The following is a 56,491-nucleotide window of genomic DNA, read 5'->3' as shown; positions in this document are numbered from 1 at the left end:
CGGCACCTCTGCAAGGACGTGACCGACCGCGATATCGAGCTGTTCGCAGAGGTCTCGACCGACCGAAACCCGGTTCACTTGGACGACGCCTATGCCCGCGACACGATCTTCGCCGGCCGCATCGCCCACGGCATGCTGACCGCCGGCCTGATCTCGGCGGTGATCGGCGAACAACTTCCGGGCCACGGCACGGTCTACCTCGGGCAGTCGCTGAAGTTCATCGGCCCCGTCCGCCCCGGCGACCGGGTGTGCGCCGAGGTCGAGGTCCTGTCGATCGATCACGGCAAGCGCCGGGTGCAGCTTGCCACCCGCGCCCTGGTGGGTGGCAAGCCGGTACTGACGGGCGAGGCCACGGTGCTCGCGCCTTCCGCGAAGTTCGACTGACACTCTTGCGCGGACCGGCGCGCGCGGCTACCCGGTGCGCATGATGAGGATCGTGCGCGATTATCAATTCGTCTCGCCCCAAGACCGCGGCGCCAGCGCGGCCATCGGTAACTTCGACGGCGTGCACCTGGGCCACCGGACCGTGATCGACATCGCCCGGTCCGAGGCGCTGCGCCTGGGCGCGCCGCTGGGCGTCGTCACGTTCGAACCGCACCCCCGCGAATTCTTCGCCCCCGATACCCCGTCCTTCCGCCTGATGAACGCCGAGGCCAAGGCGCACAGGCTGGAAAAGCTGGGCGTGGACAAGCTTTACGAGTTGAGCTTCAACCGCGCGCTCGCCTCGCTCGACCCCGAGGAATTCGCGCTGAAGGTGATCGCACAAGGCTTGGGCCTCCGCCACGTCGTCGTCGGCCAGGACTTCCATTTCGGCAAGGGCCGCGCCGGCACGGCGCAGGACCTTGTCGGCTATGGCGAGGTCATGGGTTTCGGCGTCACACTCGCCAACCTGATCGAAACCGGCGGGATCGAGGTCTCGTCGACCCGCATCCGCGAGGCGCTGAGCGACGGGCGGCCCGAGGACGCGGCCGAGATGCTGGGCCACCTCCACCGCATCGAGGGCGAGGTGATCCGCGGCGACCAGCGCGGCCGGGAACTGGGCTACCCGACGGCGAACATGTCGATGGAGGGGCTGCACCTGCCCCGCTTCGGCGTCTACGCCGTCCGCGTCCGCGTCCTGACCGGCCCGCACGCCGGCGAATACGACGGCGTCGCCAATATCGGCACCCGCCCGATGTTCGGCGAGAACCGCCCCAACCTCGAAACCTTCGTCTTCGACTTCCAGGGCGATCTCTATGGCGAGCACCTGTCCGTCGCGCTCATGTCGTTCCTGCGGCCCGAGGAGAACTTCGAGGACGTCGCCACCCTGATCGCCCAGATGGACCGCGACAGCGAAAAGGCGCGCGCGCTGCTCGCCCTGCGGCGCTGAGCCTTCCGTTTCTCCGCTGCCGCGCCTAACTGACACCCATGTCTTCCGACCCCATCCCCCGCAAGGGCACCCGCTCCCGTTTCTGGGAACGCGTGCCGATGAACAAGATGACCGCCCGCGAATGGGAGGCGCTGTGCGACGGCTGCGGCAAGTGCTGCCTCAACAAGCTTGAGGACGAGGAGACGGGCGAGGTCGCGCTGACCCGCGTCGCCTGCCGCCTGCTCGACGACGAAAGCTGCCGCTGCGCGCAGTACGACATCCGCAAGCAGTTCGTGCCCGAATGCGTGGTGCTGACGCCGGAAACGATGTCGCAACACGCCTACTGGATGCCCGCGACCTGCGCCTATCGGCTGGTCTATGAGGGCAAGCCGCTCTACGACTGGCACCCGTTGATCTCCGGCGATCCGGAGAGCGTCCATGCCGCCGGCGTCTCGGCCCGCGGAAGGACGATTCCCGAATTCGAGGTCCCCGAGGAAGAATGGGAGGACCACATCATCGAGGAGCCCGTCTGAATGTACTTCGCGTCCGACAATTCCAGCCCCGCCCATCCCCGCGTGCTGGAGGCGTTGACAGGTGTCAACAACGGCTACGCCATGCCCTACGGCGCCGATGCGATCATGGACCGCGTGCGCGACCGCATCCGCGACATCTTCGAAGCGCCCGAGGCGGCGGTGTACCTGGTGGCCACCGGCACCAGCGCCAACGCCCTTGCCCTGGCCACCTATTGCCCGCCCTGGGCCGCCGTTTTCTGCCACCGCAACGCCCACATCGAGGAAGACGAGTGCGGCGCGCCCGAATTCTACACAGGCGGCTCGAAGCTGGTGCTGGTCGAGGGCGAGCATGCAAAGATGACGCCCGAGGCGCTTCAGGCCACGATCGAAGCCACCGGCCAGACAGGCGTGCACAACGTGCAGCGCGGGATGGTCAGCATCACCAACACGACCGAGAACGGTACCGTCTATTCCGCGACCGAGGTGGCGACGCTGGCCGAGATCGCGCACGCGCACGGCCTGCCGGTGCACATGGACGGCGCCCGTTTCGCCAACGCTCTGGTCGCCGACGGCGCGACCCCGGCGGAGATGACGTGGAAGTCGGGCGTTGACGTGCTGTCGTTCGGCGGCACCAAGAACGGCCTGCTGGGCGTCGAGGCGGTGGTGATGTTCGACCCGGCCAAGGCGTGGGAATTCGAGCTGCGGCGCAAGCGCGGCGGGCATCTGTTCTCGAAGCACCGCTACCTGTCGGCGCAGATGGACGCGTATCTTCAGGACGACCTATGGCTCGACATGGCGCGGTCGGCCAATGCCGCCGCTGCGAAGCTGTCGCAGGGCATCCTGTCGGTCGAGGGGGCGTCGCTCCTGCACCCGACGGACGCCAACATCGTCTTCGCGGGCTTCCCCCGCGCCGGCCACCGTGCCGCGCAAGAGGCCGGGGCGGCGTACTACCTCTGGCCCTTCGAACAGCCGATGGAGGGGCCGGGAGGCGAGGCCCTGACCGCGCGGCTGGTCTGTTCGTGGTCCACGACCGACGAGGACGTGGAACGCTTCCTCGATCTGATCAGAGGCTGAAGCGGGCGCGGATCGCGTTCGCCACCGCGTCGGGGTGGGTGAGGGGCACCATGTGCCCCGCCCCCTCGACCGTCACCCGCCGCGCGTCCGGCAGGCGTGCCATCAGCGCGCGCACGATCGCGTCGAGGACGGGGCGGCTTTCGCTGCCGTCCACGATCAGCACCGGCGCCTCCAGCGCCTCCAGACGCCCCGCCGCCAGCATGTCGCCGCTGTCCCCGTGGATGCCGGCGGACCCGGCCTCCACGAGATGGATTCGCTCGCTCATCGCGCGGCGGCCCGTCTCGGGCAACTCGCTCCAGCCCGGCGGGCCGCCCCAGAGGTCATGGAAGATGCGGGCCGCCGTCTCGGGCTGCCCTGCGTCAAGCGCGGCGCGGTAGGGGGCGAATTCGCGCTCGGCTTCCGTGCCTTCGGGTGTGCCCGCGGCGGCGGCGAAGAACACAGGCTCGATCAGCGTGAGCGTGCGGCAGAGGTCGGGCCGCTCGAGCGCGAGGCGCAGCATCACCGTGGCGCCGAAGGAGTGGCCGATCAGGTCGGCGGGCCCGTCGCACAGGCTTTCTGCGATGCGCACCGCACGCTCCTGATAATCGCCCTGCCCGTCCCACGGCGCGCTGCGTCCGTGGCCCGGCAGGTCGAATGCCGTCATCGACAGCGCATCGTCCAGCCGCGCGCTCAGCCGGCGCCACGCCCCCGCATGCGCCAGTGCGCAGTGGGCGAGCACCGCCCGGCGGGCGCCCTGCCCCGCGTGGGTAACCGCGATCCCGGCGGGCGCACGGCCGTCGGCGTTCAAAGTTTCCCCGCGAGGTGGAGGTCGAGATAGGGCAGCCGGTCCTGGCCCCAGAACCGCTGGTCGTCGTCGGTCACGTAGAAGGGCGAGCCGAAGACGCCGGCCTCGACCGCCTGTTCCAGGTTGCGGGCATAGGTCTCGGCCCCTTGCAGCATGCCGCTGTCCGCCAGCCCCGGATCGAAGCCCGCGTCGCTCAGGCAGGCGCGCACGACGTCATCCTCGGCGATGTTCTTCTCCTCGGCCCAGCAGGCGCGCAGGATCGTCTGGACAAGCTTGCCCAGATCGCCCCCGCCCGCCGATTGCGCGGCGATGATGGCATAAGAGGAGGGCGCGGCGTTGGTTGGGAAGTGCGCGGGCTTGACGTTGATCGGCAGGCCGTTGTGCTTGGCCACGCGGGCGAGTTCCTGAAGGCGGTACTCCTGCCGCGACGGGTGGCGCTGCGCGGGCGGCGTGCCGCCCGTGCGTTCGAACAGACCGATGATATCGAGCGGCTTGTAGGTCACCGTCACCCCGTGCCGGGCCATGATATCCTCGAGTCCGGTGCCCGAGAGATATGCGAAAGGCGAAATCGTAGAAAAATAATAGTCGACATGCGCCATTTCGCCCTCGTTTAACGACCTCTGAATGTTTGCCGCACGGTAGCCGCGTGATAAGCGGTGTCAACGTAACGAATCCGCGACACGGGCGCTACCGAGGACCTCCTGACATGCCATCCATGATCGAGCCGAAACTGATTTCGGGGAATGCGAACCTGACTCTTGCGAAAGCCATCGCGCGTCGCATGTCCATGCACAGGGGAATGAGCGTCGGGCTCGTGGACGCCCGGGTCGAGCGCTTCAACGACGGCGAGATCTTTGTCGAGGTGTTCGAGAACGTCCGCGGCGAGGACATGTTCGTGATCCAGCCGACCTCGCGCCCCGCGAACGACAACCTGATGGAGCTTCTGGTGATCACCGACGCGCTGCGCCGCTCGTCGGCCGCGCGCATCACCGCCGTCATTCCCTATTTCGGCTATGCGCGGCAGGACCGCCGCACCAAGTCGCGCACGCCCATCACCTCGAAGCTCGTGGCCAACATGCTGACCGAGGCCGGGGTCGAGCGGGTGCTGACGATGGACCTGCACGCGGCCCAGATCCAGGGCTTCTTCGACATCCCGGTCGATAACCTTTATGCCGCGCCGATCTTCGCGCTGGATATCGAGCACCACTTTAAGGGCGACCTCGACAACGTCACCGTCGTTTCGCCCGACGTGGGCGGCGTGGCCCGCGCCCGCGGCCTTGCGCAGCGCATCGGCGCGGCTCTGGCGATCGTGGACAAGCGGCGCGAGAAGGCCGGTGAAGTGGCCGAGATGACGGTGATCGGCGACGTGAAGGACCAGACCTGCATCATCGTGGACGACATCTGCGACACGGCCGGCACTCTGTGCAAGGCCGCCGACGTGCTGCTGGAGAACGGCGCGAAGGAGGTTCACGCCTACACCACCCACGGCGTCCTGTCCGGCCCCGCGGTCGAGCGGGTCACGAACTCGGCGCTTAAAAGCCTGGTGATCACCGACACGATCGAGGCGCCCGAGCCGGTGCGGGCCTGCCCCAATATACGGATCGTACCAACGGCACCGATCTTCGCTCAGGCGATCCTGAACACCTGGAACGGGACCTCGATCTCGTCCCTGCTGGAAGTCGAGACGCTGATCCCGGTCTACGAGGGCACGTACTCGAAGCTCTAAAGGGTCAGTCGACCTCCCAAAGGTCCTCGTCGCGCACCTCGCCGAGGGCAAGCCAGTCGGCGCGCACCCGCGCGATGCGGGTGTCGCCCCAGGTGCTGAAGACGATGCGGAAGCCGCCTTCGGTGACCGCCTCGTGCGCGATGTCGAGCCGCTGGTTCGTTCCCCCGCCAGTGTCCCACATCGAAAGACCCACCTGCACCATCGGCGGCGACAGGAACGCGCCGTCGAACGCGACCTCGCGGCGGACCTGCCGCGCCCCCTCGCCCGTCCACATCGCGCCGCCGTCGGCGAAGTCCGAGAACAGGACGACCGAGCCCTGCGCGATACCCAGGCGGTGACCTGCCAGTGTCTTCATGGGCTCCTCCTCGTGAACGCATCCTGCACGAAAAAGGGCCCCGGAGGAACGCTCCGGGGCCCTTGCGTTCGGTCCGTCGACCGGATCAGAGGTTGGGCTGGCTCGGCGAGAGGCCGATGTGCGAGCCCATCGCAACCATGTCGGCGAGCAGCTTGGCGGCGTCGTCCGCGACCGTGTGATCGCCGGCCTCGCGCGCCTTTTCGTGCTGACGGCGGGCATGTTCGACGAAGCGGTCGATGTCTTCCTGCGTCACCTCGCTGACGTGCAGCGATTCTTCGGCCAGCACCGACACACCGTCCGCGGTGATCTCGGCGAAGCCGCCGGTGACCGCGTATTCGTCAGCCCCCTCGGAGCTGACGATGCGCAGGATGCCCGGCCGCATGGTGGTGAGCGCCGGCGCATGGGTCGGCATCGCCGTCAGATCCCCGTCGGTGCCGGGGATCCGCACTTCGCTCACCTGACGCGAGACCAGCAGCCGCTCGGGGCTGACGAGGTCGAATTGCATCGTGTCGGCCATATCGCCCCCTTACGCCGCTTCCGCGGCCATACGCTCGGCCTTGGCCTTCACCTCTTCGATGCCGCCGACCATGTAGAAGGCGCCCTCGGGCAGGTGATCGTACTCGCCGTTCACCACCGCCTTGAAGGACGAGATCGTGTCCTCGAGCGGCACCTGAACGCCGGGCGAACCGGTGAACACCTCGGCGACGTCGAACGGCTGGCTGAGGAAACGCTGGATCTTCCGGGCGCGGGCCACGGTCAGCTTGTCCTCTTCCGACAGTTCGTCCATGCCGAGAATGGCGATGATGTCCTGCAGCGACTTGTAGCGCTGGAGGATACCCTGCACGTCACGGGCGACCTGGTAGTGCTCTTCGCCGACCACGCCCGGATCGAGGATCCGCGAGGTCGAGTCGAGCGGGTCAACGGCCGGGTAGATGCCCAGCTCCGAGATCGCACGGTTGAGAACCGTCGTGGCGTCGAGGTGCGCGAACGATGTCGCCGGCGCCGGGTCGGTCAGGTCGTCCGCGGGCACGTAGATGGCCTGCACCGAGGTGATCGAGCCCGACTTCGTCGAGGTGATCCGTTCCTGCAGCGCACCCATGTCGGTGGCCAGCGTCGGCTGGTAGCCCACGGCCGAGGGAATGCGGCCCAGAAGCGCAGACACCTCGGAGCCCGCCTGCGTGAAGCGGAAGATGTTGTCCACGAAGAACAGAACGTCCGTGCCGGACTGGTCGCGGAACTGCTCGGCCAGGGTCAGACCGGACAGCGCGACGCGGGCACGGGCACCCGGCGGCTCGTTCATCTGGCCGTAGACCAGCGCCACCTTCGACTTCGTCAGGTCGTCGGCGTTGATGACGCCGGACTCAATGAATTCGTGGTAGAGGTCGTTGCCCTCGCGGGTCCGCTCGCCGACGCCGGCAAAGACCGAGTAGCCCGAGTGCACCTTGGCGATGTTGTTGATCAGTTCCTGGATCAGAACCGTCTTGCCCACGCCGGCGCCGCCGAACAGGCCGATCTTGCCGCCCTTCGAGTACGGGGCGAGCAGGTCGATGACCTTGATGCCGGTGACGAGGATCTCCGACGAGGTCGACTGCTGCGCGAAATCCGGCGCCGGGGCGTGGATCGGGCGGCGCTCGGCCGACTCGACCGGGCCCTTTTCGTCGATGGCCTCGCCGACCACGTTCATGATCCGGCCGAGCGTCGCGTCGCCCACCGGCATGGTGATCGGGCCCCGGGTGTCCGTGACCTCTTGGCCGCGGACCAGACCTTCGGTCGAGTCCATGGCGATGGTGCGGACGGTGTTTTCGCCGAGGTGCTGGGCCACTTCCAGAACCAGGGTCTTGCCGTGGTTGTCGGTGGTCAGCGCGTTGAGGATCTCGGGCAGGTGGTCGTCGAACTGCACGTCGACGACGGCGCCGATGACCTGCGTCACTCTGCCTTTCTGGTTAGCCATATCGGTGTCTCCGGTTCCTTAGAGCGCCTCGGCGCCCGAAATGATCTCGATCAGCTCGTTCGTGATGACGGCCTGGCGGGTGCGGTTGAACTCGATCGTCAGCTTGTCGATCATCTCGCCCGCGTTCCGGGTCGCGTTGTCCATCGCGCTCATCCGGGCGCCCTGTTCGGACGCCCCGTTCTCGAGCAGGGCGGCGAAGATCTGGGTCGCCACGCCACGCGGCAGCAGGTCGGCGAGGATCGCCTCCTCGTCCGGCTCGTATTCGTAGAGCGGCGTGGCGCCTTCGGCGGCATCGCCCTCGTCGAACTTGGCCGGGATGATCTGCTGTTCGGTCGGCTTCTGGCTGATCACGGACTCGAAGCGCCCGTAATAGATCGTCGCCACGTCGAACTCGCCCTCGTCGAAGCGATGCAGCACGTCCCGCGCGATGTCCTGCGCGTTCGAGTAACCGACGCGCTTGACCTCGCTCAGGTCGATGTGGCCGATCAGCTTGTCGCCGTGGTCACGGCGCAGCATCTCGCGGCCCTTCTTGCCGACGGTCAGGACCTTGACGGTCTTCCCCTCGGCGACGAGCTGCTCAATCCGGTAGCGCGCGATCTTGACGATGGACGAGTTGAAGCCACCGCACAGCCCCCGCTCGGCCGTCATGACGACAAGCAGGTGCGTCTGGTCGCTTCCCGTCCCGGCAAGAAGCTTGGGCGCCGTCGGGCTGTCGGCCACCGAGGCCGCGAGCCCCGCCATCACGGCGTTGAACCGTTCGGCATAGGGGCGCGCGTTTTCGGCAGCTTCCTGGGCGCGGCGGAGCTTGGCCGCCGCGACCATCTGCATGGCCTTCGTGATCTTCCGCGTCGACTTGACGCTCGAGATCCTGTTTTTCAGGTCCTTGAGGCTCGGCATTCAACTGCCCCCTTAGGCGAAGTCGGCCGCGTACTCGTCGAGAACGGCCTTGATGCGGTCGGCGGCGTCGCCCTTGATCTTCGGATCCTCGTTGGTGATCCAGTCGAGCAGGTCGCGGTGCTTGCCGCGCAGGTGCTGCAGCAGGCCACGTTCGAACCGGCCGACGTCACCCACCGGCAGCTTGTCCAGGTAGCCGTTGGTGCCCGCGAAGATGACCACGACGATCTCGGCGTTGGTCAGCGGCGAGTACTGCGGCTGCTTCATCAGCTCGGTCAGGCGCGCACCGCGGTTCAGCAGGCGCTGGGTCGAGGCGTCGAGGTCCGAGCCGAACTGCGCGAACGCCGCCATCTCGCGGTACTGCGCCAGTTCCAGCTTCACCGGGCCGGCCACCGACTTCATCGCCGAGGTCTGCGCCGACGAACCCACGCGCGACACCGACAGACCGGTGTTCACGGCCGGACGGATGCCCTGATAGAACAGTTCCGTCTCGAGGAAGATCTGGCCGTCGGTGATCGAGATCACGTTGGTCGGGATGAACGCCGACACGTCGCCGCCCTGGGTCTCGATGATCGGGAGCGCGGTCAGCGAGCCGGCGCCGTTCTCCTCGTTCATCTTCGCCGAGCGCTCGAGCAGGCGGGAGTGGAGGTAGAACACGTCGCCCGGGTAGGCTTCACGCCCCGGCGGACGGCGCAGAAGCAGCGACATCTGGCGGTAGGCCACGGCCTGCTTGGACAGGTCGTCATAGATGATCAGCGCGTGACGGCCGTTGTCGCGGTAGTACTCGGCCATCGCGGTCGCGGCGTAGGGCGCGAGGAACTGCATCGGCGCGGGGTCCGATGCGGTCGCGGCGACGACAGTCGTGTATTCGATCGCGCCGGTTTCTTCGAGCTTCTTAACCAGCTGGGCGACGGTCGAACGCTTCTGGCCGACGGCCACGTAGATGCAGTAGAGCTTCTGGCTCTCGTCGGTGGCGGCGTCGTTGTACGACTTCTGGTTCAGGATCGTGTCCATCGCCACTGCGGACTTGCCGGTCTGACGGTCGCCGATGATCAGCTCGCGCTGGCCGCGGCCGATCGGGATCATGGCGTCGATGGCCTTGAGGCCGGTCGCCATCGGCTCGTGCACCGACTTGCGCGGGATGATGCCCGGCGCCTTGACGTCGGCGACGCGGCGCTCGGCCGCCTCGATCGCGCCTTTGCCGTCGATCGGGTTGCCCAGGCCGTCAACGACGCGGCCCAGCAGGTTGTCGCCCACCGGCACGTCCACGATCGAGTTCGTGCGCTTGACGGTGTCGCCTTCCTTGATGTCCCGGTCCGAGCCGAAGATCACGATGCCGACGTTGTCGGACTCGAGGTTCAGCGCCATCCCCTGGATGCCGTTCGGAAACTCGACCATCTCGCCCGCCTGGACGTTATCGAGGCCGTAGACCCGCGCAATACCGTCGCCGACGGAGAGCACGCGGCCCACCTCGGCAACTTCGGCTTCCTGCCCGAAGTTCTTGATCTGCTCCTTTAGGATCGCAGAGATTTCGGCTGCCTGGATTCCCATTATCCGACCTCTTTCATGCTATGCTGGAGGGTATCGAGCTTCGAGCGGATCGACGTGTCGATCATCCTCGAGCCCACCTTGACGATGAGACCGCCGATCAGGCTCTCGTCGACGGTCGTGTTCAGTTTGATCTCGCGGCCGACGGACGCCTTGAGCGTCTCGGCCAGCTTTGTCCGCTGCCCTTCGGTCAGCGCCTTGGCGGTGGTCACCTCGGCGGTGACCTCGCCCCGCTCCTCGGCGAGACGCTCGCGCAGCGCGACGACGAGCTGCGGCAGCACGAAGAGGCGCCGCTTGGCGGCCATCAGGCGCAGCGTGTTCCCGACGGTGGCGGTCAGCCCCATCTTCTCGGCCAAAGCGGCGACGGCGGCCTGCTGCTGTTCACGGCTGTAGATCGGCGAGTGGATCAGCGCGCGGAAGTCCGTGCTTTCCTTGAGCGCCGCATCCAGCGTCTCGACATCGCTATCCACCGCCTGGAGCGAATTATCTTCCTTGGCCAGTTCGAAGATGGCCATGGCATAGCGTTGCGCAATGCCGCTTGAGATCGAAGCTGGTTCGGACACGTCCACCCTTTCGACATCGTTAATGCACCGGTATCGGGCGATACGGCGCTGTTGGACCCCACGCCCTCGCGAGCATGTCATCGAAAATCGGCGTGGGTGTAGCAGAGGGATGCCGCCCCCGCAACAGTATAGGGCGCGGGCGACGCCGGGGCGTCGCCCCGCAAATTAAGGGGTCGCGCCGAAGCGCCCCGGGACTTTTTTGCAGGTGCAGCAAATGCGCCGCACCCGCGGCCGTCAACGATTCCCGTGACCTAGGCCGGCTTGGCCTCGGGCTGGCCGAGACCGTCGAGCACGGTCAGCGGCCGGCGGACCCGCTCGGGCAGGTTGGGCCGGTTGGGCGCCTGCACCTGTTTCGTCGCCTCGACCATGAGAACGCCGCCCGCGTAATGGTTCGAGATGCGCCGCCCCGCGTTTTCCCACACCTGCGCCGTGCGCAGCCAGAACCGCTTCTCGCTGGGCGGCTGGAACAGCGCGGCGACGTGGCGCTGGGGCATGAAGCCGTGCCGGCGCAGCTGGTTTTCAAGCTGCGACAGGCTATAGGGTCGGCCGAACCCGAACGGCGTGCGATCCCGCCGCGCCCAGAGCCCGGCGCGGTTCGGGACGATGAACAGCGCCCTGCCCCCGGGGCCCAGCACGCGCCATGCCTCTTCCAGCACCGCCGGAGGATTCTCGCTCGTCTCGAGCCCGTGCAGCATCACCAGCTTGTCGGCCTGCCCGGTCTGCACCGGCCACAGCGTCTCTTCGCACAGCACCGACACGTTGGGCATGCCTGCGGGCCAAGGCATCACGCCCTGCTGGCCTGGCATCAGCCCGATCACCCGCCGGGCGTCGGGAAGATAGGGGCGCAGAAGCGGTACCGCGAAGCCGAAGCCCACCACCGTCTGGTTCTTTGCCTCGGGCCAAAGCGCCTGTACCTGGTCGCGTATCGCCTTCTGCGCCGCGCGGCCCAGCCGCGTGCGGTAATAGAACGTTCTCAGGTCCAGGACGTCGAGATGCATTGTCCCCGTCCACTTTCGTGGCATCTGTAGAGGGAACATAGGAAAAAGGAGGACCGCGCGCCATGCCCCTGGAAATCGTTACCGTCCCGTGTCGCACCGACAACTACGCCTTCCTGATCCACGACGACGCCAGCGGTGAAACCGCTCTGGTCGACGCGCCCGAGGCGGCGCCGATCCTGAAGGCGCTGGACGAGCGCGGCTGGCGGCTTCAGCACGTCTGGCTGACCCATCACCACGCCGACCACGTCGAGGGGCTGCCCGAGCTCCAGACCTCGCAGCCCGACATCAAGGTGCTGGGGGCAGAGTCCGACCAGAACCGCCTGCCGCCGCTCGACACCGCCGTGACCGACGGCGAAAGCTTCGAGTTCGCGGGCGATCGGGTCGAGGTGATGGACGTCTCCGGCCACACGCTGGGCCACGTCGCCTTCTACATTCCGGGCGCCAAGGCCGCCTTCACCGCAGACAGCCTGATGTCGCTTGGCTGCGGGCGCGTGTTCGAGGGCACGCCCGAGATGATGTGGGCCAGCCTGCGCAAGCTCGCCGCCCTGCCCGACGACACCACGATTTACTCGGGCCACGAATACACGCAGACCAACGCCCGCTTCGCCCTGACCATCGAGCCGGACAACCCGGCGCTGAAGGACCGCGCCCGCCGGATCGAGGAGGCGCGCGCCAGGGGGGAACCGACCGTGCCGTCGGCGCTTTCCGAGGAACTGGCGACGAACCCGTTCCTGAGGGCGCACTTGGACGAGGTGAAATCTGCCTTATCTATGGAAGGAGCAGACGACGCCGAGGTGTTTGCCGAGATCAGGGCCCGCAAGGATCGCTTCTGATTCCGCCTCGATCCGCGTCAACCCGTAGCCCCATCCGCCCTCTCACGAAATTTGTGAGCGCGGCATCCGAGAAATCGCTTGAAGCGCGGGCGCAAACAACCAAGCTTTAAGACCAAGAGGCCACGGTCTGGACGGGCTTCGGCCCGCTCCCGACGCAAGACAGAGGAGCACGCCACGTGCCTTCATTTTCCAATACGCTCGAGCAAGCCATCCACGCCGCGCTGGCCCTGGCCAACGCGCGCCGTCACGAACTCGCGACGCTGGAACACCTGCTTCTTGCGCTGATCGACGAGCCGGACGCCGCGAAGGTGATGAAGGCCTGCTCGGTCGATCTCGAGGAGCTGCGCCGCACGCTCGTCGATTTCATCGACGACGACCTGTCGACGCTGATGACCGAGATGGACGGATCGGAGGCGGTGCCCACTGCCGCGTTCCAGCGCGTGATCCAGCGTGCGGCCATCCACGTGCAAAGCTCCGGCCGGACCGAGGTGACGGGGGCCAATGTGCTCGTCGCCATCTTCGCCGAGCGGGAGTCGAACGCCGCCTACTTCCTGCAGGAGCAGGACATGACCCGCTACGACGCGGTCAATTTCATCGCCCACGGCGTCGCCAAGAACCCCTCCTTCGGGGAAAGCCGGCCCGTCACGGGTGCCACGGAGATCGAGGAAGAAATGGCGAGCGAGGAAGGCGGCGAGCAGAAGGAATCTGCCCTTGCGAAGTACTGCGTCGATCTGAACGCCAAGGCGAAGAAGGGCGACGTGGACCCGCTGATCGGGCGTGAACACGAGGTCGAGCGCTGCGTGCAGGTGCTCTGCCGCCGGCGCAAGAACAACCCGCTTCTGGTGGGCGATCCCGGCGTCGGCAAGACCGCCATCGCCGAGGGGCTGGCGCGCAAGATTGTCAATGGCGAAGTGCCCGAGGTGCTCTCGGGCGCGACCATCTTCTCGCTCGACATGGGCGCGCTGCTGGCCGGCACCCGCTATCGCGGCGACTTCGAGGAGCGGCTGAAGGCCGTGGTGTCGGAACTCGAAGAACATCCCGACGCGGTGCTTTTCATCGACGAGATCCACACCGTGATCGGCGCCGGGGCGACATCGGGCGGCGCGATGGACGCGTCGAACCTGCTCAAGCCCGCGCTTCAGGGCGGCAAGCTGCGCTGCATGGGCTCCACGACCTACAAGGAGTTCCGTCAGCACTTCGAGAAGGACCGCGCCCTGTCGCGGCGTTTCCAGAAGATCGACGTAAACGAGCCGACGGTCGATGACGCGGTGAAGATTCTCAAGGGCGTGAAGGAGTATTTCGAGCGCCACCACGAGATCAAGTACACCGCCGACGCCATCAAGTCGGCCGTCGAGCTGTCGGCGCGCTACATCAACGACCGCAAGCTGCCCGACAAGGCGATCGACGTCATCGACGAGGCCGGGGCGGCCCAGCACCTGCTGGCCGAAAGCAAGCGGCGCAAGACCATCGGCGCCAAGGAGATCGAGGCCGTCGTCGCCAAGATCGCCCGCATCCCGCCCAAGAACGTCTCGAAGGACGACGCCGAGGTGCTGCGCGACCTGGAGGGTACGCTGAAGCGCGTGGTGTTCGGGCAGGACCAGGCGATCGAGGCTCTGTCCTCGGCGATCAAGCTGGCCCGCGCCGGACTGCGCGAGCCCGAGAAGCCCATCGGCAACTACCTGTTCGCCGGCCCCACCGGCGTCGGCAAGACCGAGGTGGCCAACCAGCTTGCCGCAACGCTGGGGGTCGAGATTCTGCGCTTCGACATGTCGGAATACATGGAGAAGCACGCAGTCAGCCGCCTGATCGGCGCACCTCCGGGCTATGTCGGCTTCGACCAGGGCGGCCTCCTGACCGACGGCGTGGACCAGCACCCGCACTGCGTGCTCTTGCTCGACGAGATCGAGAAGGCGCACCCGGACGTCTTCAACATCCTTCTGCAGGTGATGGACCACGGCAAGCTGACCGACCACAACGGCCGGCAGGTGGACTTCCGCAACGTGGTCCTGATCATGACCTCGAACGCGGGTGCGCAGGAACAGGCCAAGGCCGCCATCGGCTTCGGCCGAGACCGGCGTGAGGGCGAGGATACCGCCGCCATCGAGCGGACGTTCACGCCCGAGTTCCGCAACCGCCTGGACGCGGTCATCAGCTTCCAGCCGCTGCCGAAGTCGGTGATACTGCAAGTGGTCGAGAAGTTCGTGCTCCAGCTCGAGGCGCAGCTGATGGACCGCAACGTGTCCATCGAGCTGACCAAGCCGGCGGCCGAGTGGCTGGCCGACGAGGGCTACGACGACAAGATGGGCGCGCGCCCGTTGGGCCGCGTCATTCAGGAGCACATCAAGAAGCCGCTGGCCGAAGAGCTTCTGTTCGGCAAGCTGTCGAAGGGCGGCGTGGTCAAGGTGGGCGTCAAGGATGGCGGGCTCGACCTGAAGATTGACCCGCCCGAGACTCGGCGCCTGTCCTCGAAGAAGCCGCCGCTTCTGACGGCCGAGTGAAACGGACCGCCCTGATCGTGGCACTCCTGTCCCCCGCGGCGCCCGCCGCGGGGGATCCTGCATTCTCCGTTCCCATCGACTGCACGCTCGGGGAAACCTGCCATATTCAGCAATACACCGACCTCGACCCCGGCCCCGGCGCGACGGATTACACCTGCGGCCCCCTGTCCTATGACGGACACAAGGGCACGGATTTCGCCCTTCCGACTCTGAAAGAGATGCAGGCCGGCGTGGATGTCCTCGCCGCCGCCCCCGGAACAGTCACCGCCGTCCGCGACGGCATGTCCGACGTCGCCGCAACCCCCGAAACCGCCGCCACCATCGCGGGTCGCGAATGCGGCAACGGCGTCGTCGTGTCCCATGGCGACGGGTGGGAAACGCAGTACTGCCACCTGAAACGCGGCTCTGTTGCCGTGGAGCCCGGCCGACAGGTCGACGCAAAATCCGTGCTGGGGCAGGTCGGCCTCAGCGGCGACACGCAGTTCCCGCACGTCCACCTCTCGGTCCGTCACGAGGACGCGGTGGTGGACCCCTTCGCCCCCGACGCCGACGCCACCTGCGGCACGTCCGGGCGCACGCTGTGGGAAGATCCGCCGCTCTACGCCTCCGGCGGCCTCATCGACGCGGGCTTCGCCGCCGGCATCCCCGATTACGCACAGGTAAAGGCGGGCGAGGCCGGGTCCGACACGCTGTCGGCCACCGCGCCCGCCCTCGTCGTTTGGGGCTACGCCTTCGGCAGCCGCACCGGCGACGAGATGATCCTGCGCATCGACGGGCCGGAGGGCGAGGTCATCGCCGAGCGCGTTCCGCTCGACAAGACGCAGGCGCAGCTCTTCCGCGCCGTGGGCCGCCGCACCCCGCCCGAAGGCTGGACGCCCGGCACCTACTCCGGCGAGGTCCGGCTGATGCGCGACGGGCAGGAAATCGATCGCCGGTCCGTCGACCTCACTGTCTCGGCGCAGTAACCGGAACGAGGAGCGAGCGGGAGGGAGCGCCGAGCGTCAGTCCGGCCGATCCTCGCCGCTCCACGGCTCCTCCGGCCGGCGCTGTTTGCGCCCTGCCCGCACGCCCTGCCGCTCGCGCGCCAGTGCAGCCAGAAGTCCCGCCGTCATCGCAAACAGCACCACGGTGAATGGCAGCGCCGCCAGCACGACCGAACGCTGGAGGATCTCGATATCCCCCGCCAGGATCATCGCCGCCGTCAGTGCGCCGATGCCGACGCTCCACGCGACCCGGCGCACAACGCTCGGGCGGCTTTCGCCGTCCGACAGGATCGTGTTGACCACCAGCGTCCCGGAATCCGCCGAGGTGGCGAAGAACACAGCGACAAGGAAGATGACCATCCCGTTCACCGCCGTCGCCACCCCGCCCGGCGCGCCGACCTCGCGGATGGTGACGAACAGCGCGCGCGCCGGCTCGCCCTCGGTCGCCGCGGCGATGTCGGCTTGACCGGTCGCCTGCATCTCAAGCGCGGTGCCACCCAGGACGCCGAACCAGAGGAAGGTGAAGATCGTCGGGAACAGGAACACGCCCAGGAAGAATTCGCCCAGCGTGCGTCCGCGCGAGATGCGGGCGATGAACATGCCGACGAAGGGCGCCCAAGCGATCCACCAGCCCCAGAAGAAGATCGTCCACTCGCTCATCCAGTCATCGCCGCCGGTCGCTGCGGTGAAGAAGCTCTGCCGCGGCAGCGTCTGAAGGTAGGCGCCCGCCGTCTCCAGCGTGATCGCCAGCACCCTGTTGGTCGGGCCCCAGATCAGGAAGAACAGCAACAGCGCGAATGTGAGCAGCACGTTGAACTCGCTCAGCCGCCGGATGCCGCGCTTGAGCCCCAGCACGACCGAGGTGGTGGCGATTGCAATGATGCCGGCGACGACGGTCAGTTCGACCGTGTCGGTCCGCGCGATCCCGAAGACCTCGTTCAGCCCCGTCGCCATCTGCCGCGCCCCCAGTGCCAGCGTCGTGGTCACGCCGAATACCGTTGCCACCACGGCGATTACATCGACGGCCCGCCCGACGATCCCGTCGCAGGCGTCGCCCAGCAGCGGGTGCAGCGCCGAGCGCAAGGTCAGCGGGCGCTTCAGGCGATAGGCGAAGAAGGCCAGGCACAGCCCGATCAGCGCATAGATCGCCCAGCCTGACAGCCCCCAGTGAAAGAAGGCCAGCCTGAGCGCGACGATCTGGTCTTCGCCCGGCGCATCCGAAGCGAAGGGATTGTCCTGCAGGTGCATGATCGGCTCGGCCACGCCCCAGAACAGCATGCCGACTCCAGTGCCGGCGGCGAACAGCATCGAGAGCCACGCACCCATCGCGTATTCCGGCATCTCGCCGTCGTCGCCCAGCCGGACCGAGTGATAGCGGCTGACCGCGAGCCAGAGCATCGCGCCCAGGAACGCCGCCACTGCGGCGACATAGTACCAGTTGAGAAACGCGCTCACGGTCGCGAAGGCGGCCTCGACCGTCGACGTGAACGCGCTGCGCCAGATCAGTGCCCAGCCGATCAGCGCCAGCGTGATCGCCACCGCCACGAGCGTTTCCCAGTCCGAAGCCGAGCGCGGACGCCGCATGTTTCCTCCAGTTCATTGAAACGGGAGGAGGGAACGCGGGCGCCCTCGGAGCGGGTCCGCCCTAGCGTTCGGTCAGCTTGAGCTCGATCCGGCGGTTCTGCGCCCGCGCCTCGGGAGTGTCGGCCGGATTGGCCGGGCGGAACTCACCGAAGCCGGTGGGTGCCAGGCGGCGGGCCGGGAAGCCCAGTTCCTCGGTCATGAAGCGCACCACGGACAGAGCGCGGGCCTGGCTGAGCTCCCAGTTATCGGCGAAGCGGGCGCCGGGCTGAAGCGGCAGATCGTCGGTGTGCCCGTCCACCCGGATCACCCAGTCGATCTCGTCGGGGATGTCGTCGGCCACGTCCGACAGCAGACCGGCGACACGCTCGATCTGGTCTCGCCCTTCCGGCGACAGCCGGGCCGAGCCCAGGTCGAACAGCACCTCGGACGAGAACACGAAGCGGTCGCCCACGATCTTGACGCCCTCGCGGTCGCCCAGCAGGTCGCGCAACTGCCCGAAAAATTCGGACTGGTAGCGCTCAAGACGCCGTGCCCGTTCGGCCTCGAGCCGGGCGCGCTCTGCCTCAGCCTCTGCGCGCCGGGCCTCCGCCTCCGCCCGTTCGGCCTCGGCCTCGGCGCGGCGCTTCTGCTCGACGGCCTCGCGGGCGAGCGCGGCGTTCAGCTGCCCGCCCAGCCGCTCGATCTGCACCTCGCGCTCGGCGTCCCGCTCGTCGGCCAGGTCGAGCAGCGTCTGGAGCTTCGACAGCTCCTGCCGCAGCGTCGTCACCTGCTGGTTCAGCGCCTCGACCCGCCGCTGGCTCTCCTCGGACAGCGCCTCTTCCTGCTGCAACTGCTGTCGCGCGGCGGCCAGCAGCGTCTGGCGCTCCTCGGCCTCCGACATCTGCGTCTCGGCCTCCTGCTCGGCGGCCAGCTTGGCGGCCAGCGCCGCGCGCAGTTGCTCGCGCAGCGCCTCGCTCTGCGCACCGGCCTCGCTCAGCTCGGCCTGAAGCCGCGCCTGCCGGTCCAGCGCCTCGGCCAGCAGCGCGTCGTTTTCGGCGGCCGTGCTTTCGGCCTGCGCCCGGGCCGACAGCGCAGCCTGAAGCTGCGCCTCGGCATCCGTCATGTCGTCGCGCAGCGCGACCGTCTCTTCGACCGCGGCGTCCCGCGCCAGCAGCGCCTGGGCCAGTCGCCGGTCCAACTCGGCGCGGTCGCTTTCGCTTTGGGCAAGCCGCGCCTCGACCTCTTGCAGCGACGCCGCGCTTTCCTCCTCCGCCAGCAGCGCCGCGGCCAGGCGGCGGTTGACTTCGGCGCTATCCGCCACGGCTGCGTCCAGCTCTTCGCGCAGCGTCTCGACCTCCTCGGCGCTGCGGTCGCGTGCCAGCAGCGCCGTCGCCAGTTGCCGGTTGAGGTCGGCTCGCTCGGCTTTCACCTCGGCCAGCGCGGCCTCGGCGGATTGGCGGCCCTGCAGCGCGGCCGACAGCCGCTGGTTCAGGTCGTCCTCCGCCGACCGCGCCGCCGCGAGCAGCGTAAGCGTCTCCTCGGCCTTCTTGCGCTGCTCCTCCAGCGCCAGCGACATCGCCGTCAGCTCGGCGTCGGCGTCCTCGAGCCTTTCGCGCAGCGCCGCGGCCGCCGCGGCCTCGGCCAGCCGGGCCTGCTCTTGCTCGGACAGTTGCGTGCGGGCGTCGGCCAGTCGCTCGCGCAGGCGTTCGGCGGCGGCGGCCTCGGACAGGCGCGCGGCCTCCTCGTCGGACAGTAGCGTCTCAAGCTCGGACACCTGAGCCGTCAGCGCCTGCGCCTCGCCCTCGCGTTCCTCCAGCGCGGCGAGCGCATCAGCCAGCGACGTCTCGCGCGCCTCGACCTGCTGGCGCAGGTCCGCCGTCATAGCCTCGAGCGCGTCGCGCCGGGCGGCGGCGAGGCGGGCTTCCTCGGCCTGAGCGTCAATCTCGTCGCGCGCCTGCGCCAAAGCGAGGTTCAGCGCCTCCTGCTCGGACAGGAGTTCGGTCCGCGCCTGCTGAAGCTCCTCGACCGTCGCCGCAAGTTGCGCGCCCTGGGCCTGCGCCGCGTCCCGCTCGGAGATGAGCGATGCGACCTGCTCTTCGAAGCTCGCGATGCGGGTGGCGCGGGCGGCCAGTTCCTCTTCCTGCGCCTCCGTGCGGGAGGTCAGGGTCGAGATGCGCTGCGTCTGCGCCTCGTTCTCCGAGGTCAGCGCCGCGATCAGCGCCGACTGCTGCTCGGCCGTCTGGCGCAGGTCGGCCAGTTGGCCCGAAAGCCCCTCGTTCGCGCTTTCCAGCTCGGCGCTTCGCGCCTGCTCCAGCCCCAGAAGCCGCGACAGGCCCGCCACCTCGGAGGTCAGGGTGTCGAGTTCGCTTTCCTGGCCCGAGATCGTTTCGCGCAGGGTGAACTGGATCACCATGAATATCGTCAGGACGAACATCATGACGAGCAGAAGCGCCGTCATGGCATCCACGAAGCCGGGCCAGATCGAAGCCGAGACGCGGCTGGTCGAACGCCGGGTGAGAGCCATGCTCAGCCCCGGCCGGTGCCGACCTGCGGCAGATCGGCCGCGCCCTGCTGCGCCCTGAGCGCCCGCAGAAGCTGGCGCAGGTCATGGCGCAGCTCGGACGTGGTTTCCTGCCGCCCGGCCGAGACTTCTTCGAGCAGGCGCAGAAGCTGCACGTCGATCGAGCGCAGGCGCATCCGGCTCTCGGCGTCCATGCCGCCCCCGCCCTCGCGCACCTGCGCCTCGAGCGCCTCGGCCAGCCGTTCCTGCCCGTGCGCGACGCGGTCGAGCGCCGAGGTCACCTGCCCCTCGCCCTCCATCCGCTGGGTCATCTGGGCGATCGAGTCCGTCAGTTCCTCGATCTTTCGGTCGATGAGCGAGCGCGAGACGTCGGACTGCGCATAGATGCTTTGCAGGCGGTCGATCTGCTCGGACACGTGGTCCATCATCGCCGCCATCATCGCCTGGTCCGAACTCATGTCGCCGTCGCCGGACGAGAAGCCGAGCCGCGTGATGGTCGACAGCCATTCCTCGAGCTCACGGTAGAAGCGGTTCTGGCCGTGGCTCGCGAAGAGCTCCAGCAGCCCCACCACCAGCGATCCGGCAAGCCCCAGCAGCGACGAGGCGAAGGCGATGCCCATGCCGCCAAGCTGGCTTTCCAGACCGTTCATCAGGCGCGCGAACACGGCCATCCCGTCCTCGCCCTGCTGCGGGGCGAGCGCACGGATGGTGTCCACGATGGCCGGCACGGTCGTGGCGAGGCCGTAGAACGTGCCCAGAAGGCCGAGGAAGATCAGCAGGTTGACGATATAGCGCGTGATGTCCCGCGCCTCGTCGATGCGGGTGGCGACCGAGTCGAGAATCGAGCGCGAGGACGAGGCCGAGATCTGCATCTGCCGCCCGCGCGACCGCAAGAGCGACGCCAGCGGCGCCAGCAGGCGCGGCGCCCGCACGAACTGGTGGCCAGGCGTTTCCGATGTGTGCCCCTCGATCCAGTTGACCGAACTGATCAGCTGGAACACCTGCCAGAAGCACGCCAGCACGCCGACCACGAAGACGACGGCGATGAAGCCGTTGAGCCAGGGGTTGGCCAGGAACACCGGCGCGACGCTGGGGAACGCGACATAGGCGCCCATGCCGACAAGGCCGAGCACGACGATCATCATTATGATCTGCCGGACCGGCTGCGAGAAGTGCGGCTCCGCCTCGAGCGAGGGTTTCCCCATGAACTTTAGAACCCTGTCTACTGCACCGCAGAATAAATGTTTTGCGTTGGATGTCCAACGCGCGAATCAGCGGGCGTCAGGCTCTTCTATCTCACGGACCCGTGCGGCAAGCCATTCGAGCTCGGAATCTGCGATGCCCAGTTCGGCAAGGTGAATGGCAGTGTTGTAAAGATACTGCGCATTCGGCCCACGACCGCCCACCGCGCGAGCGATGATGTGCGCCTGTTCTTCCAGCGGAAGGCCGCCGCAATACTGCACGTGATCGGGGTCGATGACATAGGCCAGTGCCTGCACGTCGCGGCCGTCGTCCAGCATCAGCTCGACCTGCCGCTCGACGTAGGCCGACGAGATCAGCTCGCGCTCGCGCAGGGCCGCCAGCGTGTCGTCCTCTGCCCCGTCCTGCACGCGGAAGCCGACGCCGGTGCAGGCCGCGTCGGGCGCCGGGTCGAGCGCCAGCACCAGCCCCGGTTCCTCGGGCGAGCCGCGGTGGTGGATCGAGCGCATGCAGAAGGTGCGCGCGTAGCCGGGCAGCCGCGCGGTGATCTGCTCGGCCACCGGGAACTCGGGATTCCAGATAAGCGAGCCGTATCCGAAGACCCACATCGGGCGCATGTCCATCGCTGGTCCTCCTTCGTCCGGCCCTATAAACAGCACCGGCAGCCGCGGCGAAAGGGGTGGACGTGCGCAAACTTCTGGTTCTGATCGTGGTCCTGGCGCTTGGCTGGGCGGGGTACTGGTTCGTCGGCGCGACGGCGGTCGAGCGCGGGCTGACGGGCTGGCTGGAGGATCGTCGCGCTGCCGGATGGACGGCGGGATACGGCGATCTGGGCGTCTCGGGCTTTCCCAACCGCTTCGACACGACGCTGACCGACCTGCACATCGACGACCCGCTTACGGGCTTCGGCTGGCGTGGGCCGTTCTTCCAGGCCTTCGCCCTGAGCTACCGGCCGAACCACGTCATCGCGGTCTTCCCGCCGCAGCAGACAATCCTCACCCCGTACGAAGAGATTGACCTTGCCGCAGGCGACATGCGCGGCAGCGTCGTCGTGTCACCGGGGATGACGCTGGCGCTCGACCGCGCGACCTTCGTGGCCGAGGATGTCGAGGCGACCGGAAGCCTCGGCTGGAGCGCCTCGGTCGAGGAGGCCCGTTTCGCAGTGCGCGAGGCGGTGCGCGAGAACGCTTATGACATCGGGCTCGAGATGCTGGGTGTCACGCCGGATGCGGCGCTGACAGAGGCCGTCGATCCCGGCGACACCCTTCCCGCCGCCATCGAGCGGGTGCGCCTGGACGCAACGGTGGTCTATTCCCGCCCGCTCGACCGGTTCGCGCTTCAGGGCGTGCGCCCGCAGCCGGTTGCGATCGAGGTCAACGGCGCCCGCGCCACCTGGGGAGACCTGGCGGTGACGGCGGAGGGGGAGCTTGACGTGGACCCCCAAGGCATCCCCACCGGAATCCTGACACTCGAGGTGCGGAACTGGCGGCAGATGCTGGCGCTGGCGGTCGAGGCGGGGCTGGTGCCCGAGCGGCTGGCCGAAACCGCCGAACGGGGGCTGGCCTTGCTGGCCGGTCTCGGCGGCGGCGGCGACTTGCGTGTACCGCTGACCTTCCGCGACGGGACCGTGTCGCTCGGCCCGGTTCCGCTTGGCCCGGCGCCGCGCCTGATCCCGCCGGTTCAGCGGCAGTAGGTGCCGCGCCGGTAGCTCGCCGTGTCGAAGTGGAAGTGGTCGACATGGTGCCTGTCGGCCGCCGGGCCCAGAACCGTGCGGAAAGGGCCGCAGGCCGAGCGGTGCATCCGCCGCAGGATCTTGCCCTTGATCGGGTCGCCCCAGCCGTCTTCGACGGTGATCGTCACGCCGTTCTGCAGCTCGATGGCCGAGATGTCGATGGCCTGGCCCATGCCGTGCTGGGATATGCGCGTGTCAGGCTCGTCGTTGACCGACCGGCAGACGTAGTGCGCGGCGACGCGGAAGCTTTCGATCCCGCCGCCGAGGGGGCCGATGGCGGGCGTCGCGCCCTTCTCGACCCAATCCTTCAGCGCCTTGGCGGTACTGCAGCCCATCACCGACGGCTGGCTGAGCGTGACGCCCGCAACCGAGGTGACGCGCACCGGATCGGACACGCCGCAGCCCGTCAGCCGGCCCGCGATCGGGCGCAGCTCGACGCCCTGGATCGCGCGGTCCCGGCAGACGGCACCGACGCGATCGCTGACGGGCACCTGCTGGGCCGGCGGGCGGATCGCGGTGGTTCGGGTGGGAGGAGACGCCCGGCCCGGACGGGGACGCGGCCGCAGCGAGCGGCGCAGGCCCGTCTGCGCCGGCGCGACCGTTTCGGCCGGCTTGCCCGGTGGTGCGGCGACGGCGGGCATCGCCGCCCAACGCGGCACCGGGCGCAGAGAGACCTCGGGCGCGGCGGCCATGGCCTGCCCGGCAAACAGCGCGGCGGCGCAGACGAAGGCCGCGGCCCTCATCGCGTGCCGCTCCGCCCGAAGTCCGGCGCGGCGGTGTCCTGCCCCGCCTCGATGATCCCGCGCCGGATGGCACGGGTCCGGGTGAAGTAGTCGTGCAGGTGCTGCCCGTCCCCGGTGCGGATTGCTCGCTGGAGGGCGAAGAGTTCCTCGGTGAAGCGACCGAGGATTTCCAGCGTCGCCTCCTTGTTCGTCAGGAACACGTCGCGCCACATCGTCGGGTCCGAGGCCGCGATCCGGGTAAAGTCGCGGAAGCCGGCGGCCGAGTACTTGATGACCTCGCTGTCGGTCACGCGCCGCAGATCGTCGGCCACGCCGACCATCGTATAGGCGATCAGGTGCGGCGCGTGGCTGGTGACGGCGAGCACGAGGTCGTGGTGCTCGGCGTCCATGACGTCGACATGCGCCCCCATCTCCTCCCACAACTCGGTCAGCCGCTCGAGCGCCCCGGCCTCGGTGCCCTCGTCCGGCACCAGCAGGCACCAGCGGTTGTCGAAGAGTTCGGCGAAGCCCGAACGGGGACCGGAATGTTCGGTGCCTGCCAGCGGGTGGCCGGGGATGAAGTGGACGCCCTCGGGGATGTGCGGGCTCACGGCCTCGATCACCGACTTCTTCACCGACCCGACGTCGGTCACCGTCGCGCCCGGCGACAGGTGCGGGGCGATCTCTTCGGCCACCTCGCCCATCGCGCCGACCGGCACGGCAAGTACGACCAGGTCCGCACCCTCCACCGCCTCGGCCGCCGTCGCCACGATACGGTCGCACAGGCCGATATCTTCGGCCACCCGGCGCGTTTCCTCGGACCGGGCGGTGCCGACGATCTCGCCCGCCAGCCCGCCGCGCCGCATGGCGTGGGCCATGGACCCGGCGATCAGGCCCAGCCCGATCAGCGCGACACGCTCGTAGACGCGGGCCATCAGCGGACCTCCCTGAACTCGCCCACGGCGTGGACGACCCGGCGGCACGCAGACTCGTCGCCGACCGTGATGCGCAGGCAGTTGGGCAGCTTGTAGCCCGCCACCTTGCGCACCAGCAGGCCCCTGGAGCGGAGGTAGGCCTCGCACGCCTCGGCCTCGTCCTGGTCCGAGAAGCGGGCGAGCACGAAGTTGGCGCAGGAGGTGTCCGACGGCACGCCAAGTCCAGCCAGCGCCTCGGCCAGCCAGGTGCGCAGCCGCGCATTCTCGGCCCGGCAGCGTTCGGCGTAGCCGCGGTCGCGGATCGCGGCCTCGGCGGCGACAAGCTGCGTCTGCGATAGGTTGAAGGGGCCCCGCACGCGGTTGAGCACGTCGATCACGGGCGCCGGGCCGTAGCCCCAGCCGATGCGCAGCCCGCCCAGCCCGTAAAGCTTCGAGAACGTGCGCGTCATGATCACGTTGTCGCGGCTGTCCACCAGCGAGGCGCCGCCGTCGAAGCCGTCGACGTACTCTGCATAGGCGCCGTCGAGCACCAGCAGCGTCTGAGGCGGAAGTCCGTCGGCCAGCCGCGCGACCTCGTTCCCGCCGATCATCGTGCCGGTCGGGTTCGCCGGGTTGGCGATGAACACCAGCTTCGTGCGGAAGCAGCAGGCGTCGAGGATGGCGTCCACGTCCACCGTGCGTTCGCGCTCGGGCACCTCGACCGGCGTGGCCCCGGCGGCCAGGGTCGAGATGCGATACATCGCGAAGCCGTGCTCGGTGTGTATCACCTCGTCCCCCGGCCCTGCATAGGCGTTGCAGAGGAACGAGATGATCTCGTCCGAGCCCACGCCGCAGATGATGCGGTCGGCGTCAAGCTTGTGCACCTGCGCGATGGCCCGGCGCAGCGACAAGTGGTCGATCGAGGGATAGCGGTGCAGTTCGTGGACGGACTTGCGCACCGCCTCCTTCACCGCGTCGGAGGGCCCGAACGGGTTTTCGTTCGAGCTGAGCTTGACCACGTCCGACACGCCCTCGGCATGGCTCGCCCCGCCCTGATAGAGCTGGATGTCCATGATGCCGGGCTGCGGCTGGATGACGTTTTCCACGAAAGGCTCCCTCGGGTCGATCGCCCCCCTCTTAGCGACGGTCTCCGGCCCTTTCCAGAGCGCGTTTCGTCACGACGCCAGCACGTTCCGGAAGAGCCACGGATCGCTTTCGTCGATGTCCTCGGCGAAGTGCTCCCACCGGTCCTGGAGCGGGGTCCAGTCGGTGTAATGCGCCTCGACCGGGCCGAGATAGGGGCGCTGCACCTCGAGGCAGCGGACGTGATCCATCTCGTCGGTCTCGACGATGCCCGCCTCGGGATTCTCCAGCGCCCAGACCATGCCGGCGAGCACCGCGCTCGTCACCTGCAGGCCGGTCGCGTTCTGGTAGGGCGCCAGTTCCCGCGTCTCGTCGTTCGACAGGCGCGATCCGAACCAGAGGGCGTTCTTCTCGTGCCCGTAGAGCAGCACCCCCAGTTCGTCGATGCCTTCGACGATCTCGTGTTCCTCGAGGATGTAGTGCTTCGTCTGCTGCTTGCCCGAGCCGAACATCTCGTGCAGCGACAGCACGGCGTCGTCGCAGGGATGATAGGCATAGTGGCAGGTCGGGCGGTACTCCGGCGCGGCCGGGTCGCCCACGGTGTAGTAGTCCGAGATCGAGATCGCTTCGTTGTGCGTGACGAGGAAGCCGAACTGCGGCCCCGGCGTCGGGCACCACGTATGCACGCGGGTGATGGCGCCCGGCCGCTCGATCCAGATGGCCGACAGGCACCCCTGCTCGTGTCGGTGGCCGTTCTCGGGGAACCAGGTCTCGTGCGTGCCCCAGCCCAGTTCGGCAGGCTGGAAACCTTCGGCGATGAAGCCCTCGACCGACCAGGTGTTGACGAAGACGTCGCGCGGACGCGGCTCGCGCCGGGCCTGCGTGTCGCGCTCGGCGATATGCACGCCTTTTACGCCGAGATCCCGCATCAGGGCGGCCCAGCCCTGCCGGTCGGTCGGCGTATCGGTGTCGCGTCCGGTGTCGCGGGCGAGCGTCGTCAGCGCCTCCTTCACGAACCACGATACCATGCCGGGGTTCGCGCCGCAGCAGGACACCGCGGTGGTGCCACCCGGATTCCGCGCCTTCTCGTCCCGGACGGCCTGCCGCAGGGCGTAGTTGGTGCGCGCCTCGTTGTCCTGCGTCTCGAAATAATAGCCGGCCCATGGCTCAACCACCGTGTCGATGTAGAGCACGCCGATCTCGCGGCAGAACTTCATGATGTCGAGCGACGAGGTATCGACCGACAGGTTCACGCAGAAACCCTTCCCTTCGGCGAACAGCTCGCCCAGCACCTCGCGGTAGTTGTCGGGCGTCAGCGCCACCTCGACATGGTTGATGCCCCGCTGGTGCAGGAAGGTGTGCACCGCGTGGTCGGGCTCGATCACGGTCAGCTTGTTCGCATCATAGTCGAAGTGCCGCTCGATCAGGGGCAGTGTGCCCCGCCCGATCGAGCCGAAGCCGATGATGACGATGGGGCCGTCGATGCGGCCGTAGTTCGGATAGTCCGTGGTCATGGGTCGCTCCCGTCGTGTCGGGAGTCGTTGTAGAGCCCAGGACGGGCGAAGGAAACCGGCGGGGCGGTGGGCGCTTGCTGCTGGGCCGAGATCCCGCGGCACGGACCTGTACTCGCATGTTCGGGACGGGTCGCGGCGCGTTATTCGCCACCGGCACGCCTCCTGCCAGACTGCGCGACGCTGCCGGGCGAGCGCCTATCCGTAGGGTGGCGCAGCGACGGTCGCATGGCGGCGCTTGATGGCTGCCCGGCCGCCGCACCGTTCGAGCGGCGCGCGGGGGTGGCCAAAGCGCCAGCCCGCCGGGACGGGCAGGCGCTCGCCCGGCGCCTTCGGCTTGGCTCCGGGCGCGAAAATTGCGCTCGGTCGCAGAAGGACGCCCTGCCTCCTCCCTTGAGGCGACCGTTGCGTCCGAACCCCGCCCCCCCCACAAGGCGAAAGGGCCGCCCCACCGGGCGGCCCTTCCGCTTCCGTCGCGCTGAACCGGATCAGTTCTGCGCGTAGTATTCGATGACGAGGTTCGGTTCCATCTGAACCGGGTACGGCACGTCGGACAGGCCCGGCTGGCGCACGAAGGTGCAGGTCATCTTCGAGTGGTCGACGTCCAGGTAATCCGGAACGTCCCGCTCGGGCAGCTGGGCAGCTTCCAGAACCGACGCCAGCTGCTTCGACTTCTGGCGGACCTCGACGACGTCGCCTTCCTTCACGCGGTAGGACGGGATGTTCACCCGCTTGCCGTTCACCAGGACGTGGCCGTGGTTCACGAACTGCCGCGCCGCGAAGACGGTCGGCACGAACTTGGCGCGGTACACGACGGCGTCCAGACGACGCTCGAGCAGGCCGATGAGAAGCTCGCCGGTGTCGCCGCGCACACGCTCGGCCTCGGCGAAGATGCGGCGGAACTGCTTCTCGGTCAGGTCGCCGTAATAGCCCTTCAGCTTCTGCTTGGCGCGCAGCTGCAGGCCGAAGTCGGACATCTTGCCCTTGCGGCGCTGGCCGTGCTGTCCGGGGCCGTATTCACGGCGGTTCACGGGGCTCTTCGGGCGGCCCCAGATGTTTTCGCCCATGCGGCGGTCGATCTTGTACTTGGCAGAGGTGCGTTTGGTCACCGTCTGATCTCCTTCTCGTGCGCCGGACGGGCCGGCAATGAAGGGCGTTGTCCTCTGGCACGGGCCCGGCTGGACCCATCCCGACAGGCATCCCCTCGCGGGGGCCACCAACACCAATGAAGCGCACCGGGGCGGACCCCGGAACGAGCGGCGCTTATACCCGCCCTGTTGCCCGTGTCAATGCCGCCCCCTTGGCGGATCAGAAGACGACAACGCGTGTGCCCAGCGGCACCCGTTCATACAGGTCCTTCACGTGCGCGTTCAGCATCCGGATGCAGCCATTCGATACCGACCGCCCGATCGAGCGCGGCTCGGTCGTGCCGTGAATGCGGAAATACGTGTCGCGCCCGTTCTGGAAAAGGTAGAGCGCCCGCGCACCCAGCGGATTGTCCGGCCCGCCCGGTACGCCGTCCTCGTACTGCTTGTAGGTCTCGGGCTCGCGCTCGATCATCTCGTCCGTGGGTCGCCAGCTGGGCCATTTCTTCTTGGCCTCGATCGAAGCCACGCCCTTGAACGCCAGCCCGGCGCGGCCCACACCGACACCGTAGCGGATCGCCTGCCCCGGCGCGTCCACGTAGTACAGGTAGTGCGCCTGTGGCAGCACGAGGATCTGGCCCGGCGCAACGCCGCGCTTGACCGGCACGATGAGCGGCCGGAAGCGCTCGGCCAGCTCGAACTCCTGCGCCGTCGCGCCGCTGGCCGCCACGGCGCCAGCCGCCGCCAGCCCGCCGAGAAATGTCCGTCTCTGCATGCTCTGAAATCTCCTTCCCCGCCCCAAGGGCGGCCCGAATGGTCGCATCCTCTGCACAACACCGGCGCGAGTCGCCGCGTTCCCGCCCGGCGCGTTCCACTGGGGTCAGTGTAACCGGACAGGCGCAGGGCGCCCCTAGTCGCGGCGGCGGAACGTCCGCCTGCCCCCGGCGTTGTTGCTTTCGCGCAGCATACGTCGCCGCCACCGCCGGGATGCGGCCGCCCGCCGCACTGCGACACCGCAGGCGATTGTCCCGGTGCGCCGGGCACTTAGGTCTGACGAGAAGACATCAGGAGGCTCGACATGCTCGGTTTCGAGGCACTGGATCTCGCACGGTTCCAGTTCGCGTTCACGGTCTCGTTCCACATCATCTTCCCCGCCTTCTCGATCGGCCTGGCCAGTTACCTGGCCGTGCTGAACGGGGCGCACCTGTTCACCGGGCGCGAGGTGTTCATGCGCGCCTTCAACTACTGGAAGAAGATCTTCGCCGTCGCCTTCGGCATGGGCGTCGTGTCGGGCATCGTCATGTCCTACCAGTTCGGCACCAACTGGTCGGTCTTCTCGGACGTCACCGGCCCGATCCTCGGCCCGCTCATGGCCTACGAGGTGCTGTCGGCCTTCTTCCTCGAAGCCGGATTCCTGGGCGTGATGCTGTTCGGGCGCGACAAGGTGGGGCCGAAGCTGCACTTCGCGGCGACCTTGATGGTGGCGCTCGGGACCTTCTTTTCGGCCTTCTGGATCCTCAGCGTGAACAGCTGGATGCACACGCCGGCCGGATTCGAGATGAACGAGGTGGGGCAGTTCGTGCCGGGCAACTGGTGGGACATCGTGTTCAACCCGTCGTTCCCCTATCGGCTGGTTCACATGGTATTGGCCGCCTACCTGACCACGGCGCTCGTCGTCGGCGCGTCCGCGGCGCTGCACCTCATGCGCAACCGCGAGAACCCGGCGGCGCGGCTGATGTTCTCGATGTCGATGTGGATGCTTCTGGTCACTGCGCCGCTTCAGATCCTGGCGGGCGACTTCCACGGGCTCAACACCCTGGAACACCAGCCGCAGAAGGTCATGGCGATGGAGGGGCATTACGACAGCCACCCCGACGGCGCGCCGCTGATCCTGTTCGGCATTCCCGACCCCGAGAACAAGGAGATCGATTACGCCGTCGAGATCCCCAAGCTGTCGAGCCTGATCCTCAAGCACGACCTGAACGCGCCACTTGCCGGGCTCGACACCATCCCCGACGACGAAGAGCCGCCGGTCGAGATCGTGTTCTGGTCGTTCCGCATCATGGTCGCGCTAGGCTTCGCGATGCTGGGGCTGGGCGCGTGGGGCGTAATCCAGCGCCTGCGCGGCCGGCTTTACGACGACGGCTGGTTGCACCGCGCCTCGATCGTGATGGGGCCGATGGGCTTCGTCGCCGTGCTGTCGGGCTGGGTGACGACGGAAGTGGGCCGTCAGCCCTATACCGTCTACGGCGCACTGCGCACCGCCGAGAGCGTCTCGCCTGTCGAGGCGTCGGCGGTCGGCAGCTCGCTCATCGCCTTCATCCTGATCTACTTCGCCGTGTTCGGCGCGGGCACATACTACATCCTTCGCCTGATCAACCGCGCACCCGAGACGGCCAAGGGCAAGATCACCGAGGGGCCGATCCGCACGGCGGGCATCACGCCCGCGCCCGAGGAAGACCCAGACGCCATACCGGGAGAATAAGACGATGGAATTCGACCTCGCCTTCATCTGGGCCGGCCTCATCGCCTTCGCCGTGCTGGCCTATGTCGTGCTCGACGGGTTCGACCTCGGCGTGGGGCTGATCTTCCCGTGGCTCGAGAAGGGCGGCGAACGTGACCTCGCCATGAACACCGTCGCGCCGGTCTGGGACGGCAACGAGACTTGGCTGATCCTGGGCGGCGGCGGGCTCTTCGCCGTGTTCCCGCTGGCGTACGCGGTGGTGATGCCCGCGCTCTATGCGCCGATCATCGCGATGCTGCTGGGGCTGGTGTTCCGCGGCGTCGCGTTCGAGTACCGCTGGCGCACCGAGCGCGGCAAGTTCCTGTGGGACTGGGCCTTCTTCGGCGGCTCCTTCGTCGCAGCGTTCTGCCAAGGGATCGCTCTTGGCGCGCTGGTGCAGGGGATCGAGGTCGAGGGTCGCGCCTATGCCGGGGGCCACTGGGACTGGCTGACGCCTTTCTCGATGCTCACCGGCCTCGCGGTCACCGTGGGCTACGGCCTGCTGGGGGCAACGTGGCTGGTGATGAAGACCGAGGGCACCGTCTACGAGCACGCCCGCCGCATCGCGCGGATCACCGGCGTCGCCACGCTCGCGTCCATCGCGGCGGTCAGCCTGATCACGCCGTTCCTCGAACGCCTCTACCTCGAACGCTGGTTCGCCTGGAGCCCCACCCTGCCCTTCACGCTGATCGTGCCGGCGCTGGTCGCGGCCTCGGCGTGGCTGCTATTCACCGGGCTGGCGCGCGGGCAGCACTATCGCCCGTTTCTCGCCGCGCTGTCGATCTTCGTGCTCAGCTTCATCGGGCTGGGGATCAGCTTCTATCCCTTCATCGTCCCGACCGAGATCACGATCTGGGACGCCGCTGCCCCCGAATCGAGCCTCGTGTTCACGCTCGTCGGCGCGGGCATCCTGATCCCGATCATCCTGGTCTACACCGCCTACGCCTACTGGGTGTTCCGCGGCAAGATAGACCCGGACGCGGGTTATCACTGATGCGCAAGCTGGGCTGGTTCGTGCTGTTCTGGGCGGGTGGCGTGGCCGCGGTCACGCTCCTCGGCCTCGCCATCCGCGCCATGATCGGCTGAGCGCTACGACATCACGGTCGTCAGCGCCTTGTCGATCGCATCCGTGATCTGGTCGATGTCGTCCGGCGTCGCAATCAGCGCCGGGCTAAGGCACAGCGTATTGTTATAGCCGGGGACCGAGCGGTTGGTCGCCCCGATGATCACGCCCTGCTTCATGCACTCGCCCACCACGGCCTGAACACGCTTCTCGTCCAGCGGTTCTTTCGTGGCGCGGTCGGCGACCAGCTCTGCGCCACAGAACAGACCCTTTCCGCGCACGTCGCCGATCACCGCATGCTTGTCCATCAGCGCGTGCAGGTTGTCGATCACCCGCGCGCCCATGGCGTTCGTGTTCTCGAGCAGGCCTTCCTCCTCGATGATCGCCATGTTCTCAAGCGCCGCCGCCGGCCCGGCGGCGCAGCCCCCGAAGGTCGAGATGTCGCGGAAATAGTTGAGCGGATCGTCGGCGTCGTCCTTGAACATGTCGAACACCGCCTCGGTCGTCACGCAGCACGAGATCGCGGCGTATCCCGAGGCAACGCCCTTCGCCATCGTCACGATATCGGGCTGGATGCCGTAGTTCTGATAGCCGAACCACGTCCCCGTGCGGCCCACGCCGCAGACGACCTCGTCAATCATCAGCAGGATGTCGTACTTGCGGCAAATCTCCTGCACCCGCTGCCAATAGCCCTCGGGCGCAGGGATCACGCCGCCGCCAGCCGTCACCGGCTCGAGCACGATGCCGCCCACGGTGTCCGCGCCCTCGCGCAGGATCACCTCCTCGATCGCGTCGGCCGCCCGCTCGCCATAGGCCTCGCCCGAGAGGTCCCACTGCGCCCGGTATTCCAGGCAGTGCGGCACCTCGACGAAGCCGGGGGTGAACGGCCCATACTGCGCGTTGCGCTCCTGCTGGCCGCCCGAGGACAGGGCGCTGATGGTCGTGCCGTGGTAATCCCGCTCGCGGAACAGGATCTTGTGCTTCTTCCCGCCGTACCGCTTGTGCGCGATCTGGCGGATCATCTTGTAGCCCTTCTCGTTCGCCTCGGACCCCGAGTTGGCGTAATAGACCCGGCTCATCCCCGGCATCTTGTCGATCAGCGCCTCGGCGAAGCGCGCGCCGGGGATCGAGCCGCTGGCGCCCGCGAAGAAGTTGAGCTTCACCAGCTGGTCGCGCACCACGTCGGCGATCCGCTCGCGCCCGTAGCCCACGTTGACGGTCCACACCCCGCCCGACACGGCGTCGATGTGCTCCTTGCCGGTGATGTCCCAGACGCGCAGACCCTTGCCCTCGACGATGATGCGGGGATCGACCGTCTCGAACGGCTTGTGCTGGACCAGGTGATGCCAGACGTGGGCGCGGTCGGCCTCGATCACGGCGCGGGGGTCGTTGACTTGGAACGGGACGGTCATCGGGGCGGTTCTCCGGGCTTGTGTTTTGTCGGCAGTCTCAGCCCCGATCCGACGACACGTCAAGGCCGCCCTTGACTTCCCCCGCCGCAACGCGCATTTGCCGTCCAAGCATTCGCCCCTGCCGCGTGAGCAGACGGACCGGAGAGTCCCCACGGGCGATGCCGCACGAAGTTTCCCGACATCACGCGAGGGGGGCCAGCGTCGAGACGGCCAGGCGGGCAATCCGGCCCCGGGTCAGAACGCGGCGCAACCCGAACGCACCGCCGCGGCATCCGCGGCCCCTTCCCTCACGGGGCGACTCCGCCCCGCCGAAAGGACATCCATGGATTTCGACATGCTGGGCCTCGCGCCCCGCCTCATCGCCACGCTCAAGGAGCAGGGCATCACCGAGCCCACGCCCATCCAGAAGCAGGCGATCCCGCACGCCATGAACGGCCGCGACGTCATGGGCCTGGCCCAGACCGGCACCGGCAAGACCGCGGCCTTCGGCCTGCCGCTGATCGACACGCTGATGAAGGCCGGCAGCAAGCCCGCACCGAAAACCGTGCGCGGCCTGATCCTCGCCCCCACGCGCGAACTGGCCAACCAGATCTCGGACAACCTGACCGCCTATACCCAGGGCTCGCATCTCAAGGTCAACGTCGTGGTCGGCGGCAAGTCGCTGAACGCGCAGGCCGGCCGCCTCGCCCGCGGCACCGACCTGCTGGTCGCCACGCCCGGCCGCCTGATCGACCTGATCGAGCGCAAGGCGGTGGACCTCTCGCAGACCCGCTTCCTGGTGCTGGACGAAGCCGACCAGATGCTCGACATGGGCTTCATCCACGCGCTGCGCCGCATCGCACCGCTTCTCAACCGCGACCGCCAGACCATGCTGTTCTCGGCCACCATGCCCAAGCAGATGGAAGAGCTGTCGCGCGCCTACCTCACCGATCCGGTGCGGGTCGAGGTCGCGCGCCCCGGCCAGGCCGCCGACAAGGTCGAGCAGTCGGTGCACTTCGTCGTTCAGGCCGACAAGCCCGCGCTTCTGGCCAACCTGCTGGGCAAGCACCCGGCTGAGCGTGCGCTGGTCTTCGCCCGCACCAAGCACGGGGCCGAGAAGCTGATGAAGGGGCTCGTCGCCAAGGGCTTCGCCGCCGCCTCGATCCACGGCAACAAGAGCCAGGGCCAGCGCGACCGGGCCCTCGCCGCGTTCCGCGAAAGCGAGGTCATGGTGCTGGTGGCCACCGACGTCGCCGCCCGTGGCATCGACATCCCCGGCGTGGCGTATGTCTACAACTATGACCTGCCCAACGTGGCCGAGAACTACGTTCACCGCATCGGCCGCACCGCGCGCGCCGGCGCCTCGGGCGAAGCGATTGCCTTCTGCTCGGACGCCGAGACGGGCGAACTGCGCGACATCGAGAAGGTCCTCAAGACCTCGATCCGCGTCGCCGGCGGCACGCCGTGGCCGCACGCGGGTCGCGGCGGCAAGCCCGGCCGAGACGCGAAACCCGGCGGCGGCCAGAAGCGCCGGCCCCGCCGCCGCACGCAGGGCAAGCCGGCCCGCCGCGCCGCCTGAACGCGAAAGGGGCGGCCACGCGGCCGCCCCTCTCTGCTTGCGTACATGCGGACAACACCCTGTCCGCCCATGCGCGAAGGCCGCGTGAGCGGCCTCCGCCGACGGGATCACTCCTGCCAGGACTGGATCAGCTCGTCGTAACGGACGGTGATCGGCTCTTCGTCCTCGTTCTCCAGCTTCGGCTTCGGCGCACCCGGCTGGCTCAGCCAGTACTCGGGGTCCTGCTCTTCGTTCAGCTTCGGACCCAGATCGCCCTGCACGCCGGCACGCTCCAGACGCTCGAGCACGCGCTCCTGCTCTTCACAGAGCGAGTCGAGCGCTTCCTGCGCCGTCTTGGCGCCCGAGGAGGCGTCGCCGATGTTTTGCCACCACAGCTGCGCGAGCTTCGGGTAGTCCGGCACGTTGGTGCCCGTGGGCGACCAGCGGGTCCGGGCCGGCGAGCGGTAGAACTCGATCAGCCCGCCAAGCTCACCCGCGCGCTCGTCGAAGCTGGGGTGGTTGATCGTGGACTCGCGGATGAAGGTCAGGCCCTCGTGCGACTTCTCGACGTCCACCGTGTAGGAGGTGACGAACTGCGCATAGAGCCAGGCCGCCTTGGCGCGGTCGAGCGGCGTGGAGTCCATCAGCGTCCACGAGCCGGCGTCCTGGTAGCCGACCTTCATGCCGTCTTCCCAGTATACGCCGTGCGGGCTGGGCGCCATGCGCCACTTCGGCGTGCCGTCCTCGTTCAGCACGGCCGCGGCCCCGTCGCCCACCATGTCGGCGGTGAACGTGGTGTACCAGAACATCTGCTGCGCGATGTTGCCCTGCGCCGGAACCGGACCGGATTCCGAGAAGGTCATGCCGGCGGCTGCCGGCGGCGCGTAGTTCTGCAGCCAGTCGGTGTACTTCTCGATGGCATAGACGGCCGCGGGCGCGTTGGTCGCACCGCCGCGGTCCATGCACGACCCGACGGGCTGGCTGTTCTCGTTCACGCGGATGCCCCACTCGTCGACGGGGAAGCCGTTCGGCTCACCGGTGTCGCCCATGCCGGCCATCGACATCCAAGCGTCGGTGAAGCGCCAGCCGAGCGACGGGTCCTTCTTGCCATAGTCCATGTGGCCGAAGACTTCGCCCTCGTGGCCCATGTGGCTGAGGTCGCGGCCGGTGAAGAACTCGGCGATATCCTCGTACGCCGCCCAGTTGACCGGAACGCCCAGTTCATAGCCGTACTCTTCCTGGAAGTCGGCCTGGTTCTTCTCGTCCTGGAACCAGTCGTAGCGGAACCAGTAAAGGTTCGCGAACTGCTGGTCGGGCAGCTGGTAGAGCAGCCCGTCCGGGCCGGTGGTGAACTGCAGGCCGATGAAGTCGTCGAGGTCGAGTCGCGGGTTGGTCACGTCGGCCCCGTCGCCCGACATCCAGTCGGACAGGTTGCGCACCTGCTGATAGCGCCAGTGCGTGCCGATCAGGTCCGAGTCGTTGACGTAGGCGTCATAGATGTTCTCGCCCGACTGCATCTGCGTCTGCAGCTTCTCTACCACGTCGCCTTCGCCGATCAGGTCGTGGGTGACGTTGATCCCGGTGATCGCCGAGAACGCGGGGGCGAGGACGTTCGCCTCGTACTCGTGCGTGGCGATGGTCTCCGAGACGACGCGGATGTCCATGCCCTGGAAGGGCTCGGCCGCGTCGATGAACCACTGCATCTCCTGCTCCTGCTCCTCGCGGGTCAGGGCGGAATGCTCGATATGTTCGTCGAGGAAGGCCTGCGCGGCCTCCATGTCGGCGAAGGCCGGACTGGCCGACAGGGCCAGCGCCAGCGCGGTTGTGGTTCTTAGCGTCAGGTTCATGAGGTTTCCTCCCTTTTTTGAACCAGTACTCGTGCGGCGGCCTCTCCTCGGGCCGCCGCAGGTTTCGTTACACCCAGCGGAACACCGCCGCAGCGTAGACGAGACAGACGGCCAGCGCCCACCATTGCGATCCGAGCTCGAGGCCCAGCCACGCAAGGTTGATGAAGGCGCTGCCCAGAAGCGTGATGAACAGCCGGTCGCCGCGCGTCGTCTCGATCCGAAGGACGCCGACGCGCGGCGTCTCGGGGTACTTCACGCCGAGGATCGTGAAGACGATCAGCAGCGCGGCGATGACGACGAAGAACAGCGCCGTGGGCCAGGTCCATGCCATCCAGGCCATTCGAAATCCTCCCCTGTTCCGAAGGTTACACGCGGCCCAGGGCGAAGCCCTTGGCGATGTAGTTGCGCACGAAATAGATCACGAGCGCGCCGGGCACGATCGTCAGCACCCCCGCCGCCGCCAGTACGCCCCAGTCGAGGCCCGAGGCCGAGACGGTACGCGTCATTGTCGCCGCGATGGGCTTGGCCTCGACACTCGTCAGCGTCCGGCTGAGCAGCAATTCCACCCACGAGAACATGAAGCAGAAGAAGGCCGTCACGCCGATGCCCGAGGCGATGAGCGGCATGAAGATCTTCACGAAGAACTTCGGGAAGCTGTAGCCGTCGATATACGCGGTCTCGTCGATCTCTTTCGGCACGCCGCGCATGAACCCCTCGAGGATCCAGACGGCCAGCGGCACGTTGAACAGCGTGTGCGCCAGCGCCACGGCGATATGCGTGTCGAAGAGCCCCACCGAACTATAAAGCTGGAAGAACGGCAGTGCGAACACGGCCGGGGGCGCCATCCGGTTGGTCAGCAGCCAGAAGAACAGGTGCTTGTCGCCCAGGAACGTGTAGCGGCTGAAGGCATAGGCCGCCGGCAGCGCCACGGCGAGGCTGATCACCGTGTTCATCACCACATAGATCAGCGAGTTGACGTAGCCCATGTACCATGACGGATCGGTCAGGATCTTCTCGTAATTGGCGAAGGTCAGGTCCCGCGGCCAGAGCGAGAAGGTCCCGAGGATCTCGGCGTTGGTCTTCAGGCTCATGTTCACCAGCCAATAGATCGGCAGCATGAGGAAGACGATGTACAGCGTCATCACCACGGCCGAGCCGTTGGGCCGGTACTTCGCCCAGGCGCTGTTTTTCTTGCGTTCGGCGGTCACATCTCCGGGGATGCTGGCCGCACCGGGGGCGCGAACGGTCTGATCGCTCATCACTTGGCATCCCTTTTGTCGAGGTTCGTCATCACGGTGTAAAAGACCCACGAAACAACCAGGATCACGAGGAAATACATGATCGAGAAGGCGGCGGCCGGGCCCAGGTCGAACTGCCCGAGCGCCATCTTCACCAAGTCGATGGACAGAAGCGTCGTCGCATTGCCAGGACCGCCGCCGGTGACGACGAAGGGCTCGGTGTAGATCTTGAAGCTGTCCATGAACCGCAGGAGGATCGCGATGGTCAGCACACCCGACATCTTGGGCAGCTCGATATAGCGGAACACCTTCCAGCGGCTCGCCTGGTCGATCTTGGCCGCCTGGTAATAGGCGTCGGGGATCGACTGGAGACCGGCATAGGCCAGCAGGGCCACGAGCGACGTCCAGTGCCAGACGTCCATCACGATGATCGTCACCCAGGCATCCACCGCGTCCTGCGTATAGTTGTAGTCGATGCCGATGGCGTCGAGCGTGTAGCCCAGAAGCCCGATGTCGAGCCGGCCGAAGATCTGCCAGATCGTGCCCACCACGTTCCATGGGATGAGAAGCGGCAGCGACATCAGGACAAGGCAGAACGACGCCCAGAAGCCCTTTTTCGGCATGTTGAGCGCCACGAAGATGCCCAGCGGCACCTCGATCGCGAGGATCACGGCCGAGAAGAACATCTGCCGCTGGAGCGCATTCCACATGCGCTCGTCCTCGAGCATCTCCTTGAACCACTCGAGCCCGGCCCAGAAGAACTCGTTGTTACCGAAGGTGTCCTGCACCGAGTAGTTCACGACGGTCATCAGCGGGATGATCGCCGAGAAGCTGACCAGCACGAGCACCGGCAGGACCAGGAACCATGCTTTCTGGTTGACGGTCTTGTTCATCAGGCGGCCTCCCCCATCCGGGACTCGGGCGCCACGCGCCAGTCATCGGCGTAGACGTTGATGCCTTCGGGATCGAAGGTGATGCGGTCGGCGCCGGCGGGCACGGAGTGTCCCTCTTCGGCGATGGCGCTGTAGGTCTGTCCATCCACGTCGAGGCGGATGATCTTGTGTCGGCCGACATCCTCGACGCGCCGCACCCTGGCGGGCACGCCTTCGCCGCCCGCGTGAAGCTGAACGAATTCCGGCCGTACGCCGACCTGCGTCTTGCCGCGAAGCGCACCGTACGGCGCGCCGAGGTCGACGGTCGTGCCGGCGATGCGGGCGGTGCTGCCGTCGATCTCGGCGTCGAAGACGTTCATGCCGGGCGAGCCGATGAAGTAGCCGACGAAGGTGTGGGCCGGACGCTCGAACAGCTCCTGCGGTGTGCCGATCTGCACCACGCGGCCGTCGTACATGACCACCACCTTGTCGGCGAAGGTCAGCGCCTCGGTCTGGTCGTGGGTGACGTAGATCATCGTGTGCCCGAATTCGTGGTGCAGCGACTTGAGCTGCGTGCGAAGCTCCCACTTCATGTGCGGGTCGATGACGGTCAGCGGTTCGTCGAACAGCAGCGCGTTCACGTCCTCGCGCACCATGCCGCGGCCAAGACTGATCTTCTGCTTGGCGTCAGCCGTCAGCCCCCGCGCCTTGCGGTCAAGCTCGGCCTCCATGCCGATCATCCGCGCGATGTCCTGCACGCGACCAGAGACGTAATTGGCATCGGCGCCCCGGTTCTTGAGCGGGAAGGCCAGGTTCTCGCGCACCGTCATCGTGTCGTAGACGACCGGGAACTGGAACACCTGCGCGATGTTGCGCTGGGCCGTGGGGGCGTGGGTGACGTCCACGTCGTCGAACAGGATGCGGCCTTGGCTGGGCTGAAGCAGCCCCGAGATGATGTTGAGCAGCGTGGACTTGCCACACCCGGACGAGCCCAGCAGCGCGTACGCCTCGCCGTCGTTCCAGACGTGGTTGAGCTCCTTCAGGGCATAGTCGTCCTCGCCCTTCGGATCCCGCAGGTAGGAATGCGCGAGGTTGTCGAGCGTGATCTTTGCCATCAGGCGGCCTCCGCATAGGACGCGGCCGAGACGAGCTGTCCGTCTTCCGCGAAGATGTAGACGTGGGCGGGGTCGAGGTAGACGCGCAGATCCTGCCCCGGCAGCAGGTCGCGGATGCCGTGGACAAGGCCGACCCAGCGCTCGCCGTGGTGGTCGAGGTGAACGAAGGTTTCCGACCCGGTAATCTCGGTCACGCTCAGCTTCGTGTCGAACTCCAGCGCACCGGCGACGTGGGGGTGCAACTCCAAGTGGTTGGGCCGGAAGCCGGCCGTCAGCTTTCCGTCGGGCAGCCCCGATAGCGGTTCGGGGATCCGCGCGCTCTGGTTGTCGCCGAACAGCATCTCGCCGCCGCGCTTCTCGATCGGCAGGAAGTTCATCGGCGGGTCCGAGAAGACCCGCGCAGTCGTCGCATTGACCGGCTGACGATAGACCTGCGGCGTGGGGCCGAACTGCGTCACCCGCCCTTCCCAAAGTGTTGCCGTGTTGCCGCCGAGCAGCAGCGCCTCCTCGGGCTCGGTGGTGGCGTAGACGAAGATCGCACCGGATTCCTCGAAGATACGCGGGATCTCGGCGCGCAGCTCCTCGCGCAGCTTGTAGTCGAGGTTCGCCAGCGGCTCGTCCAGCAGCACCAGCCCCGCGTTCTTCACCAGCGCCCGGGCCAGCGCGCAGCGCTGCTGCTGGCCGCCCGAAAGCTCCAGCGGCTTGCGGTCGAGCATCGGGGTGAGCTTCATCAGCTCGGCCGTCTCGCGCACGCGGCGGTCGACCTCGGACTTGTCCACGCCCATCAGCTTCATGGGCGAGGCGATGTTGTCGTAGACGGTCATCGAGGGGTAGTTAATGAACTGCTGGTAGACCATCGCCACCTTGCGGTCCTGCACCTTGACGCCCGTGACGTCCTTATCCTGCCAGAGGATACGGCCCGTCGTCGGCACGTCGAGCCCGGCCATCAGGCGCATGAGCGAGGTCTTCCCCGCCAACGTCGGCCCGAGCAGGACGTTCATCGTCCCTTTTTCGAGGGTCAGGTCCGTGTGGTGGATGTGGGTCTCGCTGCCCACCACCTTGGACACGCCCTGCAAGCTCAGCGTCATGTCGTTCCTCCTCCCCAGGACGACGACGGGACTACTCCGCCGCCGCGTGCCGGCTTTCAGCCTGGCGTGCGGCCATCCATCCGTCGATGGCCACGATTTCCTCCGTGCTCAGGCGCAGCCCGAGCTTGTTGCGGCGCCACACCACGTCTTCGGCGGTGCGGGCCCATTCCCGGTCCATCAGCCACTCCAGCTCTCGCGCCGTCAGCGTAGCACCGAATCGCTGTCCGAGATCCTCTGCCTTCGCGGCGCCGTGCAGAACGTCCCACGCCTCGGTGCCGTAGGCGCGGACCAGACGCCGCGCCCAGAAGCCATCGAGGAACGGATGCTCTGCCTCCAGTCGCCCGACCAGATCGTCGAACGCCTGCACTGCAAAATCCCCACCCGGCAGCGGCACGCCCGCTGTCCAGGGGCCGGACAGACCGTGGAAGTACGGCGACATCTTCTCCAGCGCGCTTTCGGCCAGCCGGCGGTAGGTCGTGATCTTGCCGCCGAAGACGTTGAGCAGCGGTGCACCGCCACTGTCGTCGACCTTCAACGTGTAGTCCCGCGTTGCGGCCGTCGCGCTCGACGCCCCGTCGTCATACAGCGGGCGCACCCCGGAATAGGTCCAGACCACGTCGTCGGCCGAGAGGTCGCGCTTGAAGTAGCTGTTGGCGAACGCGATGAGATAGTCGCGCTCCTCGGGCGTGCAGACGGGTTTGCGCGATGGGTCGTCGTGCTCGGCATCGGTGGTGCCGATCAGGGTGAAGTCGGTCTCGTACGGGATCGCGAAGATGATCCGCCCGTCGGTACCTTGGAAAAAGTAGCACTTGTCGTGGTCGTAGAGCCGCCTGGTGACGATATGACTGCCGCGCACCAGCCGCACGCCATCGCGGCTGTCGCCGTGCACCTTGTCGCGGATGATGTCGCCGACCCATGGGCCGCCCGCGTTGACGAGTATGCGCGCCCGGACTGTACGGCGCGCGCCGCTGTCGCGGTCCTTCAGCGCGACCTCCCACGCCCCGTCCACACTGCGCGCCTCGACCACCTCGGTGCGCACCATGATCTCGGCCCCGCGTTCGGCCGCGTCGCGCGCGTTCAGGACGACTAGGCGGCTGTCCTCGATCCAGCAGTCGGAATACTCGTACGCCGTCTCGAACCGGTCCTCGAGCGGCGCGCCCTCGGGGCTGTCGCGCAGGTCGACTGTCGACGTCCCCGGCAGGATCTTTCGCCCGCCGAGATGGTCGTACAGGAACAGCCCCAGCCGGATCAGCCATGCCGGCCGCCTGCCCTTCATCCACGGCATCACCGTGTTGAGAAGCTTCGAGGTCGGCGTCGCGCTCTCGAACCGCATGTCGGGGTGATACGGCAGCACGAAGCGCATGGGCCACGAAATGTGCGGCATCGCACGCAGCAGCGTCTCGCGCTCGATCAGCGCCTCGCGCACCAGCCGGAACTCGAAGTATTCAAGATAGCGCAGCCCACCGTGAAACAGCTTGGTCGAGGCGGACGATGTCGCCGAAGCGAGGTCGTTCATCTCGGCCAGCGCAACCGACAGTCCCCGTCCAGCGGCGTCACGCGCGATACCGCACCCGTTGATGCCGCCGCCGATGACGAAGAGGTCGTAGCTCTGCTTGGTTTGCGTCACGCCGAGCCGCCCTCCTCTGAGTTCCGTTCGAGGTTGATTATGTAGCAGGGTGACGTTGATCGGAAAAGAATAATGTTCGGATGTTTTCGTTTCGCCTTCGAGTATGGACAAGTGTCTGATTTCTCTACCACACGCACGCTCCCAGACGTTTTCGGCGCCCCGTGAGACCCGCGCTCCGGCTGCACCCGCAGCCGCGCAAAACCGCGATCCGCACCCGAATCGAAAGCCGTGACTTGCGGTATGGCGCGATCCGGGCATAGCCTGAGCCGGAAAGGAGCGCGCGCCGGCGTCATGTCCCAGAACTTCCGACACTCCGAGATCATCGAGATCGCACGCCGCGAGGGCCGCGTGACGGTCGAGGGGCTCGCCGAGCACTTCGGCGTCACGCTCCAGACCATTCGCCGCGACCTGAGCGACCTGGCCGAGGAAGGTCGGCTCGAGCGCGTTCACGGCGGCGCGGTTCTGCCCTCGGGCACCACGAATATCGGTTACGAGCACCGCCGCAGCCTGAACGCCGCCGCCAAGGTCGATATCGGCCGCGCCTGTGCCGCGCGCATTCCCGAGGATTCCTCGATCTTCCTGGGCATCGGCACCACGACCGAGGCCGTCGCCGCCGAGCTTCTGCGCCACCGCAACCTGCTGGTGGTCACCAACAACATGAACGTCGCGACCATCCTTTCGGCCAACGCCGACGCGCAGGTGATCGTGACGGGCGGCAACCTGCGCCGGTCGGACGGCGGTCTCGTCGGCAACCTGACCACGGACACCATCCGCCGCTTCAAGTTCCACCTTGCCGTGATCGGCTGCTCGGCCATGGACGACGACGGCGACCTGCTTGACTTCGACGTGCAGGAGGTGGGCGTGAACCAGGCCATCCTTTCGCAGGCCCGGCGCAGTTTCCTGGTCGCCGACCAATCGAAGTTCGGCCGCAGCGCTCCGGCACGCATCGGCTCCCTGTCCGAGATCGACGTCTTCTTCACCGACGCAGCCCCGCCCCGGGCCGTCGCCTCCGCCTGCCGCGACTGGGGCACCGAGATCGCCCTGAGTGAACCGCCGGCCTACACCCGCTCGCGCGCGTCGGGCGAGCGCTGAGCGCCCCCGCCGCGCGCTCCCATTAACCCACATCGCGCGTTCGCGGGGGGTCGCTGGAACCTGCTGCGCCCGGCCTCTGTTTCTTGAGGTGTGCAAGAAGGTGAGACATGCCCAAGGAAAAGACCCGCGCGCTCAGCGACGTGCTCGACCAGCTGGAAAGCTCCGTTCACGGGGAAAGCATCCCCGTGGAAGAGGTGATCGAGAAGCTCGGACGCAAGTCGTTCGCCTCGCTGATGCTGGTCTTCTCGCTGATCTCGACCTCGCCGGCCAGCGCCATCCCCGGCATCACCGCGATCGTCGCGACGATCACCTTCATCCTCGTGGTGCAGATGATCGCCGGACGCGAATGCGTCTGGCTGCCGCGCTTCATCACCCGCCGGAAGATGTCCACGGCGAAGCTTTGCAAGGGGATCGGCTGGCTGCGCAAGCCCGTCCGCTTCGTCGAGCGCTTTCTCAAGGCGCGTCTGACCTTCCTGTTCCACCGTCCCTGGCTGTGGCTGCCGCTGATCCTGATCCTGTGCCTGACGCTCTTCATGCCGTTCATGGAGATCATTCCCACCTCGGGCTCCATCGCCTCGGCCGTCATCGCGCTGTTCGCCGCCGGATTGCTGACCCGCGACGGTGCGCTGGTGGTCGCCTCGCTGATCCTGCTGCTCGCCGTTCCGGTGGCCGTCTGGCAATTCGGGTTCAGCGGGTGACGGGCTGGTGAACACATGCCCCGGAGGCGGCCGGCGGTAGCACGACGCACCTGATGCTAGCGCCAATGCGTCGCCGGCCGGCCAGCCCCCGGGCCTTGCCGCTTTCGCCGCGCAATTTGATCCCGCTCAAAGTCGGGCACGGCGCGGGGCCATATGACGGGCGGCATGGAACAGATCGCACAGCTCCGGACCCTCGGCCTCTTCGACGCGCGCGTGCCGCGTTACACGAGCTACCCGACGGCGCCCGTCTTCTCTCCGGCCACCGGCGCGGACTTCCAGGCCGAGTGCCTGGCGCGGCTCGATCCCGCCGAGCCCGTCTCCGTCTATGTCCACATCCCGTTTTGCGAACGGCTCTGCTGGTTCTGCGCCTGCCACACGCAGGGCACCCGCACGCTGTCGCCGGTGGAAAGCTACCTCGGCACGCTCGAGGCGGAACTGGCGGTCGTCGCGCGCCACCTGCCAAAAGGCGTGCGCATGGGCCGGCTGCACTGGGGCGGCGGGACGCCGACCATCCTGCCGCCGCACATGATCGCGCGGCTGTCGGACGCGGTCCGCGACGTGTTCCCGGTGGCCGATGAATTCGAGTTCTCGGTCGAGATCGACCCGACGATGGTGGACGCCGACAAGATCGCGGCGCTGCGGGCGGCGGGGCTGAACCGCGCCAGCATCGGCATCCAGGACTTCTCGCCCGACGTGCAGGCTGCCATCGGCCGGCCGCAGAGCTTCGAGGTCACCCGCGACTGCGTCGCGATGTTGCGCGAGGCCGGGGTCGCCTCGCTCAACGCCGATCTGGTCTATGGCCTGCCGCACCAGGACGCGGCGCGGCTGGCGGACACGGTGGACAAGGTGCTGAGCCTTGCGCCGGACCGGTTGGCGCTTTTCGGCTACGCCCACGTGCCGCACATGTCGAAACGCCAGAAGCTGATCGACGAGGCCGCACTTCCGGGCGACGAGGCGCGCTTCCGGCTCGCGCGTCTCGCCGCCGAGACGTTTACGGCGGCGGGCTTCCGCGCCATCGGCATCGACCACTTCGCCCTGCCCGGCGACGGTCTCGCCCGCGCGGCCGAGACCGGTCGCCTGCGGCGGAACTTCCAAGGCTATACCGAAGACACCTGCCCGACGCTGATCGGGCTTGGCACCTCGTCGATCTCTCGCTTCCGGCAGGGCTACGTGCAGAACGCGCCCGCCACGCCCGCCTACGTCCAGCGGATCGAGGCCGGCGGCCTGGCCGGCGCGAAGGGCCACCTCAACACCGACGAGGACCTCGTGCGCGGCCGCGCGATCGAGATGCTGATGTGCGACTTCGCCATCGACCAGGACGCGCTGAGACGGGAAGCCGGCCCGCTGGCCGACATCCTGCTGCCGGTACACGCCGCGACGGCAGACCGCTTCGCCTCGGTCGTGGCGCGCACGTCCGACGGGGGTATCCGGCTCGCCCCCGGGGGCCGGCCGCTCGCCCGCATGGTCGCGCGCGGCTATGACGGCTACGCGGCGGAAAACGCCGTTTTCTCGAAGGCGTCCTGACGCCCGGTGCAGGGGGGCCTTCCGCCCCCCCGTCGCCTGCGGCGACTCCCCCCGAGGATAATTCGGGACCGAAGATGAGCCCCGGCGCGCGCCGGTGCAGCTGTCAGGCGCTGCCGGCCGCGCCGAACATGCCGGGCTCCGGTCGGACGGGGACGGCCGGGCGCAGGTTCGCGAGGGCCGCGTGGAGCGCGTCGTCCCCGAAGGGCTTGCGCAACACGATGCTGTTTTCCAGTCGCTCCGCCGCCGCGACGTGTTCCCGGCCGGTGGCGAAGATCAGCGAGAGCGTGGGGTGCAGCGTCCGCGCCTGAATCGCGAGATCCTCGCCCGAGCCGTCCGGCAGGCCAAGATCGGTCACGAGCACGTCGAAGCTTTCGGCCTGCAGATGGGCAAGCGCCTGCGCCACCGTCTTGGCCTGCCTCACCTCGGCGCCGGACTCGTGCAGCGCCTCGGTCATCGACATCGCGATCAGCGCATCGTCCTCGCACAGAAGGACCCGCAGACCGGCTTGGACGTCGGCTGCGACCTCCGGTGCAACGGTGGCCGGGCGGGGCGCGGCGTCGAGCAACTCGCGCACCTTCGCCGCCAGCCGCTCTTGCGTGAACGGCTTGAGGAGCACCTGGACGGCATCCTCGAGCCGGCCGTCGTGCAGCATCGCGTCGCGGGAATAGCCGGTCACGAACAGGACCGGCAGATGCGGCCGGTCCCGCCGCAGCCGGTCGGCCATCTCGCGGCTGCTGAGCGCGCCGGGCATCACCACGTCCGTGATCACGAGTTCCGGCGCCCCCATGTCCTCCACGACGGACAGCGCCGCATGCGGGTCGGGCGCCGTTCGGACGATGTAACCCAGATCGGCCAGAAGCGCGGCCGAGGCCTCGCGCACCTCGGCGTCGTCCTCGACCAGCAGCAGGCTCTCGCGCCCGCGCGGCAGCGGGTCGGGCTGCGCCGGTGCGTCCGGCGCGACCGCCTGCCGCGATCGGGGCAGCAGAAGGCTGACGACCGTCCCCTCGCCCGGAGCACTGTCGATGGTCACGCGGCCACCCGATTGCCGGGCAAAGCCGTAGACGGTGGCGAGCCCGAGGCCGGTCCCCTTGCCCACGGGCTTGGTGGTGAAGAACGGGTCGAACACCTTTTCCGCCACCTCGGCCGGGATGCCGGGGCCGGTATCCGCCACGCACAGCTCGACGTAATCGCCCGGCGCCATCTCGTCATCACCGGCCAGGTCGGCGCGGGTCATGCTGCGATTGGCCACGGCGATCCGCAGCCGGCCGCGGCCCTCCATCGCATCGCGGGCGTTCACCGCGAGATTCAGCAGCGCGTTTTCGATGTTGGCGGCATCGGCGAAGGCGGGCCACGCGTCCTCGCCCGCCTCGACCACGATCTCGACGCCGTCGCCGAGCGCGCTTTGCAGAATGCCTGCCATGCCGGCCAGCATGTCCCGCAGGTCCAGCGCGCGGGGCTGAAGCGGCTGCTGGCGGCTGAAGGCCAGAAGCTGTGAGGACAGCGCCGCGCCCCGATCGACCGAGCGCATCGCGGCGTCAATGCGCCCGCGGGCCGGGGAGGCTTCGGGCAGATCGCGAAGGGCCAGCGTCAGGCTGCCGGTGATCGCCTGGAGCAGGTTGTTGAAGTCGTGCGCGATACCGCCCGAGAGGTTGCCGATCGCCTCCATCTTCTGGCTCTGGCGCAGGCGGGCGTGAACGTCCTCAAGCTCGCGGTTGCGCCGCTCGACCCGGTCTTCGAGCGTTGCGTTCAGGTCGGCGAGCGCCTCGGCACCGGTCTTCTGATCGTCGATGTCGACATTGGTCCCGACCCACCGCACAAGCTTGCCGGCCGCGTCGCAGATGGGCGTCGCCCGCACGAGGTGCCAGCGGTACACGCCGTCGGCGCGCCGCAAGCGCGCCTCTGCCTCGTATGCCTGCCCCGCTTCGAGCGCGCGCCGCCATTCGGACCGGACGCGCGCCCGGTCTTCGGAATGGAGGACGTCACCGCGGCCCGCGCCGTCGAAGTCGCCCACGCTGCGGCCCGAATAGGCGTAGAGCTGGTCGCTCACCCATTCGAACCCGCCTTCGGGGCCTGTCGTCCAGACATGCGCGGGCATGGTCTGCGCCATGGTGCGAAACCGCTCTTCGGCCTCGCGCAGGTGCGTCTCGGCAATCCGCTGGGCAGTGACGTCGTGGCCCTGCACGAAGATGCCCGTCGTTTCGCCCTCGGCGTCGAACAGTGGCTGGTAGACGAAGTCCAGGAACAACTCCTGAGACGGCGTGCCGCTGTCGCGCTGCACCGTAATCGCGGCACCGCGCAGCGTCACGGCCTCGCCCGTGGTGAACGCCTGATCCAGCAGTTCGTAGAAGCCCTGCCCCTCGATATCAGGAAGCGCCTCGCGCACCGGGCGCCCGATCAGGTCACGCTCGCCCACGACCTTGAGGTAAGCCCGGTTCACGATCCGGAAGACATGGTCCGGCCCCGTCAGGATCGCCATGAACGTGGGCGCCTGATGGAACACCGATTGGAAGAAGTCGGTCGCGGTGTCGAGCTCGAGGTTCTGGCGCGTAATCACCTCGGCCCGCCGCACGAGGTCCGCGTGCTCGGCCGACGGGGCACCGACCTCGGGCTGCGAGCGATAGAGGTCGGTTACATCGTGCGTGTTCTGCAGCACGAACTCGGTCGCGCCGTCGGCGCCCGGGATCGGCGTGTGCGTCGCGCTCCAGTACCGCTCCTCGATCTCGCCGTCCGCGCCGGCGATGGGATAGGGGATAAGTGGCAGGTGGTCGGTCGCACCGCTTGCGAACACGCGCTTGAACGACGCGCGCAACATGCGCCCGTGCACGCTGTCGGGGTCGGACGGAAATTCCTCCGTCATCACCCGCCCGATCAGGGATTCGCGCGTGCGGCCGGTGACGTTTTGGTAAGCCTCGTTCGTCCAGACCATCCGCAGGTCGCGGTCGAGAAGGACGAAGGGCGACGGAGCGGCCTGAAACAGCTTTTCGAAGTCGAAGCTCATTTCCGAGCAGTAACAGATGGCGCACATCGCACAAGCGGGATCCGCCGGTACCCGGCCCCCTCATGGACGGACAGGGACCAGGTCAGTTGAACATCGTGTTGGGCAGGATCAGCGCGATTTGCGGGAAGGCCACCAGCAGCGCGAGGCACACCCCCATCGCGGCCCAGAACGGCAGGACGCCGCGAAAGATCGTGCCCAGCGGCACCTTCGGCGCCACCGACTTCACGATGAACACGTTGACTCCGACCGGGGGCGAGATCAGCCCCATCTCGAGTACCAGGACCACCAGAACGCCGAACAGCACCGGGTCGATGCCCAGTTCCAGGATGACCGGGAAGTAGATCGGCATCGTCAGCACCAGCATCGCGAAGCCTTCCAGGAAGCAGCCCAGGATCAGGTAGCTCAGCAGGATCAGCGTCAGCACGCCCAGCGCCGGCAGGTCGACGGCGGCCAGGAAGTTGCCCACCACCTCGGGGATGCGGCTGAGGGCCAGGAACGGGTTGATCAGGTGCGCCGCGATCAGGATCAGCATGACCGTAGCCGTGGTGACGACCGAGTCGCGGCAGGCGCGCCAGAACATGGCCGCCGTCAGCGTCCGCTCCAGCAGCGCCGCGACGACGACGAGTCCCGCGCCGACGGCGGCGGCCTCGACCGGAGAGAAGATGCCGGAATAGATGCCGCCGATGGTCAGCACGATCACCCCGAGGATCGGCAGCGCCCCGGCCAGCGCCCTGCCCTTCTCGGACAGCGTGGTGCGCGGACCCACGGGGCCGAGGGCGGGCCAGATGGTGCACATCAGCGTGATGGTGGCGACGAACAGCGCCAGCAGCAGGATGCCGGGCAGGACGCCCGCCACGAACAGCCGGCCGATCGATTCCTGCGCGAGGATGGCGTAGATCACGAAGCCCGTGGACGGCGGGATCAGGATGCCCAGCGTGCCGCCCGCGGCGACCGCGCCGGTGGACAGCTTGCTGTCGTAACCAAAGCGGTCCATCTCGGCCAGGGACACCTTGCCCATGGTCAGCGCCGAGGCCACCGACGAACCTGAGAGCGCCGCAAAGCCGCCGCAGCCCACGATGGTGGCCGAGGCAAGCCCCCCGCGCAGCTGCCCCATGATGGCATAGGCGGCGTCGTAGAGCCGCCGGCTCATCCCCGTCTCGGAGGCGATGTTGCCCATCAGGATGAACAGCGGGACGACGACGAGTTCCTGCTTCGAGGCCAGCGTGAACGCCTCGGACGCCAGCAGCGACTCTGCGGCGTTCCAGGAATTCAGCAGCGCCACGCCTCCGAAGCCGACGACAAACATCGAGATTGCGACCGGGATGCGCAGGATCAGCAGGACGAACAGGGCGACGATCCCCAGGAAGCCGATCAGTTCGTTCGTCATTCGCCGCTCTCCGCGAGGTCGTGCGCCGGGCGCGGGCCGCCCAGGCAAAGCTCGACGAACCGCAGCACCATGCCCAGCGCCGTGATGACCGAGAAGACGACCACCGCCCACTGGAACCACCACTTCGGCAGGTCGATGATATTTGTGCGCAGATTCAGCATCTGGCTTAGCCCGGCGCTTTCCCACACCGTCCAGGCGATGCCGGCGAAGACCGCCGCGCCCAGCGCAGCGCCGACGATGTCGCCCGCGCGGTTGAGCCATTCCGGGAAGCGGCGTTCGAAAACGTCGACCGAAATGTGCCCGCCGGTCCGGTCGCACAGCGCCATGGCGCCGAAGACCAGAACGGCGAGCGTCATTGTCGAGATGTCCTGCGCGCCGGTGAGCGGGGCGCCGAAATAGCGCCCCACCACGTCGACAAGGATGACCCCCAGCTCGACGATCAGGGCCACGGCCCCGATCACCGCGGCCAGATGGATCAGACGGTCGGCGGTGCGTCTGAGGGTCGCGACCATGGGGTCAGCTGCCCTCGCCGCCGGTCATCACCTCATAGACGTCCTGCGCGCCAATTTCCTCGACCCGCTGATCCGTCACCGGAAGCGTGATCTCGGCGAAAGCTTGGATCTCGTCCTCGGTCAGGTCGATCACCGTGTTGTCGCCGGACTCGGTGATGGCGGTGCGCACGGCGTCTGTCTTTGCAAGCCAGCCCTCTTCCGCCGACTGCGACAGCCAGCGGCCGGAATGTTCCTCGACTGCGGCCTGCATTTCCTCGGGCAGGCTGTCGAAGCGGTCCTGGTTCATCACGACGTAGAAGGCGATCTGCCCCAGTGGCGCGCCATAGGTGTACGAGTTCGCAACCTCGTCCAGCCGGAAATCGCCCACGGCCGAGGTTCCCGTCACCACGCCATCGATCAGCCCGGTCTGGAGCGCGTTGTAGATCTCGCCCGCCGGCATCTGCACCGGGATCGCGCCCAGCGCCTCGATGATGTCGCCCGCGACCGAGCCCGAGACGCGGATCTTCAGCCCCTCCAGGTCCTCGGGGCTGCGCACGTCGACGTCCTTCATGATGAAGATGTTCGGCTCGGACGTCCAAAGCGCCAGCGGCTTGGTGCCCGGATACTCGTCCTGAAGCAGCCCGGCCTCCCACGCGTCCCACAGCACCTCGTAGCCGCGACGATCCTCGGTCACGACACCCGGAAGCTCGGCGATCATGGTCCTGGGGAACTGCGACGAGGTATAGCCCTGAAGCCCCCAGACGATGTCGGCCACGCCCTGCACGACGCGGACGTATTGCTCGAGCGGGCCGGCTCCGAGCTCGCCGCCCGGAAACACCTCGACATCCAGCTCGCCGCTTGTGGCCTCGGACACGCCCTCGGCGAAGGGTTCGATGGTGGATTCGGTCAGCGTGTGCTGCGGCGGAACCCAGTGCGCGAAGCTCAGCGTCTCGGCTGCGGCGGCCTGCGGCAGGGCAAGCGCCGCCCCCAGAAGCGCGGTCTTGAGTGCGATGGTCTTCATGTCGTTCCTCCCTATGAACGTGTCGGCGACTGGCCCTCCCCGGCCCGCCGTCAAGGACGCGGCCGCGTCAGACGGCCTTGGTGCGCCAGCTGTCCGCAGCGTACGTCTCCCGCGCCTCGGCTGAATAGGGCGTGGGCGATACGCGCACGCGAATGTCAGCCTGCTTGTGCGGTTCGGTCGAGGTCTTGGCGGTGTCGTCCGGCTCGCCCCACTTCAGGGTCAGCACGTCGCCGATCTCGACGCTCTGATCCACGACGCCCAGCGAAAGCAGGCAGCGTTCGTTGTAGGAGTAGCCGTTGAACATCGACATGCCGACCATCTTGTCGCCGTGCATGACCATGTCCGCCGAGGACGACGCATAGTTCGGCTGCGGGAAGTCGATCCACTTCAGCGGGCGCTTGCGCCCCGGTTCGAAAGCCGATGCGATCACCTTCATCACGTCCTCGGCGTTCCACTCGAACGTGACCTTCTTGCGGTTCGTCGGCGCGTCCTTCAGCTTTTCCAGCGCCTGCTTGCCGATGAAGTCGTCCTTCTTCCAGCCGATATAGAAGCCGTAGCCCAGCTCGAACGGGTTGACGTAGTAGTCGGCGATGTCGTCGCTCACGAAGCTGCCACCGATCGAACCCGCCGCCTCGTAGCTGTCGGCGCCGAGCCAGTCGCGATACTCCTCGAGCATGCCTCCGCCCGAGTAGATGCCCGGCAGCGGCGACGGGATCCATCCCGACTCGAGAGTGTTCGTAGAATAGGCCCGCGTGCCCACCCGCACGAGGTTCACACCCGCGTCGCGCGCCGCCTGAAGGATCGTCGACTCCACATAGTGCTTGTCGGCGTAGGGCCCCCAGATCTCGAGCCCCGGCGCACCGGCCATACCATGACGCAACGCCTGCACACGCTTCGAGCCGACATTGATCCAGTCGACGTGGAAGAACTTGATGTCGGGCACGGGGCCGCCGTTGATCTTCTCGAAAATCTTCGGCGCGTCGGGACCCTGGATCTGGAACCGGTAATGCGTGCGCAGCACCCTTTCGCCATCGGGACGGCTGGGCGAGCGCGGGTCGTGGGCCAGGCGCACCTTCCATGTGCCGACCGCGGCCTGGAACTTCGTCCAGTTGGCGGTGGGGGCGCGGCCGACGAGGATGAACTTGTCGTCCCGCTCGCGGAAGATGATCATGTCACCGATCACGTGGCCGTTCGGCGTCACGGGCACGAAGTGCTTGGCGCGGTTCAGGTCGAAATTGCCGAACCCGTTGATGCCGACATGAGCCAGGAACGCCTCGGCCTCCGGCCCCTCGACGATCAGCTCGTCCATGTGGTGGGACTGATCGAACAGTACGGCGCTTTCCCGCCACGCCCGCTGTTCGTCGCGCCAGTTGGTGAATTCCGGCGCGACGACCGGATAGACGTACATCCCGATCCGGCTGTTGCGCAGCATTTCGACCGGATTGGCATGTTCCCTGATGACGTCGCTCAGGCTTGGCATCGGTAGTCTCCTCCCTCAAATCTCGTTCAGACGGTGATGTGACCGGCGCGGCCGCCCCGCGGGCACGGGGCCCGAAACGCTGTTCACGGCGCGGCCGTGGCGTATGGGTGTCGACACATCCTCCTCCCTCGGATGCCGGCGTCATGTATACAGTACGCGGTAAAACCCTAAGATCAATGGCGGCATTCACGCAACTTCGCGCAATGCTGTATACCGAATTGCGCAACAAATGCGTCTGCATCCGCGGCCCCGCCCGCGCACGCAGCCCCGCGCGCGTGACCGCCGGCCTGTTTTCGCCGCTTCGATCACAGTTCGAAATTTCCCGGGAACGGCTCGCGGCCGGATCGGTTGAGGGGCAGAGCCGCGGGGATGCCCCGCAGCAAAACCATCAGAGAAGGAGGAGCACCATGCGCTTCCACAAGATCTTTACGACGACCGCCGTTGCCGCGCTTCTGGCCTCGACCGCCGCGAACGCACAGATGTTCGGTGACGATTACGGCACCGACATGGACTACGACACGTTCAACACCGGCTTCGGTGAAACCGGTTACTACGACGCGTGGGACATGAACGATGACGCGATGCTCGACGAGAACGAGTTCGCGACCGGCGTCTACGCCGACTGGGACCAGGACGGCGACCTCGAGATCACCGAGGAAGAATACACGATGGGCACCGAACGCTGGTTCGGTGAGGACTACGACACCGCGTTCACCGACTGGGACGCCGACGAGTCCGGCTACCTTGACCAGTCCGAGTTCGGCGACGCCTGGGACAACGAATACTACACCGAGTGGGACACCGACCAGGACACGCTCCTGAGCCAGGACGAGTACACCACCGGCCTGTATGACAGCGCCGACTACGACGAGAACCAGGTCATCACCGTCGAGGAAGAGGGCTGGTTCGAAGGCTGGTTCGACGGCGACGACGTCGAAGCCGAGATCCAGGAAGTCGGCGACGTGCTGTAAGACGCACCACCGTCTTTGACGAAAGGGCCCGCATCCAAATGGATGCGGGCCTTTTTCTTCGGGATCGACGGCGCGCCATGGGACGCGCCGCCTCGCGCTTCAGCGCCAGTCGCGGCAGAGGTACTTGATCTCCATGAACTCTTCCATGCCGCGGCGCGCGCCCTCGCGGCCCAGCCCGGACTGCTTCATGCCGCCGAAGGGGATCGGCGCGCCGGTCACCTTCGTCCGGTTCACGGCGACCATGCCGAACTGCAGCGCCCGCGACACGCGGTAGATCCGGCGCGGGTCCAGCGAGTGGACATAGGCCACCAGCCCGTACTCGCTGTCGTTGGCCCGGCGCACGACCTCGTCTTCGCTGTCGAACGGGGTCAGCGGCGCGACGGGGCCGAACGTCTCTTCCCGCATGATCAGCGCCTCGTCGGGCACGTCGGTCAGCACGGTCGGGGCATAGAACAGCGGCCCGTGCGGCAGCGTCTCGCCGCCGCAGGCCAGCCGCGCGCCTTTGTCCAGCGCGTCGCGCACGTGCTCTTCCTGCTTGGCGACGGCACGGTGGTTCATCAGCGGCCCGATATCGGGGTCGTCCATGCCCCGGCCCACGCTCAGCGCCTGCGTCGCCTCGGTGAAACGGCGGCAGAACTCGTCATAGATCGGCCGCTCGATATAGATGCGGTTCGCGCCCAGGCAGTCCTGCCCGGAGGTCGCGAACTTCGCCTTGATCGTCTCGGCCACCGCCTCGTCCAGGTCGGCGCCCTTGAACACGATCACCGGGGCGTGGCCGCCCAGTTCCAGCACCAGTCGCTTCACGGTCCCGGCGCACTGGCGGTAGAGCAGCCGCCCCACCTCGGTCGAGCCGGTGAAGGACAGCGCCCGCACGCGCGTATCCTCAGTCCACGGCTCCACGACCACCGGCGCCTCGCCCGTGATCACGTTGAACACGCCCGCGGGCATCCCGGCACGCTCGGACAGTTCGGCCAGGGCCAGCGCCGAATACGGCGTCTCGGCCGAAGGGTGCGCAACGACGGTGCAGCCCGCCGCGATGGCGGCGGCGGCTTTCCGCGTCAGCATGGCCGAGGGGAAGTTCCACGGCGTGACCAGCGCCACCACACCCACGGGCTCGAGCCACAGTTCCACCTCCGCGTCCGGCAGGTGCGAGGTCACGCCCTCGATGTTCGGGCGCTTGGCTTCCTCGGCGTAGAACTCGATGAACGACGCGGCATAGTCGATTTCGCCCCGCGCCTCGGACAGCGGCTTGCCCTGCTCCAGCACCATGATCCGGGCAAGATCCTCCTTCGCCTCCATCACCAGGTCGAACCAGCGGCGCAGGATGGTGCTGCGCTCCTGAGGAAGCGTCATCGACCAGTCCTCGAACGCCGCCTGCGCCCGGTCCACGGCGGCGCCCGCCTGCGCCGCCGAAAGCGAGGCGACGTCGCCGATGCGCTCGCCCGAGCCGGGGTCGATCACGGCGAAGCTGTTACCGTCGTCGCCGGCGATCCACTTGCCGTCGACATAGGAAAACCCGCGCAGCAGACGCTTGTCGGAAATGTCGGCGCGAGCGGAAATTGCGGAATCGAGCATGTGAGGCCCTCCTTTCCTCTCCACCGTCGCGCGGCACCGGCAAAAGGCGGGACTGAATGTGGCCCGGCGGGAGCGCGATCCGGACTGCGGGACCCGCCCCTGTCAGTCCGTCCGGCCTGCGATCAGGTCCAGCGGCAGCGGCCCGCGCCCCTTCAACTGCTTGGTCACGATATAGGTGAAATACCGCGCGATCCCGATCCGCGCGTCGAGCATCGAGTCGATCAGCCGCTGATAGGCGTCGATGTCGCGTGTCACGATCTGCATCAGGTAGTCGAAGCCGCCGCCCAGGGCCCAGCAGCCGACGACCTCGTCCCGCCCCGCCAGCGACTGCTCGAAGATGCGGAAGGTTGCCGCCGTGTGGTCGGCCAGCTCCGCCGCGACGAAGACGGTGACGTGCGGCCCCAGCTTGCGCAGGTCGATCTCGGCCCGGTAGCCCACGACCAGCCCGGCTTTTTCCAGCTTCTTCAGACGGTCCCAGGCGGGGGTGGGCGACAGGCCGATGCGCTCGGCCAGCGCCGCCTTGGTGATGCGGCCCTCGCGTTCGAGCACGCGCA

General features: G+C 67.6%; 51 protein-coding genes (2 of these 51 cut by a window edge). 17 read left to right on the top strand and 34 right to left on the bottom strand.

From position 1 onward, the window contains the following. The 4 genes in view from BM162_RS06260 to BM162_RS06245 are tightly spaced (at most 43 nt apart) and all read left to right on the top strand, a layout consistent with a single transcriptional unit that may run on beyond the window. Positions 1 to 384 carry the 3' portion of a MaoC family dehydratase gene (locus BM162_RS06260; RefSeq protein WP_093419301.1) on the top strand. It extends 60 nt beyond the left edge of the window, so 384 of the gene's 444 nt are visible here — the last part of the coding sequence; its start codon lies off the left edge, out of view; it ends in the stop codon at positions 382 to 384. Between the two features lie 43 nt (positions 385 to 427). Then, entirely contained in the window at positions 428 to 1,369 is a 942-nt protein-coding gene (locus BM162_RS06255; RefSeq protein WP_093419488.1) for a bifunctional riboflavin kinase/FAD synthetase, read from the top strand. Positions 1,370 to 1,407: 38 nt separating this feature from the next. Beyond that, positions 1,408 to 1,881: a YcgN family cysteine cluster protein gene (locus tag BM162_RS06250; protein WP_093419298.1), complete on the top strand. Its 474-nt coding sequence runs from the start codon at positions 1,408 to 1,410 to the stop codon at positions 1,879 to 1,881. Beyond that, positions 1,882 to 2,934, top strand: a complete 1,053-nt coding sequence (locus tag BM162_RS06245; RefSeq protein WP_093419296.1) for a threonine aldolase family protein — start codon at positions 1,882 to 1,884, stop codon at positions 2,932 to 2,934. On the opposite strand, the gene BM162_RS06240 is transcribed toward BM162_RS06245, so the two are convergent. Together BM162_RS06240 and BM162_RS06235 are read right to left on the bottom strand one after the other, a co-directional pair. Then, positions 2,924 to 3,721, bottom strand: a complete 798-nt coding sequence (locus BM162_RS06240; RefSeq protein ID WP_245759185.1) for an alpha/beta fold hydrolase — start codon at positions 3,719 to 3,721, stop codon at positions 2,924 to 2,926. The two genes, BM162_RS06245 and BM162_RS06240, sit on opposite strands and share 11 nt — an antisense overlap. Continuing rightward, entirely contained in the window at positions 3,718 to 4,317 is a 600-nt protein-coding gene (locus tag BM162_RS06235) for a 2-hydroxychromene-2-carboxylate isomerase (protein WP_093419283.1), read from the bottom strand. Before BM162_RS06235 ends, BM162_RS06240 begins: the two co-directional genes overlap by 4 nt. A gap of 107 nt (positions 4,318 to 4,424) precedes the next feature. Between BM162_RS06235 and BM162_RS06230 the strand changes: the two genes are divergently transcribed. After that, on the top strand, positions 4,425 to 5,444 hold the full coding sequence (locus BM162_RS06230; RefSeq protein ID WP_093419281.1) for a ribose-phosphate pyrophosphokinase: 1,020 nt from the start codon (positions 4,425 to 4,427) through the stop codon (positions 5,442 to 5,444). A gap of 4 nt (positions 5,445 to 5,448) precedes the next feature. Here BM162_RS06230 and BM162_RS06225 read toward each other — a convergent pair whose 3' ends face one another. From BM162_RS06225 to BM162_RS06195, 7 genes are all read right to left on the bottom strand, one after another. Further along, positions 5,449 to 5,799, bottom strand: a complete 351-nt coding sequence (locus tag BM162_RS06225; protein WP_093419279.1) for an H-type lectin domain-containing protein — start codon at positions 5,797 to 5,799, stop codon at positions 5,449 to 5,451. Between the two features lie 85 nt (positions 5,800 to 5,884). Then, positions 5,885 to 6,316, bottom strand: a complete 432-nt coding sequence (locus tag BM162_RS06220; RefSeq protein ID WP_093419266.1) for a F0F1 ATP synthase subunit epsilon — start codon at positions 6,314 to 6,316, stop codon at positions 5,885 to 5,887. A gap of 9 nt (positions 6,317 to 6,325) precedes the next feature. Continuing rightward, entirely contained in the window at positions 6,326 to 7,750 is a 1,425-nt protein-coding gene (gene atpD, locus BM162_RS06215) for a F0F1 ATP synthase subunit beta (RefSeq protein WP_093419263.1), read from the bottom strand. An 18-nt stretch (positions 7,751 to 7,768) separates the two neighbouring features. Further along, complete coding sequence (locus BM162_RS06210; RefSeq protein ID WP_093419260.1) at positions 7,769 to 8,647, bottom strand: F0F1 ATP synthase subunit gamma; 879 nt, start codon at positions 8,645 to 8,647, stop codon at positions 7,769 to 7,771. Positions 8,648 to 8,659: 12 nt separating this feature from the next. After that, positions 8,660 to 10,195, bottom strand: a complete 1,536-nt coding sequence (atpA, locus tag BM162_RS06205) for a F0F1 ATP synthase subunit alpha (RefSeq protein WP_093419258.1) — start codon at positions 10,193 to 10,195, stop codon at positions 8,660 to 8,662. Next, positions 10,195 to 10,755: a F0F1 ATP synthase subunit delta gene (locus BM162_RS06200; RefSeq protein WP_093419483.1), complete on the bottom strand. Its 561-nt coding sequence runs from the start codon at positions 10,753 to 10,755 to the stop codon at positions 10,195 to 10,197. The genes atpA and BM162_RS06200 overlap by 1 nt, the downstream gene beginning before the upstream one ends. A 251-nt stretch (positions 10,756 to 11,006) precedes the next feature. After that, a complete protein-coding gene (locus tag BM162_RS06195) occupies positions 11,007 to 11,753 on the bottom strand; it encodes a methyltransferase domain-containing protein (protein ID WP_093419256.1) in 747 nt (248 codons plus the stop codon). A gap of 62 nt (positions 11,754 to 11,815) precedes the next feature. Between BM162_RS06195 and gloB the strand changes: the two genes are divergently transcribed. The 3 genes from gloB to BM162_RS06180 all read left to right on the top strand — a co-directional run bounded on the left by gloB (position 11,816) and on the right by BM162_RS06180 (position 16,049). Continuing rightward, positions 11,816 to 12,586 carry a hydroxyacylglutathione hydrolase gene (gene gloB, locus BM162_RS06190; protein WP_093419245.1) on the top strand — a complete coding sequence of 257 codons (771 nt, stop codon included), beginning with the start codon at positions 11,816 to 11,818 and terminating at the stop codon, positions 12,584 to 12,586. A gap of 176 nt (positions 12,587 to 12,762) precedes the next feature. Beyond that, a complete protein-coding gene (gene clpA, locus BM162_RS06185) occupies positions 12,763 to 15,084 on the top strand; it encodes an ATP-dependent Clp protease ATP-binding subunit ClpA (RefSeq protein WP_093419243.1) in 2,322 nt (773 codons plus the stop codon). Beyond that, entirely contained in the window at positions 15,081 to 16,049 is a 969-nt protein-coding gene (locus BM162_RS06180) for a M23 family metallopeptidase (RefSeq protein ID WP_093419242.1), read from the top strand. Before clpA ends, BM162_RS06180 begins: the two co-directional genes overlap by 4 nt. 36 nt (positions 16,050 to 16,085) lie before the next feature. Here BM162_RS06180 and BM162_RS06175 read toward each other — a convergent pair whose 3' ends face one another. The 4 genes from BM162_RS06175 to BM162_RS06160 all read right to left on the bottom strand — a co-directional run bounded on the left by BM162_RS06175 (position 16,086) and on the right by BM162_RS06160 (position 21,974). Next, positions 16,086 to 17,651: a BCCT family transporter gene (locus tag BM162_RS06175; protein WP_093419241.1), complete on the bottom strand. Its 1,566-nt coding sequence runs from the start codon at positions 17,649 to 17,651 to the stop codon at positions 16,086 to 16,088. Between the two features lie 61 nt (positions 17,652 to 17,712). Next, a complete protein-coding gene (locus BM162_RS06170; RefSeq protein ID WP_093419234.1) occupies positions 17,713 to 20,154 on the bottom strand; it encodes a peptidoglycan -binding protein in 2,442 nt (813 codons plus the stop codon). A 2-nt stretch (positions 20,155 to 20,156) separates the two neighbouring features. Then, the gene (locus tag BM162_RS06165; protein ID WP_093419233.1) at positions 20,157 to 21,356 is read right to left on the bottom strand and encodes a biopolymer transporter ExbB; all 1,200 of its coding nucleotides are present in this window, start codon (positions 21,354 to 21,356) and stop codon (positions 20,157 to 20,159) included. Between the two features lie 66 nt (positions 21,357 to 21,422). Continuing rightward, complete coding sequence (locus tag BM162_RS06160; RefSeq protein WP_245759184.1) at positions 21,423 to 21,974, bottom strand: gamma-glutamylcyclotransferase; 552 nt, start codon at positions 21,972 to 21,974, stop codon at positions 21,423 to 21,425. Positions 21,975 to 22,036: 62 nt separating this feature from the next. Here BM162_RS06160 and BM162_RS06155 point away from each other — a divergent pair, with 62 nt between their 5' ends. Then, entirely contained in the window at positions 22,037 to 23,044 is a 1,008-nt protein-coding gene (locus BM162_RS06155; protein WP_177215081.1) for a DUF2125 domain-containing protein, read from the top strand. Here the strand turns inward: BM162_RS06155 and BM162_RS06150 are convergent. The 6 genes from BM162_RS06150 to BM162_RS06125 form a co-directional block, all read right to left on the bottom strand. Continuing rightward, on the bottom strand, positions 23,032 to 23,826 hold the full coding sequence (locus BM162_RS06150; protein ID WP_093419216.1) for an extensin-like domain-containing protein: 795 nt from the start codon (positions 23,824 to 23,826) through the stop codon (positions 23,032 to 23,034). The genes BM162_RS06155 and BM162_RS06150 overlap by 13 nt on opposite strands. After that, on the bottom strand, positions 23,823 to 24,740 hold the full coding sequence (locus tag BM162_RS06145; RefSeq protein ID WP_093419214.1) for a prephenate/arogenate dehydrogenase family protein: 918 nt from the start codon (positions 24,738 to 24,740) through the stop codon (positions 23,823 to 23,825). Before BM162_RS06145 ends, BM162_RS06150 begins: the two co-directional genes overlap by 4 nt. After that, positions 24,740 to 25,792, bottom strand: coding sequence for a histidinol-phosphate transaminase (hisC, locus tag BM162_RS06140; protein ID WP_439332820.1), 1,053 nt, complete (start codon positions 25,790 to 25,792; stop codon positions 24,740 to 24,742). Before hisC ends, BM162_RS06145 begins: the two co-directional genes overlap by 1 nt. 102 nt (positions 25,793 to 25,894) lie before the next feature. Beyond that, a complete protein-coding gene (locus BM162_RS06135; protein WP_093419191.1) occupies positions 25,895 to 27,316 on the bottom strand; it encodes a homospermidine synthase in 1,422 nt (473 codons plus the stop codon). 485 nt (positions 27,317 to 27,801) lie between these two features. Beyond that, positions 27,802 to 28,422 (bottom strand): 30S ribosomal protein S4, encoded by a 621-nt coding sequence (gene rpsD / locus BM162_RS06130; RefSeq protein ID WP_093419190.1) that lies wholly within the window; start codon positions 28,420 to 28,422, stop codon positions 27,802 to 27,804. A gap of 199 nt (positions 28,423 to 28,621) precedes the next feature. Beyond that, the gene (locus BM162_RS06125) at positions 28,622 to 29,173 is read right to left on the bottom strand and encodes a L,D-transpeptidase (RefSeq protein WP_093419189.1); all 552 of its coding nucleotides are present in this window, start codon (positions 29,171 to 29,173) and stop codon (positions 28,622 to 28,624) included. Positions 29,174 to 29,476: 303 nt separating this feature from the next. On the opposite strand from BM162_RS06125, the gene BM162_RS06120 reads away from it, so the two are divergent. From BM162_RS06120 to BM162_RS06110, 3 genes are read left to right on the top strand one after another with little or no spacing between them, the layout of a single operon-like run. Next, positions 29,477 to 30,883 carry a cytochrome ubiquinol oxidase subunit I gene (locus BM162_RS06120; protein WP_093419183.1) on the top strand — a complete coding sequence of 469 codons (1,407 nt, stop codon included), beginning with the start codon at positions 29,477 to 29,479 and terminating at the stop codon, positions 30,881 to 30,883. Positions 30,884 to 30,887: 4 nt separating this feature from the next. After that, entirely contained in the window at positions 30,888 to 31,895 is a 1,008-nt protein-coding gene (gene cydB, locus BM162_RS06115; RefSeq protein WP_093419182.1) for a cytochrome d ubiquinol oxidase subunit II, read from the top strand. Beyond that, positions 31,895 to 31,987, top strand: coding sequence for a DUF2474 domain-containing protein (locus tag BM162_RS06110; protein WP_093419181.1), 93 nt, complete (start codon positions 31,895 to 31,897; stop codon positions 31,985 to 31,987). Before cydB ends, BM162_RS06110 begins: the two co-directional genes overlap by 1 nt. A 3-nt stretch (positions 31,988 to 31,990) precedes the next feature. Here BM162_RS06110 and BM162_RS06105 read toward each other — a convergent pair whose 3' ends face one another. Next, positions 31,991 to 33,376, bottom strand: a complete 1,386-nt coding sequence (locus BM162_RS06105; RefSeq protein WP_093419180.1) for an aminotransferase family protein — start codon at positions 33,374 to 33,376, stop codon at positions 31,991 to 31,993. Between the two features lie 322 nt (positions 33,377 to 33,698). Between BM162_RS06105 and BM162_RS06100 the strand changes: the two genes are divergently transcribed. Further along, entirely contained in the window at positions 33,699 to 34,934 is a 1,236-nt protein-coding gene (locus BM162_RS06100) for a DEAD/DEAH box helicase (RefSeq protein ID WP_093419170.1), read from the top strand. A 107-nt stretch (positions 34,935 to 35,041) separates the two neighbouring features. On the opposite strand, the gene BM162_RS06095 is transcribed toward BM162_RS06100, so the two are convergent. From BM162_RS06095 to glpD, 7 genes are all read right to left on the bottom strand, one after another. Next, positions 35,042 to 36,760: an ABC transporter substrate-binding protein gene (locus tag BM162_RS06095; protein ID WP_093419168.1), complete on the bottom strand. Its 1,719-nt coding sequence runs from the start codon at positions 36,758 to 36,760 to the stop codon at positions 35,042 to 35,044. Between the two features lie 67 nt (positions 36,761 to 36,827). Beyond that, on the bottom strand, positions 36,828 to 37,100 hold the full coding sequence (locus tag BM162_RS06090; protein ID WP_093419167.1) for a DUF2160 domain-containing protein: 273 nt from the start codon (positions 37,098 to 37,100) through the stop codon (positions 36,828 to 36,830). Positions 37,101 to 37,125: 25 nt separating this feature from the next. Beyond that, positions 37,126 to 38,019, bottom strand: a complete 894-nt coding sequence (locus BM162_RS06085) for a carbohydrate ABC transporter permease (protein WP_177215079.1) — start codon at positions 38,017 to 38,019, stop codon at positions 37,126 to 37,128. Further along, a complete protein-coding gene (locus BM162_RS06080) occupies positions 38,019 to 38,891 on the bottom strand; it encodes a carbohydrate ABC transporter permease (RefSeq protein ID WP_093419166.1) in 873 nt (290 codons plus the stop codon). The genes BM162_RS06085 and BM162_RS06080 overlap by 1 nt, the downstream gene beginning before the upstream one ends. Continuing rightward, the gene (locus BM162_RS06075) at positions 38,891 to 39,985 is read right to left on the bottom strand and encodes an ABC transporter ATP-binding protein (protein ID WP_093419165.1); all 1,095 of its coding nucleotides are present in this window, start codon (positions 39,983 to 39,985) and stop codon (positions 38,891 to 38,893) included. Before BM162_RS06075 ends, BM162_RS06080 begins: the two co-directional genes overlap by 1 nt. Then, the gene (locus BM162_RS06070; RefSeq protein WP_093419164.1) at positions 39,985 to 41,073 is read right to left on the bottom strand and encodes an ABC transporter ATP-binding protein; all 1,089 of its coding nucleotides are present in this window, start codon (positions 41,071 to 41,073) and stop codon (positions 39,985 to 39,987) included. Before BM162_RS06070 ends, BM162_RS06075 begins: the two co-directional genes overlap by 1 nt. A 31-nt stretch (positions 41,074 to 41,104) precedes the next feature. After that, entirely contained in the window at positions 41,105 to 42,700 is a 1,596-nt protein-coding gene (gene glpD / locus BM162_RS06065; protein ID WP_245759183.1) for a glycerol-3-phosphate dehydrogenase, read from the bottom strand. Between the two features lie 291 nt (positions 42,701 to 42,991). Between glpD and BM162_RS06060 the strand changes: the two genes are divergently transcribed. The 3 genes from BM162_RS06060 (at position 42,992) to hemN (ending at position 46,014) form a co-directional block, all read left to right on the top strand. Further along, positions 42,992 to 43,792 carry a DeoR/GlpR family DNA-binding transcription regulator gene (locus tag BM162_RS06060; protein ID WP_093419154.1) on the top strand — a complete coding sequence of 267 codons (801 nt, stop codon included), beginning with the start codon at positions 42,992 to 42,994 and terminating at the stop codon, positions 43,790 to 43,792. A gap of 107 nt (positions 43,793 to 43,899) precedes the next feature. Further along, complete coding sequence (locus BM162_RS06055) at positions 43,900 to 44,490, top strand: exopolysaccharide biosynthesis protein (protein WP_093419151.1); 591 nt, start codon at positions 43,900 to 43,902, stop codon at positions 44,488 to 44,490. Positions 44,491 to 44,655: 165 nt separating this feature from the next. Beyond that, positions 44,656 to 46,014 (top strand): oxygen-independent coproporphyrinogen III oxidase, encoded by a 1,359-nt coding sequence (gene hemN, locus BM162_RS06050; protein ID WP_093419475.1) that lies wholly within the window; start codon positions 44,656 to 44,658, stop codon positions 46,012 to 46,014. A gap of 103 nt (positions 46,015 to 46,117) precedes the next feature. Here the strand turns inward: hemN and BM162_RS06045 are convergent, their stop codons facing one another. The 5 genes from BM162_RS06045 to ligM form a co-directional block, all read right to left on the bottom strand. Beyond that, positions 46,118 to 49,039: a hybrid sensor histidine kinase/response regulator gene (locus BM162_RS06045; protein WP_245759182.1), complete on the bottom strand. Its 2,922-nt coding sequence runs from the start codon at positions 49,037 to 49,039 to the stop codon at positions 46,118 to 46,120. Between the two features lie 55 nt (positions 49,040 to 49,094). After that, positions 49,095 to 50,399: a TRAP transporter large permease gene (locus BM162_RS06040; protein WP_093419148.1), complete on the bottom strand. Its 1,305-nt coding sequence runs from the start codon at positions 50,397 to 50,399 to the stop codon at positions 49,095 to 49,097. Further along, on the bottom strand, positions 50,396 to 50,911 hold the full coding sequence (locus tag BM162_RS06035; protein WP_093419135.1) for a TRAP transporter small permease: 516 nt from the start codon (positions 50,909 to 50,911) through the stop codon (positions 50,396 to 50,398). Before BM162_RS06035 ends, BM162_RS06040 begins: the two co-directional genes overlap by 4 nt. Positions 50,912 to 50,915: 4 nt before the next feature. Beyond that, a complete protein-coding gene (locus BM162_RS06030; protein WP_093419133.1) occupies positions 50,916 to 51,911 on the bottom strand; it encodes a TRAP transporter substrate-binding protein in 996 nt (331 codons plus the stop codon). Positions 51,912 to 51,978: 67 nt separating this feature from the next. After that, positions 51,979 to 53,391, bottom strand: coding sequence for a vanillate/3-O-methylgallate O-demethylase (ligM, locus tag BM162_RS06025; RefSeq protein WP_093419130.1), 1,413 nt, complete (start codon positions 53,389 to 53,391; stop codon positions 51,979 to 51,981). A 407-nt stretch (positions 53,392 to 53,798) separates the two neighbouring features. Between ligM and BM162_RS06020 the strand changes: the two genes are divergently transcribed. After that, positions 53,799 to 54,362, top strand: a complete 564-nt coding sequence (locus BM162_RS06020; RefSeq protein ID WP_093419127.1) for an EF-hand domain-containing protein — start codon at positions 53,799 to 53,801, stop codon at positions 54,360 to 54,362. Between the two features lie 99 nt (positions 54,363 to 54,461). Here BM162_RS06020 and BM162_RS06015 read toward each other — a convergent pair whose 3' ends face one another. Next, positions 54,462 to 55,937 carry an NAD-dependent succinate-semialdehyde dehydrogenase gene (locus tag BM162_RS06015; protein WP_093419125.1) on the bottom strand — a complete coding sequence of 492 codons (1,476 nt, stop codon included), beginning with the start codon at positions 55,935 to 55,937 and terminating at the stop codon, positions 54,462 to 54,464. Between the two features lie 102 nt (positions 55,938 to 56,039). Then, positions 56,040 to 56,491 carry the 3' portion of an Lrp/AsnC family transcriptional regulator gene (locus BM162_RS06010; RefSeq protein WP_177215077.1) on the bottom strand. The gene runs 34 nt beyond the window's last position, so the window shows 452 of its 486 coding nt (coding positions 35-486); its start codon lies off the right edge, out of view; it ends in the stop codon at positions 56,040 to 56,042.

It is taken from the genome of Tranquillimonas alkanivorans, from assembly GCF_900115595.1.
GTDB lineage: Bacteria > Pseudomonadota > Alphaproteobacteria > Rhodobacterales > Rhodobacteraceae > Tranquillimonas > Tranquillimonas alkanivorans.
This window is presented reverse-complemented; position numbering and strand designations above follow the sequence as displayed.

What these genes read in the sequence shown, in the direction of transcription:
- BM162_RS06255 (WP_093419488.1), top strand. Translation starts at nt 428, where the DNA reads ATGAGGATCGTGCGCGATTATCAATTCGTCTCGCCCCAAGACCGCGGC.
- BM162_RS06250 (WP_093419298.1), top strand. Translation starts at nt 1,408, where the DNA reads ATGTCTTCCGACCCCATCCCCCGCAAGGGCACCCGCTCCCGTTTCTGG.
- BM162_RS06245 (WP_093419296.1), top strand. Translation starts at nt 1,882, where the DNA reads ATGTACTTCGCGTCCGACAATTCCAGCCCCGCCCATCCCCGCGTGCTG.
- BM162_RS06235 (WP_093419283.1), bottom strand. Translation starts at nt 4,317, where the DNA reads ATGGCGCATGTCGACTATTATTTTTCTACGATTTCGCCTTTCGCATAT.
- BM162_RS06230 (WP_093419281.1), top strand. Translation starts at nt 4,425, where the DNA reads ATGCCATCCATGATCGAGCCGAAACTGATTTCGGGGAATGCGAACCTG.
- BM162_RS06225 (WP_093419279.1), bottom strand. Translation starts at nt 5,799, where the DNA reads ATGAAGACACTGGCAGGTCACCGCCTGGGTATCGCGCAGGGCTCGGTC.
- BM162_RS06220 (WP_093419266.1), bottom strand. Translation starts at nt 6,316, where the DNA reads ATGGCCGACACGATGCAATTCGACCTCGTCAGCCCCGAGCGGCTGCTG.
- atpD (WP_093419263.1), bottom strand. Translation starts at nt 7,750, where the DNA reads ATGGCTAACCAGAAAGGCAGAGTGACGCAGGTCATCGGCGCCGTCGTC.
- BM162_RS06210 (WP_093419260.1), bottom strand. Translation starts at nt 8,647, where the DNA reads ATGCCGAGCCTCAAGGACCTGAAAAACAGGATCTCGAGCGTCAAGTCG.
- atpA (WP_093419258.1), bottom strand. Translation starts at nt 10,195, where the DNA reads ATGGGAATCCAGGCAGCCGAAATCTCTGCGATCCTAAAGGAGCAGATC.
- BM162_RS06195 (WP_093419256.1), bottom strand. Translation starts at nt 11,753, where the DNA reads ATGCATCTCGACGTCCTGGACCTGAGAACGTTCTATTACCGCACGCGG.
- gloB (WP_093419245.1), top strand. Translation starts at nt 11,816, where the DNA reads ATGCCCCTGGAAATCGTTACCGTCCCGTGTCGCACCGACAACTACGCC.
- BM162_RS06175 (WP_093419241.1), bottom strand. Translation starts at nt 17,651, where the DNA reads ATGCGGCGTCCGCGCTCGGCTTCGGACTGGGAAACGCTCGTGGCGGTG.
- BM162_RS06170 (WP_093419234.1), bottom strand. Translation starts at nt 20,154, where the DNA reads ATGGCTCTCACCCGGCGTTCGACCAGCCGCGTCTCGGCTTCGATCTGG.
- BM162_RS06165 (WP_093419233.1), bottom strand. Translation starts at nt 21,356, where the DNA reads ATGGGGAAACCCTCGCTCGAGGCGGAGCCGCACTTCTCGCAGCCGGTC.
- BM162_RS06160 (WP_245759184.1), bottom strand. Translation starts at nt 21,974, where the DNA reads ATGGACATGCGCCCGATGTGGGTCTTCGGATACGGCTCGCTTATCTGG.
- BM162_RS06150 (WP_093419216.1), bottom strand. Translation starts at nt 23,826, where the DNA reads ATGAGGGCCGCGGCCTTCGTCTGCGCCGCCGCGCTGTTTGCCGGGCAG.
- BM162_RS06145 (WP_093419214.1), bottom strand. Translation starts at nt 24,740, where the DNA reads ATGGCCCGCGTCTACGAGCGTGTCGCGCTGATCGGGCTGGGCCTGATC.
- hisC (WP_439332820.1), bottom strand. Translation starts at nt 25,792, where the DNA reads ATGGACATCCAGCTCTATCAGGGCGGGGCGAGCCATGCCGAGGGCGTG.
- BM162_RS06135 (WP_093419191.1), bottom strand. Translation starts at nt 27,316, where the DNA reads ATGACCACGGACTATCCGAACTACGGCCGCATCGACGGCCCCATCGTC.
- BM162_RS06125 (WP_093419189.1), bottom strand. Translation starts at nt 29,173, where the DNA reads ATGCAGAGACGGACATTTCTCGGCGGGCTGGCGGCGGCTGGCGCCGTG.
- BM162_RS06120 (WP_093419183.1), top strand. Translation starts at nt 29,477, where the DNA reads ATGCTCGGTTTCGAGGCACTGGATCTCGCACGGTTCCAGTTCGCGTTC.
- cydB (WP_093419182.1), top strand. Translation starts at nt 30,888, where the DNA reads ATGGAATTCGACCTCGCCTTCATCTGGGCCGGCCTCATCGCCTTCGCC.
- BM162_RS06110 (WP_093419181.1), top strand. Translation starts at nt 31,895, where the DNA reads ATGCGCAAGCTGGGCTGGTTCGTGCTGTTCTGGGCGGGTGGCGTGGCC.
- BM162_RS06105 (WP_093419180.1), bottom strand. Translation starts at nt 33,376, where the DNA reads ATGACCGTCCCGTTCCAAGTCAACGACCCCCGCGCCGTGATCGAGGCC.
- BM162_RS06100 (WP_093419170.1), top strand. Translation starts at nt 33,699, where the DNA reads ATGGATTTCGACATGCTGGGCCTCGCGCCCCGCCTCATCGCCACGCTC.
- BM162_RS06095 (WP_093419168.1), bottom strand. Translation starts at nt 36,760, where the DNA reads ATGAACCTGACGCTAAGAACCACAACCGCGCTGGCGCTGGCCCTGTCG.
- BM162_RS06090 (WP_093419167.1), bottom strand. Translation starts at nt 37,100, where the DNA reads ATGGCCTGGATGGCATGGACCTGGCCCACGGCGCTGTTCTTCGTCGTC.
- BM162_RS06085 (WP_177215079.1), bottom strand. Translation starts at nt 38,019, where the DNA reads ATGAGCGATCAGACCGTTCGCGCCCCCGGTGCGGCCAGCATCCCCGGA.
- BM162_RS06080 (WP_093419166.1), bottom strand. Translation starts at nt 38,891, where the DNA reads ATGAACAAGACCGTCAACCAGAAAGCATGGTTCCTGGTCCTGCCGGTG.
- BM162_RS06075 (WP_093419165.1), bottom strand. Translation starts at nt 39,985, where the DNA reads ATGGCAAAGATCACGCTCGACAACCTCGCGCATTCCTACCTGCGGGAT.
- BM162_RS06070 (WP_093419164.1), bottom strand. Translation starts at nt 41,073, where the DNA reads ATGACGCTGAGCTTGCAGGGCGTGTCCAAGGTGGTGGGCAGCGAGACC.
- BM162_RS06060 (WP_093419154.1), top strand. Translation starts at nt 42,992, where the DNA reads ATGTCCCAGAACTTCCGACACTCCGAGATCATCGAGATCGCACGCCGC.
- BM162_RS06055 (WP_093419151.1), top strand. Translation starts at nt 43,900, where the DNA reads ATGCCCAAGGAAAAGACCCGCGCGCTCAGCGACGTGCTCGACCAGCTG.
- hemN (WP_093419475.1), top strand. Translation starts at nt 44,656, where the DNA reads ATGGAACAGATCGCACAGCTCCGGACCCTCGGCCTCTTCGACGCGCGC.
- BM162_RS06045 (WP_245759182.1), bottom strand. Translation starts at nt 49,039, where the DNA reads ATGTGCGCCATCTGTTACTGCTCGGAAATGAGCTTCGACTTCGAAAAG.
- BM162_RS06040 (WP_093419148.1), bottom strand. Translation starts at nt 50,399, where the DNA reads ATGACGAACGAACTGATCGGCTTCCTGGGGATCGTCGCCCTGTTCGTC.
- BM162_RS06035 (WP_093419135.1), bottom strand. Translation starts at nt 50,911, where the DNA reads ATGGTCGCGACCCTCAGACGCACCGCCGACCGTCTGATCCATCTGGCC.
- BM162_RS06030 (WP_093419133.1), bottom strand. Translation starts at nt 51,911, where the DNA reads ATGAAGACCATCGCACTCAAGACCGCGCTTCTGGGGGCGGCGCTTGCC.
- ligM (WP_093419130.1), bottom strand. Translation starts at nt 53,391, where the DNA reads ATGCCAAGCCTGAGCGACGTCATCAGGGAACATGCCAATCCGGTCGAA.
- BM162_RS06020 (WP_093419127.1), top strand. Translation starts at nt 53,799, where the DNA reads ATGCGCTTCCACAAGATCTTTACGACGACCGCCGTTGCCGCGCTTCTG.
- BM162_RS06015 (WP_093419125.1), bottom strand. Translation starts at nt 55,937, where the DNA reads ATGCTCGATTCCGCAATTTCCGCTCGCGCCGACATTTCCGACAAGCGT.